Genomic DNA, 41,333 nt, shown 5'->3' with positions numbered 1-41,333 from the left:
CCGCCGTCGCCAACGAGCCCTCGGCAAGCTCACCCCAGTCGAGTTTGAGATGATCTACGCGACCGCAGCAGCGGCCTGACTACTACAAACCCCGAGTGTCAACCAGATCCGGGGCAGACCCAAGTTCCGGCGACCTTGGCTTCTAGTTCGTCGAAGGTGTGGGTTGCCAGACTCTCCGGCAAAACCAGGTCGCCGACACAGAGCTCCCACAATCCCAAGCCCACTTGGAGCAGCACAACACCGGCGAGGACCGTGTCGATGCTCTCGAAGAGGTAGACCAAGGGGTCCTCCCGTGGGCCAGTGCGAAGTTCACGGCTGCCATGAACTGGATGGCCTTCCGCCTGCTCAAGCGAAAATGGCCAGATACTGCGTCGATTCCAGGACGCGCCGCAGGGCTGGAGGTTGGTCATGCCTGGCGGCTGATCAGTGGGTGCGGATGTCTCGTGGGCCCTGGCGTTCCGTCTGCGGCGGGTGGGCTGTCCCCGGCGATCAGCAATGCGTGGGCCTTGCGTGAGCTTAACGCGTTCCGGGGGCGTGACGAACCTGCATGATCGCGCCCACGACGATGCCGGCGCCACCGCCCACCATGGTGACGGTGACGGAGGTGGGGTAGTCGCGAAGCGCGCCAAGGAGTAGCAGTGTTCCACCTGCTAGCGCCGTGACTGCTACTGCCGACGAGGCGTCGGTCGCGCGCAACCACATGGTGCCGATGATGGCGATGGTCGTTGCGGCGGAGACCCAATACCCAGCGGCGTTACCCACCGGATCGTTGGGGAACAGCCCCCACGAGGACCACAGCGCTCCCACTGCGCTCAGCAGGGTCAACAGCCATCCGATGTCTCGAGATGGTTCCAGTGGTGGGAAGTCCTCGCGTGCCGTGGACTGCCGTCGGGGGTCGGTGGGGTGACTGCCATCAGCTCCCGATCGGCTGACGCTCACGTGGCCTCCTGTTCGTGTGGCATGTCGGATGTAGGCGCACGTGTGTCGCACCTCGTGCGCTGCGTTCGTGACGGGCGAACACCGTTGCGGCCTCCATTCACCTGGACCTCAGGAGGGCGATTCCCCCGAACTCATGCAGCTGTGCGTCGTCGACGAAGGCGATGAGGTTGCCGGCTTGAATTGCGTGCTCGATGAGGTCGTCAATCAGGTCGTGGGACACAGGCCCCCCACCTTCTCCGGGCGGTCGAGGGTGGACGTAGCCCTGCTCGACGACAAGGGTGCCCGGGGTCCGGCTTGCCACGGCCGTCCAGCACTGGTCCAGCCCGGCCACTACCTGTTCGGGATCGTTGACGGCAGCCTCGCGCAGAGTCTCCAGAGTCTGCTGACCCCGTCGGTGCAGGTAGTCCTCCAGACACAATGCTGTCGCTGTGAACAGCTGGTCAGGTTTGTTGGCCGTGGGGCCGACGACGGCCCCCGCGAGCCGATGCAGCCACCGCGCACTGCTCCTCAGCTCGTTCACGAGCACCGCGTCGCCGGCCAGGACGAGCGGAGCCGGGCGCTCTGCTCGCAGGCCTGCCATCCAGGGGTCGATCCGGGCGAGCAGGTCGCTGCGGTCGTCGGCCTCGCGCTCCGCGCCGAGCCCGAGCCCCGACTCCGGGTAGGGCCTTTCGAGATTCGGCGAGGCCACCAGCCGCGCACTGCCTACGGGGAGACGCTCAATCGTGTCGAGCAGCGTGACGCGTGCGGCAACCCAGTACACGCGAGCTCCGAATTCGTCGACGCGTAGGACCAGGTGCGGTGGGGTCCGGTGCAGCGCCCGGAGCAGGTCACGGGTGGCGAAGGTGGACTCGACCACGACCTTCTGGTGGACCGCCACCGGAAGCGTCCAGGCTCGCGACACGCTGTGGCTGACGAAGAGCGCGAGAGCGTTCTGCGTGCTCGAGTCCTGGGCGATGCGGGCCTGTCGTCGCAGTTCGTACATCAACCGCTCGCGGTCGCCCAACGGTTGGTCGTCGAGGCGTCGCTCGGCGTCGAGGAGCAGGCCTTCGAGGCGTTCGCGGTCTGCGATCGCCATCCGTGCAGCCGGGGTCGTCGGCATCAGCACGGAGATGCAGGGGTAACCACCGGCCGCGGTCAAATGCGCGGCAGCCTCCGGTGTGAGGTCCCGGGGAATGGCTCGGCCGCCCCCGCCGACGTGGTCGGCATCCGTGGTGAGGGGCGAATCCTCCATATCGGGAGCGTGGACTGAGGCGCCGCGCCGGTCACTATGGATCATGATCCTTCTCCTTCCGGACCTTGCACTGCGGCGGTACGCCGCTCGCTGACCGTCATGGCGTCCGCCGGGCGAACCGGCGTGCCCTTCGAACGCGGCCCGCGGTGGGGTGGGTCCTGACGATGTCGATCCGCACGAGCGGGGTTCCCGGCCACAGCTGGGCAATCTCCCCTTCGCGGTCGGCGACGTCGAGTGTCATGCGTCGTTCCCACAGGAGGTGGAGGTCTGGGTCGCGCGAGACCGGGGAGTGGGGCACCGTCAGCACCAGGTGGGCTTCGTCGCCGACGGACACCCAGCGGTGGAGCTCATCGACGACGTCCCATGACAGTGGCATTCCTGCGTCGGCGCGCACGTGGGGCCTGCCCTCGCAGCGTCGATTCGCCCGATGGGCCGTCGTTTCAGCGGGGTGGGGCTCGGCCGGAGCCAGGAGTGTGTCGAGCGCACATTCGTTCGAGCGCGTGTGTCCAGGTCCTCCGATGCCGCGCCGCCATGCCCAAGCCCCCCAGGCCCCCCAGGCCCCCCTCAACGCGCTCGGCTCGTGTTCGAACCTCACCGTCACGCGACTCGCGTCGGGTCCCGCAACCCCCGCGAGGTCTTCGAGACGGTCGCGAAGGTTGCTGTCCGCCGTGGCAGTGCTGCGCCGTCGCACGAACGAGAGCAGTCTGCGGTGCGGGATCGTCAGGGTCACGTGCACGCAGCACCCTGCCTGGAGATGACGTACGACCTCGTCGAGATCCGTGCGCGACCAGGCACCCGAGACAGGGAGTCGCACGTGGGGGTGGAACGGGTCGCCGCTCTCGGGCATCGCAGCAACCGGCAGCCTGAGGAGCATCATGGACGCCTCCCCGCCGCGTCGACGTACGGGCCGTCGGAGCCACCCTCGGGCACGGACCCGTGGGACGAGTGTCGCCGGTTGCGACGTGCCGCTGCGCTCGCCTGCCCGCGCCTGACACCGCACCAGCCGAGCTCGCGCGCCGCCCAGAGGCCGAGCCAGAGAGCCAGTCCGAGGAGGATGAGTAGGTCGTCCATGCTGATCACCACCGTTGTCGTCGGTCCGGGCCTCGTTGCCCGGAATGGTGATCAGGAGTGGTCTCTCCCGTCCCGGTTATGGGACCCGGTCGCCGGGCCGATCAGTCGGGGTGACAGCCGTGGTGACGTGCGACCGGAGGTGGGGTACTCCCCAACCCTGATGTACGTAGATCGTATCACGAAGTTTTCTTCGCATGTCAAGGGGTGGCGGTGGTCTTGTTGACGAGGTCGACGAAGGCGCCGATGGTGACTCCGGACTCGAGGTCGTGGCGGAAGTGGGAGTCGCGGGTGACCCGGTACCGGTTGCGCCGACCCACCTTCTCCTTGTCCACGTAGCCGTGCTCGACCAGGTCCGCGACGATCTGCTGCACCGCCCTCTCGGTGATGCCGACGGCGTCGGCGATGTCGCGGGTCCGCGCGTCCGGGTCGCGCGCGAGGGCGACCAGGACGTGGCCGTGGTTGGAGAGGAAGGTCCAGTCGTCGCGGGTCATGACGAGCCATGGTACGCGATTCTGGTTTCGTATGTCCCGGGTCGTCCTCAGCCTTCTCGTCGACGCGTGCCCCAGCGGTGGCCGAGCTTGACGAGCTCCTCGACCAACAGCACGCACAGCGCCACTCCGATGCAGATTCCCCACTGCTCGGGTGTGAGGGCGACGGTGTCGAAGATCGCCTGGCCCCACGTCGTGTGCACGGCTGCGATGTGCAGCAGGGCCACCGTCGTCAGGGACACCCACAGCCACCGGTTGGTGAAGGTGTGCGGTGCGAACACGGTGACGTGCTCCGCGCGTGCGTTGAGCGCGTTGACGAGCTGGAAGAGCACGAAGGTGGTGAAGGCCATGGTCAGGCTGACGGCCTCGCCCCACTCCTCGCGGGCGAGGATGAGGACCGCGAGGGTGCCGATCGCCATCACCAGGCCCACGCGGGCCAGCCTGATCAGTCGCGCCGGGGAGAGGATCTGATCGCCGCTGCGTCGCGGGGGCTCGGACATGATCCCCGGCCGGGCCGGGTCCACGCCCAGCGCCATTGCGGGCGGGCCGTCCATGATGATGTTGACCCACAGGATCTGCACGGCCGTCAACGGGGCCGGCAGCCCCATCACCGAGGCGCCGAGGAAGGTCGAGATGGCGCCCATGTTGGTGGAGAGCTGGAAGCGCACGAACTTCACCACGTTGTCGTAGATCGAGCGACCCTCCTCGACGGCGCCGACGATGGTGGTGAAGTTGTCGTCGGTGAGGATGAGGTCGCCCGCCTCCTTGGTGACCTCGGTTCCCGTCAGACCCATGGCCACGCCGATGTGCGCCGAGCGCAGCGCCGCGGCGTCGTTGACGCCATCACCAGTCATGGCCACGACATGGCCCCGCGCGGTGAGCGCCTTCACGATGGCGACCTTGTGCTCGGGAGACACCCGGGCGAACACCGCCACCTCGTCGACGACGTCGGCCAGCTCCTCGGTCGACAGCTCGGAGAGCTCGGCGCCGGTCATCGCGCGGCCCTCGATGCCGAGCTCGCGGGCGATGGCGACGGCGGTCGCGACGTGGTCGCCGGTGATCATCTTCACCCCCACACCGGCCCGGTGGCACAGGGCCACCGCCGAGGTCGCCTCGGGCCGCGGTGGGTCGGCGATCCCGAGCAGGCCGAGCAGGGTCAGCGACGCAACGTCGGAGTGTGGCTCGGATGACGGTGACTCGACCAGGCGGGTGGCCACGGCCAGCACGCGCAGTCCGCGCTCGCCCATTGCCGCGATGGCGTCGTCGAGTCGCTCTCGGTCGGACGCGGTGAGCGCAACCTCCTCGCCGCCGAGCAGCCACGAGTCGCAACGCCGCAGCAGCACGTCGGCCGCGCCCTTGGCCAGCACGCGGGAAGCGGGACCCTCGTCGTGGTAGGTGACCATGTACTTGTAGTCGGCGTCGAAGGGGATCTCCGCCGATCGCGGCCACTCCTGACGGCGCGCCGTCACGTCGAGCCCCGCCTTGGCCGCCAGCACGACCAGCGCACCCTCGGTCGGGTCGCCGATGATGCCGGCGCTATCCCCATCCCCGTCGCCGTCCGCCTTGAGTTCGGCGTCGCTGCACAGGGCGAGTGCGTCGAGCAGCAGCGGCGGCAGGCTTGCTTGCGCGCCGTCGGAGTAGAGGATTTCGCCGTCGGTGTCGTATCCCTGGCCGTGGACCGTGAGCACGTTCTCGCCCACGCGTACCTCGCGGACCGTCATCTCGTTGAGGGTCAGGGTGCCGGTCTTGTCGCTGCAGATGACGGTGGCCGAGCCCAGTGTCTCGACCGAGGCCAGCCGCTTGACGATCGCGTTGCGGCCCGCCATCCGGTGCACGCCGAGCGCGAGCGTCAGCGCCAGTACGGCCGGCAGGCCCTCCGGGACGGTCGCCACCGCGAGCGCCACGGCTCGCAGGGCGATCTCGGAGGGGGCCTCGCCCCGCGCCAGGGCCAGCGCGACGTACACCGTCACGGCGACGAGCCCGATCACGGCCAGCCGCTTGCCCAGGGTGTCGAGCTGCCGCTGCAGGGGGGTCTGCGGCTCCTCGCCAGTGGCGAGCATCTCGGCGATGGCGCCGACGGAGGTCTCCATGCCGGTGGCGGTCACGACCGCTTCGGCCCGTCCGCGGGTGAGCGCGGTGTTCATGTGGACCATGCCGTCGCGATCTGCGAGGGGGGCGTCGTGTTCTACGGTCGAGTTGGCCCGTTTGGGGACGGGCTGGGACTCACCGGTCAGGGCCGATTCGTCGACCTCCACCGAGGAGGCGAGGATTAGGCGCGCGTCCGCGGGCACCCGGTCGCCCGCCTCGAGCAGGACGACGTCGCCGGGCACGAGGTCGCCGGCGTCGACGACGAGGGTTCGCCCGTCGCGCCGGATCCGCGCCGAGGGGCTCAGCATGTTGCGTAGCGCCTCGAGGCTCTTCTCGGCTCGCTGCTCTTGGAAGAACCCGATGCTGGCGTTGATGAGGAGCACCACGGCGATGACGATGGTGTCCTTGATCTCACCCACGAGGCCCGCGAGGACCGCGGCACCGATGAGCACCAGGATCAGGACGCTGCGGAACTGGTCGAGGAAGCGCAGCAGCACCGGTCGGCGTACGGGCTCGGCCAGCTGGTTGGGGCCGAACCGGTCGAGCCGTGTCCGGGCCTCCTCGCTGCTCAGGCCTTGGGCGGGGTCGACCTCCAGTGTCATGGCCACTTCCTCGGCGCTGGCGGCGTGCGGGTTGCTGAGTGGGGTGCTGTGCGGGGTGGTGCTGGGGACGGGTGCCGCGGTCATGGCTGGCTCCAGGTGGTGCTCTTGGCGGTGCTCTCGGTGCGCTCGGTGGTGGTGGTGGTGCGGTGGTGCTGGGCGACGTGGTCGGCCCCGACCCGGCCTAGCTCGTCGGGCTCGAAGTCGCCGAGCAGTTCCCAGCCCAGGTCCAGGGTCTGGGTGATGGTCCGCCGGGCCTCGCCCTGGCCGACGAACTCCTCCTCGAAGCGACGGGCGAACGCGAGGTAGCGGCGGTCCTCGGCCGTCAGGCCGCTCTCGCCGACGATCGAGACCAGGCGCCGTACCTCGACGCCGCGGGCGTAGCAGGCGTAGAGCTGGTCGGCCAGACCCCGGTGGTCGGCCCGCGTACGCCCCGCGCCGACGCCGGCGTTCATCAGCCGCGACAGCGACGGCAGGACGTCGAAGGGCGGGTCGACGCCGCGTCCGGCCATGTCGCGCGAGAGGACCACCTGTCCCTCGGTGATGTAGCCGGTGAGGTCCGGGATCGGGTGGGTGATGTCGCCGTCGGGCATGGTCAGCAGCGACAGCTGGGTCAAGGAGCCGGTCGAGCCGTGCACCCGTCCCGCCCGCTCGAAGAGGGAGGCCAGATCGGTGTACATGTAGCCGGGGTAGCCGCGCCGCCCCGGCATCTCCTCGCGGGCCGCGGCGATCTCGCGCAGCGCCTCGCAGTACGCGGTGATGTCGGTGAGGATCACCAGGACGTGCAGGTGCTTCTCGAAGGCGAGATACTCGGCCAGCGTCAGCGCCACCCGGGGGGTGAGCAACCGCTCGATGGTGGGGTCGTCGGCCAGGTTGAGCAACAGCACATTGCGGTGCCCTGATGCGCTGGTGGCGAACTGGTCCCGGAAGAAGTCGGCCTCGCGGCGCGTGACGCCCATCGCTGCGAAGACGACCACTACTCCCTCGGTCCCGTCGGCCTGGTTGTCGTGTCTGGCCTCGCCGGGCACCCGGGCCTGGATGGCGATCCGGGCGGCCACCTCAGCGGCGGGCAGCCCGGCCGCGGTGAAGACGGGCAGCTTCTGCCCACGGACCAGGGTGTTGAGGCCATCGATGGCCGAGAAGCCGGTCTCGATGAACTGGTCGGGGTGGATCCGCGCGACGGGGTTGAGCGGCAGCCCGTTCACCGGCCGGTACGCCTCGGCGGTGGGCTCCGGCCGGCCGTCCCGCGGACGCCCGGCACCGTCGAGGACGCGTCCCAGTACGTCGGTCCCGACGCCGGTGACCGCTGCGCGGAACCGCGCGCGCACGGCGACGTTGGCCCGGCCCATGCCCTCGGTGCCGCCGAGCACCTGAACCACCGCGCGGGAGCGGTCCACCTCGAGGACCTGGCCGTCGCGTTCCGTGCCGTCGTCGGTGACGACGGTGACGACGTCGCCGAACGCTACGGCCTCGGCGCCCTCGACCAGCAGCAGCGGCCCGGCCACCCGGCGTACGTCGCGCATCTCGATCGTGGGCAGGATGCCCACGGGTGCGACGGCGACGGCGTCCCGCGCGCGGGTGATCGTGTCCGCGGTGTCTTCCGGGCTGTCTTTGGAGCTGTCCAGCGTGGTCATCGCTGCTCCTCCTCGTCGGTGGTGAGTGCCGCGCGCTCCTCAGTAGCGCGCTCTTTGGTGGTGAGTGCGGCGTGCATGGTCGAGACGGCGTCGTCGAGGTGTCGCTCGAGCGTGTCGTCGACCGGCCAGCCACGTGCTGCGGCGACCGTGCGCAGGACGGGGTGGGCGACGACGTCGGCGACGGGTCGCCCGGCGGTGACCGCAGCGGTCATGGCCTCCTCGGCCGACTTGATCAGTCGCAGCATCGTGACCTGCTTGGCCGGCGGACAGCTGGCGTCGGCGGGGTCGAAGGAGTTCTGCTGCAGGTAGTCCTCGCGGAGCATGCGACCCACGCGCAGGGTGACTCGCTGGGGCGGCGCTACCGCCTCCACGCCCAGGAGGCTGACCACCTCCTGCAGGCTCCCTTCCTCCTGCAGCGTGCGGACGGCCCAGGCGCTGAGGCGCGACCAGTCCTCGGCGACGTGCTCGTCGAACCACTCGCCCAGCCGGTAGGTGGTGTAGCTGCGTGTCCAGTTGATCGACGGGAAGTGGCGGCTGCGGGCCAGGCTCGCATCGAGCGCCCAGAAGCATCCGGCCACGCGCAGGCTGTTCTGGGTGACCGGCTCGGAGAAGTCCCCGCCTGCGGGCGACACGGCGCCGACGACGGTGACCGACCCGCTACGCGGGGTGGAGCCGAGGCAGTCGACGAGCCCGGCGCGCTCATAGAAGGCCGCGAGGCGGGTGGCGAGGTAGGCGGGGTAGCCGTCCTCGGCCGGGATCTCGCCGAGACGACCCGACACCTCGCGCAGTGCCTCGCCCCAGCGGCTGGTGGAGTCGGCGAGCAGGACGGCGTGCAGGCCTTGGTCGCGGTAGTACTCGGCCATCGTGATGCCGAGGTAGACGCTGGCCTCCCGGGCCGCGACCGGCATGTTGGAGGTGTTGGCCACGAGCACGGTCCGCTCCATCAGGGGGCGACCGGTGCGCGGGTCAGAGAGCTGTGGGAACTCCTCGAGCACCTCGGTCAGCTCGTTGCCCCGCTCGCCGCAGCCGACGTAGACCACCACGTCGGCCTCGGCGTGCTTGGCGATCGCCTGCTCGAGCACCGTCTTGCCGGTGCCGAATCCGCCGGGGATGATGCCGGCACCGCCGAGGGCGATCGGGAAGAGGCTGTCGAGGACCCGCTGGCCGGTGAGCAGCGGGCGGTGCAGGGCCTGGTGTCCCCGCACGGGACGGGGCCTGCGGATCGGCCAGCGTTGCAGCATTTGCACGTCGTGGCCCTGGACGCGGGCGATGACCTCGTCGACGCGGTGCGACCCCTCCGCGACGTGCTCCACCACGCCGCGGACGCCCGGCGGCACCAGGACGCGGTGGCGCAGCGCTGTGGTCTCCTGCACGGTCCCGAGCTCGTCGCCCGCCTCCACGCGGTCGCCCGCCACCACGGACGGCACGAACTCCCAGGTCCGGGAGCGGTCGAGGCCGGGCAGGTCGGCGCCGCGCGGGATGTAGATGCCGTGTTCGGCGTTCAGGGCGGCGAGCGGGCGCTGGGTGCCGTCGAACACGGTGCCGAGCAGCCCGGGGCCGAGTTCGATGGTCAGCGGTCCCCCGGTGCCGGTCACGGGGTCGCCGACGCGCAGCCCCGAGGTGTCCTCGAAGACCTGTACCGTGGCCAGGGCGCCGTCGAGGCGGATCACCTCCCCGGGCAGGTCCTGCGGGCCGACCTTGACCACGTCGTAGAGCCGGCACGCGGGTAGGCCAGCGACCTCGAGGACTGGGCCCGAGACCCGCACCACCGTCCCGACCTGGTCGCCGGAACCGGCCGGCGCGCCGCCGTGTGTCGTGCTCGGCATCGTGGTGGGTGTCGTGCTCATGGGTGGTCTCCTTCGGGGACGAAGCTGATCTCGTAGCCGACCGCTCGTCCGAGCAGTCGCTGGAGCTGGTCGTGGGGCTCGGTGTCCACGGCCGGGGCGTCGGGCGGGAGGCCGACCACGAGGACGTCGGTGCGCTCGGCCCAGGCATCGCGGGCGGCGAGTGGCAGTCGAGTCCACGCGTCGTGGTGCACCAAGACCACCGCGCGGCCGTCGCCGGGCAGGCGCACAGCTGTCTCGACAGCTCTGTTGACGGCGTCGGCTCCGATCTCCCCGTCCGGGCCGGGCTCGGGCACCACCGTCGCGGCGCCCGCGAGGCGGAAGCCCGCGTCGACGTCTCGCGGAGCCACCACGACGACCTCCGAGTCCACTTCTGAGTCCATCCGTGGCGCTGAGGGGGTAAGCGCGTTCGTCACGGGGTCCTCCGGTCCGCTCCGCCGGTGACGAGGATCAGTCCGGCTCGGCGGTGTCGGCGCGCGCGCTCCTCGAGCAGCAGCACGTAGCCCACCAGCGGGTCGGCGCTCTCGGCGTCGCCGCGGCGCAGCCGCGCGGCGGCGCCGGCGGTGGCCTCGTCGTGCAGGTCCCGGTCGACATGGCCGAGATCCCCGTGCAACTCGTACGCCGCTGCGGCGGCCCGCCAGCGTGGGTAGACGCCGAGAACGGGAGCCCAGCGGCCAGTGATCGCGTGCTCCAGGTCGCGGACGCCGAGGCGCCCGAGCGGCATCAGCCGGCCGGGGTCGACGTCCGACCGGGCCAGCGCGATGAGCAGGTTGCGCTGGTCCCGCTCGCGGGCGAGGAGGTCCGCGACGGGACGCGAACGCGGGTGGGCCGCGCGTTCGCCCCACTCGGCGTGCGCCGTGGCCGTCACTGCGAGCTCGAGCTCCTCGACGTCGCGGTGCAGCTCGAAGCGTGACCACAGCCGAGGCAGGGCCGCCGCCGTGATCGGCGTCGGCAGCCGCAGCCGTTCGAGGAGGGCCACGACGCCCGCCTCGTCCCGCGTGTGGGCGAGCTCGGCGGCCCGCTCGGGGGTGATGGCACCGACCGCGCGCACCCCCCGGAGCCGGTCTTCAGGCGGGAGGCCCGAGGCCGCGCCGCGCAGCAGCGCGAGGGCGTCGCGCAGGTCGTGTCGTCCCGTCAGCACCTGTGCCACCGCGCGTGCCTCGCCCACGAACAGCTGCGGCAGCCGACGCATCTCCTCGCTCTCCTCGCGATCACCCTGGCCTGCTCCGTCCGGGGTCAGGCGCGACATCCGGGCCCGCAGGGCCGTCGAGCCGGCGACGTACAGCGGTGCCGTCATCGCGGGTCCACCTCCGGGACCACTTCCGCGTCAGCTTTCGCGTCCGCTTCGGGGTCCACTTCCGGGTGCGGTTCGCACACCGCGTCGCGCAGCACCGGGCGCAGCAGCGGCCACGCCGCGTCAAGGCGTCCTTCGGCGGTGTTGTGCACCGCTCGCCCCTGGGCGTCGCGCAGCACGACGCCGACCCCCACGGGTCCAGTCTCCACGACGAGGCAGGGCCGGTGGCGGCGTACGGCGTCCAGGTGGGCCGGATCGACCGTGCAGGAGGTGGCCGAGGGCAGGAGAGCCATCGCCTCGTCGAGGAGGTCGAGCGTGGCCGCAGTCCCGTGGCCTGTGCCGACCAGTTCCTGCAGCTCCTTTCCGGCAGCCGTGCGCACCCGTTCGAGCTCGGCGTCGACCACCTCGCGAACGTGGGCGCGGGACGCGGCTGCCCCGGTGGAGCGGACGCGGAGCGCCTGGTCGCGGGCGGTCGACTCGGCTCGGGTGAGGATGCCGAGGCGGTCGCGCTCGGCCGCCTGGTGGGCTTCCCGGAGGATCTCGCGGGCGCGATGTTCGTCCCGGGCGAGCACGTCGGCCAGGTCGCGACGACCGTCGTGCTCCATGGTCTCGAGCAGCGCCTGGAGGGTCATGTCAGCCGCCCAGCAGGAGCACGATCATGGCCGCGACCGCGAAGCCCAGGATGACGAGCGTCTCGGGGATGGCCACGAGCAGGATGGCCCGACCGGCGAGCTCGGGCTTCTCGGCGATGGCTCCCATGGCCGCCGCGCCGATCCGCGCCTGGGCGTAGCCGGTGGCGAGGGCGGCGAGGCCGACGGCGAGTCCTGCTCCGAGGGCGATGAGTCCGGTTTCCATGTGTGTCACCTTTCGTGGGTGGCGTCGGCGATGCGGACGCCGTTGGTGGTGCCGTGCGGCGGGACGCCGACCGGGTCGAAGGTTGGGGTGAGGAGTGGGCCGAGCGGTCGGTCGCGGGGTGGGGTCAGGAGTGCGCGGGGGTTGAGGGCCCCGTGGGCGCCGAGGGGTTGGAAGGCCTGGCCCTCGCCGTCGTGGAACTTGCTGAAGAACTCGACGTAGTGCAGTCGCAGGGCCTGGACCATCGGGCTGAACGCCGCCAGACCCAGGTTGAGCAGGTGCAGCAGGACGGCGACGAACAGTCCGATGAGGAGGGGCAGCTCGGTGGCGAGCTCGTTGGCGACGTTGGCGAGGTAGACCGAGGCGAGTCCCACCGCGGCGACCCGGAGGTAGGACAAGACGTTGCCGACCGTGCCGATGAGCTCGAGTGGGCCGAGGAGGGCGCCGATGGGGCCGTGCACGGAGCTGGTGGCCACGAGTCCCACGACGGCGGGGACCAGCGCGGCGAGGGTGACCCACGAGGGGGCGTTCAGGATGGTGGCCGCGATGGCCGCGGTCGCGCCGAGCAGGACGGCCAGGGTGCCGCCCACCTCGAGGGTGCGGTGCCGGTCGCCACGGCGCAGCGCGGTCACCAGGCCGAGGGTCAGGCCGAGCACGATGTGGGACCAGCCGAGGGCGACGGCGAAGAGCAGGAGGGGCTCGAGGGCCTCGGGTCCGCCGCGGTAGAACCACAGCGCCGGCATCCCCCACATGTTGCCGAGGCTGCCGAGCGCCTCGCCGAACATCACGCCCCACAGCACCGCCCACGCACCGCCGGCGATCAGGACGCGGCCGGCGTCGTCCATCACCCCGCCTTCCACACCGCCGCGGTCGTGCGTGCGTGCCCGGTGGCGCAGCCACCAGCCGATGCCGGCGAGCGCGGCGCCGTAGACGACGTCGCCGACCATGACACCGAAGAGGAACGGCAAGAAGATCGCCATCAGTCCGGTCGGGTCCAGCCCGTTCGGGGAGGGCCAGGAGAGGAACCCGACCAGGCGGCGGTAGGGGGACCATGCGGCGCGTCCGGTCAGCTCCACCGGGGAGGGGCCGGGGACCTCGCCCGCCGGGGCGTCGACGACGGCCACGTCGGCGAGGCCGTCGCGGTCGAGCTGCTCGCGCACCTCGCGGCGACGGTCTGCCCGCACCCAGCAGCGCAGGAGGAAGGTGCGCTCGGAGAGCGCGGCGGCCGCGACCGCGGCGTCGCGTTCGGTCAGCACGAGCAGCGCACGCGCGGCGGCGCGCAGCCCGGGGGCCTCGCGGAGCCAGAGCGCGTCGAGGTCGGCGCGGACGGCGTCGAGGTCGGCCTGGAGGTCGACGAGCCGGGCGCGCATCCGCACGAGCGTGGTGTGCAGGGACAGGTGGGCGTAGTCCTCGGGTACCTCGACCCGGCTGATCTCATCCGCGCCCATGAGACCGAGGACCTCGGGCAGCCGGTCGCGGGCCACCACCAGGAGGCAGCCGCGGGCGCGGCCGGCGTCCGTACTGCGGAGCATGAACCCGTTGCCGGCGAGCTGCCGCAGCTGGGTCTCGAGCAGTCCGACCACGGCCCCGGCCGGGTCGTCGAGCACCAGCGCGGTCATCGCCAGTCCCAGCAGCTCGAGCTCGGCATCGGAGAGCGAGGTCAGCTCCGGCACGAGGGTCTCGAGCTGGGCGAGGACGTCCACGTAGCGCGCCAGCGCGTCGCGCTCCTCCTCCAGCGAGGCCTGGGCCCCGCGCAGGGACTCGACCTCGAGCTCGAGCGTCGCGATGTTGACGTCGGCGTCGCGCGGGTCCACCGGTGCGGCGTCCGCGCTCCGGCGTGGCGACTCGCGTGCCAACGAGGCATCTGACGGCGCCCACTCCAGCAGGCGTTGCACCCGGGCCAGCAGGTCCCGCCTGGCCATACGGTCCTCACCCTTGTTCGCAGCCGGGTCTGCAACCGGGTCCGCAGCCTTGTCCGCACTGCCGGTCGGCGCCCCGGATGGCGTCACCTCGGCGACCCCGGCTCGCTGGAGCGACTCGACCGTCTCGAGCAGCTGCTCGCGTCGGCCCAGGAGCTGGACGTGGTGCAGTCGGCGGATCATCGGCTCGCCTTCGGGGTCCGGTCGGCCCGCTGGGCCACGGTCGGGGCCACGGTCGGGGCCACGGGCGGGGTCACGGTCGGGGCGACGGTCAGGACGGCGGCGACGGTGGCGGCGACGAGCTCCTCCCGCAGGCGCACGGCCCGCTGCGTCACCTCGACGCCGATCCGCTGCTGTTCGGCCTCGTCGGCCTGTACCCATTCGCGTGCCTCCTGCAAGATACGCGCGGACAGGCGGTCGGCTTCCGCGGCGGCTTCCGCGGCGAACTCCCCCACGAGGAGCTCCGCCTGCTCCCGGGCCGCGACAACGCGGGCGTTGCTCTGCCGCGCCTCCTCGAGACGGGCCTCGATAAGCCGCTCTAGCTCGCGCACCTGGCGCATCGCGGCCGGATCCTGCATCTGCGTCATCGCCGTTCCTCCTCGTCGGGTCGCGGCACGGGAGGATGGTCCGGTGCCGGTCGGTCCTGCGGGACGCGACGTCGCTCCCGCGCCCGCTTCAGGCGGGAGTGCTCCTCACGCTCGCGCTCCTCGAGGACCGCGGTGATGTGGGCGGCCTCCTCCTCGAGTCCGGGGATGACGAGGTTCTCGAGCGCGTTGACCTGGCGCGTGGTGCGGGCCACTTCCTCGGTGAGCCGGCGCACCGTGGCCTCGAGGGCCACGAAGCGCAGGACGTGCTCGAGGTACCGCTCGTAGGCCTCCGCCGCCGCCTCGATCGACGGGGCCACCAGCACCGGTGCCGCGCCGCGCTCCTCGGCCGTCCGTCGCAGGTCGTTGGCCTGCACCGTCACGACCCGCACGCCGACCACCATGCGGTCCTCGCGCTCGGCGACGACGCCGTTGGCCGCACCCGACGCGACCGCCGCGACGGCGGCCGGGCCCTCGTCGGCGGTGCTCTCGTCGAGCAGCGCGCGAGCCTCCCGGGCGAGGACGGCGGCGGCCTCACGCTGGGCGGACACGTCTGCGTCGAGACGGTGCAACTCGCGCACCAGGGCCATCCGCTTGTCGACCAGAAGGTCACGGCCCTGGGCCGCGAAGGCGATCGCCGAGCGACGCCGCAGCAGCTCGGTCCGGGTCGCGGTCAGGGCCGTCATCGCCGCCACCCCGCAGGGCCGACCCGCCCGGGCGGACGGCGCCGATCCTTCAGCCGGTCACGAAGTAGCTGAGTATTCACGGAGAATGCCTCCCGACAGTGGTCGGAAGGTCTTCCCCGCCACACCCCGGGAGGTGTGGTCGGCCACCGGGTCGCAGGACGACCGGAGTGACGATGGCCGGTTGGTGGGGTACTCCCCTTCAAGGGTTTCTTACGCATCAGATTACGTGAATCGTGCTGCGGTGTCAAGGTTGGCACTAGCGCCGCAGGACCAGCGCAATCCGGTCATGGTTCGCGAGGTCGCCGTCGGCCACCAGCGCCAGCTGGCCGCCCATCAAGATCACCTGCTCCATCAGGTCGTCCACCAAGTCATGCACGTCGCCGGCCCCGGAGGCATCCCCGGAGGCGTTCCCTGAGGAGTTCGCAGGAGCCCCGCGTCCGGGTGCCGTCGTGCCTGGACTGATGAAGTTCTCCTCGACCAGCAGCATCGCGGGCAGGCGTCGCCCGAGGGCCCGCCAGCACTGCTCGATGCCCGAGGCCACGTCCGTGGGTCGATCCGACTCTGCCTGGCGCAGCAGCGCGAGTGCGTCGTCGCGTCGTGTCCGCAGGTACGCCTCGACGGACGTGATGCCGGCCAGGGCCAGGTCGAGGGCCGTGGCGCAGTCGCGGTCATCAACCCGCCCGGCGAGCCGCTCCAGATTGGCACTGAGGGAGCAGAACTCCTCGAGCAACCGCGGCGGACCCACCAGCACGAGCGGGCTCGGGTGGTCGGCCCGGTAGTCGCCCAGCATCCGGTCGACCTTGCGCAGGAACCTGGCCATCAGCTCCGTTCGGGCCTCGGCGGCGCCCGGCTGTCCGGCACCCGGCACCCGGATCGGCCGCCCCGAGCCAAACGGCTCGGACCGTCCCACTGGGCGCAGGCCGCCGTCCTCGGAGGCGTACAGGTGGGCGCACGTGGGGTGTAGCAGCAGCACGGCGTGGGGTGGCATGCGGTGCAGGGCCGCGATGAGCGGCCGAGTGGCGAAGGTGCTCTCCACCACCGCCCGGGCGGTCACCGACTGTGGCAGCCGGAACGAGCGGGCGACGGCCCGGTTCACGTAGATGCACAGCCCCAGGTCGGTCGGCTGGTCTCCCGCGCGGTCGACCTGCTCGGCCAGCTTGTCCAGCAGCGCGGACCGGTTCATCACGCCACGCTCGGCGAGCGTGTGTTCCACGTCTCGGACCAGGTCGTCCAACCTCGACCGGTCCTCCCTGGTCATGCGCGGGGACGGCTTCGTCGGCAGGAGGACCGAGATGCACGGAAAGCCGGAGGTGATCGCCAGGTCGGCGATGTCCCTGGTCCTCAGCGCCACCGGCGAACCGCCCGCCTTGGGACGCGTGCGGGGGCTCATCGCAGCACCTCGTCCTCGTCGGACGCGTGGGCCGGCGTCGCGTGGGGGGCGACGGTGGCCTGGTCACGAGTCGCGCGGAGACTGGCGATGACCGCAACGGCGATGCAGCTGGCGATCACGCCGAGGGAGAGCCAGATCGGAACCTTGTAGACGTCGAGGAGCAGCATCTTGATGCCGACGAAGACCAAGATCGCGGCGAGGCCGGCCTTGAGGTAGATGAAGCGGTCGATGAGATCGGCGAGCAGGAAGTACATCGCTCGAAGGCCCAGGATGGCGAAGGCGTTGCTGGTGAAGACCAGGAACGGGTCCTGGGTGACGGCGAAGATCGCGGGGATGGAGTCGACGGCGAAGATGATGTCAGTGGTCTCGACCATGATGAGGACGAAGAACAGCGGCGTGGCCACCCACTTGCCCGCCTGCTTCACCCAGAACTTCTGCCCGTGGTACTCCTCCGTCGAGGGGATCTTCCTCTTGGCCAGTGCCAGCAGCTTGTTGCGCGAGAGGTCCATCTGGTCGTCGCGGTGGCGGAACATCTTCCAGCCCGTGTATACGAGGAAGGCGCCGAAGAGGTAGAGGATCCAGGCGAAGTTCTCGATCAGGACCGCGCCACCGGCGATGAAGATCGCCCGGAAGACCAGTGCCCCGAGGACGCCGTAGAACAGGACCCGGTGCTGGTACTCCCGCGGCACGGCGAAGTAGGTGAAGATCAGCGCGAAGACGAAGACGTTGTCGACCGCCAGCGACTTCTCGATCAGGTACCCGGCGTAGTACTCGCCGCCGGCCTGGGCGCCGTAGGCCCACCAGACGATGCCGCCGAACGTCAGGCCGAGGCTGACCCAGACCGCGGACCAGGCGGCAGCCTCCTTGACACCGACGACGTGAGCGGTGCGGTGGGCGAACAGGTCGATCGCCAGCATCACGACGATGACGCCCAGCACCGCCGCCCAGGCCCAGAAGGGAACATCCATGACAGCTATACCTCCAGCGTGACCACTCGACCAACAGCCGAGCGTGACGTTGGAGGTCTCCCCCGCCGCCCGGTCCGTGGACCTGGCGACCGCCGCACCGGACCGGGCAGGGCCGGTCGAACTGTCGATGTCAGCGAGGGTGGGGTACTCCCCTCATGCGCTACAGTATTCACGAAGCACACTTCGGAAGTCAAGTCCCGCACACGAGGAGCGACCATGTCCGGCCAGCACCGCGAAGCATCTCCCGATCCGCTTGCTCCCGAGGTGGAAGCCTTTGGCTCCGAAACTGCGACGCGACAACCTGGTAGCAGCCGTGCTCCACCTCGCCCAGGCCGTCGCGGTCCTCGCCCTGGCCACCAGCTTCGCACTCCCGGTCACCGGGACCTACCTCGCCGGCCCACCCGGAACGACGCCGGAGGAGCAGGTCGTTCTCTTCGACGTCCCAACCGGTGCCGCGGTGGCAGCGTTCCTCCTGTTGTCCGCGCTGGCCCACGTCGTCGTCACCACCACCTGGGGGGCCGGCTACCGGGCCGACCTCGCCCGACGCCGCAACCGGGCTCGCTGGATCGAGTACTCCGTGTCCTCGTCGCTGATGATCGTGCTGATCGCCCAGCTAGTCGGGATCTCCGACGTCGCGGCCCTGCTGGCGCTGTTCGGCGTCAACGCCTCGATGATCCTGTTCGGGTGGCTCCAAGAGCACTACGAGGACCCGGGCTCGCGCGGCTGGCTGCCGTTCATCTTCGGGTGTGCCGCCGGGATCGTGCCGTGGCTCGCGATCACGGTCTACCTGGTGTCACCGCAGTCCACCTCCGGGGCCGAGCCGCCCGCCTTCGTCTACGGCATCTTCGTGTCGCTCTTCGCCTTCTTCAACGTCTTCGCCCTCAACCAATGGCTGCAGTACCGCGGCCTCGGACGGTGGCGCGACTACCTGTTCGGCGAACGGGTCTACATCCTGCTCAGCCTCGTCGCGAAGTCAGCGCTGTCCTGGCAGGTGTTCGCCGGCACCCTTGCCAGCTGACCTCACCACTGGAGCTCACCACTGGCTGCTGCCGCAGTTCGGAGCGTCGGCGAGTCGCCGTTCGACGTCGGCGCGGACCAGGACGTTGTACCCGCAGATCGTGCCGGCCGGCTCGTAGTGCTCCTCGATCATGGAGCGGAGTCGGCCGTCGTCATCGATGTCCCACGAGTTCACCCCGTTCAACACGACGAACCAGGTCGGCCGCGAGGGTCCGTCGAGCAGGCGCTCGAGGCGCTGCTGGTCCGGGTCGAGGGTCCGCATCGGCAGGCTCCACAGGTAGGGGTAGGGAGTGGGCAGGTCGGCCGCCTCCACGACCTGCGAGTTCCCGTACGCGACCACCATCGTGTCGCCCTCCTCGGCGGAGTCGGCCACCCACCCGCCGATGAGCTGGGGGTACCACAGCCGCGGCGAGACCTGGTAGGCGAGCGTGGTGGTGGCCACTGCCCCCAGCGACGCGACCGCCGCCCACAGCGCCAAGCCGCGCATCAGCCGCCGCTCGGCGCCACGGCCGGCGCTCACCAGACCCGCCGCGAGGCCCGCAGCGGGAGCCAACGCCTGCAGGTAGTCCAGCCAGTAGCTCCCCCCGACCACGATGCCGATCGCGCTCCACCCGAGCAGGGCGAGCAATGCCCACTGCTCGGCCGCGAGAGGGCGAGGCCGACGCAGCAACCCAACCAGCCAGGTCATCACGACAGGCACAGCCGCACTGGCCACGGCGGCGAGCACGAGGAGCCGAGCGCGCTCCATCGGTGCCGAGTGGTGGGACGCGGCCAGCACCTGTCCCGCCTCGACACGGAAGGCGATCACGTCCTCCCACATCACGTCCATCGCGACCCCCTTGAGGTGGGCCCACGCCGCCAGCGCTGCGACGACGACGACGGTGCCCGCACCGAAGCCGGCGGCCAGCGTGCCGAGCCGCGTCCGAGACCCCGGATGCCGCAGCGCCGAGACCGCGATCAGCACCCCGGCGAAGGCGAACGCGTCGACGAAGTTCTGCTTCGCCAACGGCGCAGCGGCAGCGAGCACACCGGCGACCAGCCCCCAGCCGACGGTCGTGCGGAGGTCACCGGCTCGCCAACCGTGCAGAATCGCGGCGATGCTACCCGTGACGAAGAGGAGCGCGAACATCACGCCGTCGGCCTGATCGGCCGCCAGCGCCGGGGAGCACATCAGAGCCGCCGTCACCACCGCTGCCCACCTCGCCGCGACCGGGCCGGCCAGCAGGCCGGCGGCGCGAGCGGTCGCCAGCACGATCGCCACGACCACCGGGATCGTGATGACCCGGATCGCCGCGTCGGTGTCCCACAGGGCCGCCAGGCGGAAGAACGCCATCAGCAACGGCGGCCGGTCGACGTGGAAGTCGCCGTAGATGAACTCGCCCTCGCCCGGCGCCCAGTGGCGCGCAGCATGCAGGTACCCACCCTCATCGGAACGAATCGGCTGGGCCACGAAGACCGAGCGAACCGCCACTACAGCCGCACAGGTCAGCCACAGGACACGCGTGGTGACGCGCTCGTCGTACGAACGACCGGGCCGATTCGCGGGACCGGGCGCTGCCGGGCGGTCCGCCAGCGCGGTGTCCATCACCCGGGCTCGGCTCCTGGTGAGCTCGCGCTCGCCGTCGCGGCTCGTTCGCCGGCACCCTGCTCCGCACGCCGTCGGAGCCGCAACACCACGTAGGCGTACGTCGCGAGGATGACCACCAGGTGGGTCGCGTACACGAAGGTCTGGGTGCCGTCGGGGAGCAGGATCCCGAAGACGTAGTGGTCGAGGAAGGAACCGGAGTACGGCGTGCCACCGGCGCGTTCGACCAGGTCCTTCTCGAGCACCGTCAGGGGACAGCTGCCCTGAGTGATGACGATGCCGACCCCCCACGACACCACGGCGAGGTGCGGGACGAACCACACCTGCGACACGAGGGCAAGCAGGGCGCCGAGCATCTGGAAGACCAGGAACGCCAGGTGCAGGAGGACGACGGCCCACGCCATCAGGGTCCAGGCCATCGCAGTACCCCTCTCGGCCCTCGCCCGCCAGTGACGCCAAGGATGACGGAGCCGCTCGCCGGGGCGGTCACATCCACCGCTGGCGGGGCGTCCGCGGTTTGCTCGCTACGACCATGCGTCGGACCGCACTGACGAGACGACCATCTGGAGAGGCGAACCAGGTTGGCCACGCCCCTTGGGTCCGACCGGAGATCTGAATCTTGAACATCATGGACGCCACCCGAATCTCGGCGAGCCGTTCCTACGTCTCGCTGCGGATGGTCTCTCCCGTCCCTGGCGGGACCGGGCTCCGGGAGCCGTTGGCACCGTGTTGACGAAGCCCGCCACGGGGATACTCCCCATTGCACGAACCAGTATTCATGCTTTCGTCATCGTTTTCAAGGGTTCGGCACGGAAGGATTCGACCTGAGGACGACTCGAAACCAGGGGTTGAGGATGGTGCGGCGGAATACGGACTGCTGCAAAGGGGTGCGCCGTGGATCGGCTTGACGGTGCCGCCGTGCGACGACGCACTTGCCACCGCATCATCGGCGAAAGGCCTTCAATGACCACAGGGGCCGCGAGAGCACTGAGCGGCGCCAGAAGCCTGCCAGCGTATCGGGCGGCTTGTCGTGGGTCGGAGAAATCTCATCATGCCAGCGGGACGTCGCTGCACGGACAGATCAAGTCGAGAGACGCGCGCCGGCCTCGGGACGCAGCCCACGCGCCAATCCAGGGGGTCACCGGTCGCCCCCATCCCAAGCGGCCTACCCCAAGCGACCTCGACGAGCACCCCCCGGCCGCTGCCGTTGCCAGCGGGCGCGGCCTGCCTGTGAGCGAGACTCGACCACCAGGACCGGCAGACGGGAGTGGCGAACCAACCACGACGAGACGCTGCCGAGCAGGCGTGTGGACAGTCCACGACCCCGGCGTCCCACCACGATCAGATCCATGCCCCGGTCCTCGGCAAACCACAGCAGGGCTTCACCAGGCGGACCGGCCAACACCGCGAAACCTACCTGGCCACCGACGCCGCGGACCCGTGCGGCTGACGACCTCAACCGATGCGTTGCGGCATCGATGTCTGCGTAGCTGGCATCCTCGGTCGCGTCGTGGCACACCACCTCCGCCAGCACGAGCAGTCCGAGATGAGACCCGAGGAGATCGTTCGCCCGGTCGAGAGCCGCTTGCGCCTCCACCGAGCCATCCAGACCGATTAGCACCCGGGGCCCGTCCGCGGCCTCAGCCTCCTGTCCGGGTGACGCCGGGCCCGGCACGACCAGACGGGGACGCCGTTCGACCCGCTCGAACGCGATCGGGACGAAGATCGGACCGAACGCCACCGCGATGACCGCCCACCTGGGGTCGTGTCCGCGACGAGCCATCCACAGCCCGACGGCGAGCCCGAAGAGCACCCAGCCCACGGCGACCATCAGAACTTCGTCTGTGCTCATGTCAGGTCCATCCCCGCCCAACACCAAGGACACGAGCAGACCACCGACGAGACCGGATCGCTCGCCAGCCGAGGACACGAAGGTCAACCATGCAGATCACCACCGTCGCAGTAGGCGCGGGCGCCGGCCGGGAACCGGATCAACGGGTCGAGCCGCCACCGGAGTGAAGCCCGAGCCGGGCACGTTCAACGCATCAGGAGCGTCTCATCCAGCGATGGACCCCCCAAGCCCACATGCGACAACGTTATCACGAACTCTGGTTCGTTCAAAATCGTGCCCTCCGTCCTGGCCGCCGAAAGGACTCGGCTGTCGTTACCCAACCTGACCCAGGTCAGCGATTGACGGCCAAGTCATCACGGCACTCCGCGAGCGTGGCTACGTCAGTTCCCGCGCTGGCCCACTCGCTCGTCGACCACCAACTCGCCCCTCACGGGCTGCACGACCTTCAGGGTGGAGATTCGAGCTCGTCCTGGGTGCTTGGTGTCCGAGGGGCTCTCGAGAGCCAGGCCGCCTCGGCGATGGCGATGCCGGCAATAGGCACGGTGAGCAGCTGTAGCACGATCGCGAGGCTGAGAGTGATCACCGAGGCCGGACTCGGGTCGAGGATCAGGACACCGAGCAACACACTGACCACGCCAAGTCCGGCGGCCTTCGCGGCCGCGTTGATTCGGGCGTATACGTCGGGCAGCCACAGCAGTCCTACCGCGGCGCTCGCGAACAGCGCGACGCCCACGAGCACCAGCACTCCAGCGGCCAGCTCCTGGGCACTCACGGCGAACGCCGATCGACCAGCCGCGCAAGCGCGACGGTGGTGAGAAATCCGGCCAGGGTTGCCACCATGACGAGGCTGTAGAGGGTCGGCTCGTCGAGTCGCGCCGCCAGGAGCGCCACGGCGGCGATGAGAACCGCGAAGCCAACGTCGGCCGCCAGTGCCCGGTCGGCGTCGGTGGGGCCGCGCACCATCCGCACCATGGCCGTGACGAGCGTGCCTGCGAGCACCAACAGCGCAAGGTCCAGCACCGAGCCCAGAGACGGCTCCACGCCACTCACCCTTCTTCCATTCCGTTGGGGGCCGTGCCGCCCCGCTCCAGCCGGCGGACGGCGTCAAGCAGCTCCGCCTCGAGCCGCGCCAGGTCTGCGCGAAATGCCGTCGTGTCGGAGGCGTGCATGCCGTGCACGATCAGCCGCGTGCGGTCAGGACTGAGGGAGACGGCCATAGTGCCGGGAGTCAGGGTGATCAAGCCCATGTAGGCGGCCACCTCTGCGTCGGTCCGGCACCGCAGCCGCACCTCGACCAGGGCCGGCGCGAGCCGGGGCCGGCCCGTCAGGATGGTCGCTGCGACCTGCACGTTGGCCTTCAGGTAGCGCCACCCGTAGACCACCACGAACAGAGCCATGCGGACAGGACGAGGAGCACGGGCCCCGGTCATGGCGAGGTCACCGCCTCGACATACGTTCCGACGTCGACCAGACCATCGGCCGCCCGCTCGCAGACAACGAGCAGCGGCTCCGCAGCGAGGCCGAGCGACACCGCCACCCCGGCCAGGACGACCGCGGGGGCCAGCAGCAGCGGCCGCGACGCGATCGCACCGGCCGGGGGCAGGATCGGACCAGAGCGCGACGCGACCACCATGATCGTTGCTTCGGTCGACGGGCCAGCACCCGGTCTCGTCACGGGCTGGGACTCGGGCTGGGGCTCGGGCTGGGTGAAGATGGCGTTCCACAACTTCAGCATCGAGACCAAGGTGAGCAGGCTGACGACCGCCACCGCTGCCACTGCGGCGTACTGGTGCTCGGCGACGGCTGCCTGCACGAGTTTCAGCTTGGCGACGAAGCCGGAGAGCGGCGGGACACCGACCAGTGCCAGTGCGGAGATCCCGAATGCCCCCGCGAGCACGGGTTCCGTGCGGCCGATTCCGCCCAAGAGACGCAGCTCGTCGGTGCCGTGGCGGACCTCGATGGCGCCGGCGCACATCAGTAGCGCTGCCTTGACCAGGACGTACTGGACGAGGAAGAAGATGCCGGCCGCCAACCCGGCGGTGGTGAACAACCCCAGGCCGAGCAGCATGTAGCCGATCTGGCTGACCATGTGAAAGGTCAACACAGATCGAACGGAGCGCTCCCCCAGTGCAGCGAGGACGCCGACCACCATGGTGAGCAGCCCGAGGACGAGGAAGATCCACAACCAGCGTCGGTCGCCGTCGAACACGACGGCATAGATCCGGAACAGCGCATAGACACCAACCTTGGTGAGAAGACCGGAGAAGAGTACGACCACGGCGGGGCCGGCTACGGCGTAGCTGCTCGGGAGCCAGCTGTGCAGGGGCACGATCGCGGCCTTGATCCCCAGGGCCAACAGCACCACTGCGGTCGCGAGCGCAGCCGCCGGGTTGCGGGCAGCACCTGCCAGCTCGCCGAGGTCGACGGTGCCTGTGACGCCGTAGAGCAGGCCGACGCCAGCCAGGAACAGGGTGGAGGCGAGCAGGTTGACGCTGACGTAGCGTTGTCCGGCCGCCAGCCGACGCCGCCCTCCGGATCGGATCAGGAGCACGTAGCTCGGAACCAGCATCACCTCGACGAACACGAACAACGAGAACAGGTCGCCGGTGAGCATCGCGCCGTACACACCGGTGGAGAGCACCAGGGCCAACGCGACGAAGTGGCCGTCGTCCTCGCCTGTCGCAGCCGCGAAAACGAGGCTCAGCAGCACCAGCAGCGACGTGACCGCCATCATGAGGGCGCCGAGGACATCGGCGACGAGCACGATCGCGATGCCGGACGGCCAGCCCCCGAGCCGCAGGGTCGCTATGTCCCCGTCGAGGGCGGAGGTCAGCAACACCATGGACGCCACCAGCACAACGACCGTGACGCCCCACCCGACCGCTCGAGCGATCCTTGGCGGGGCACCCGCCGAGCCCGCGCCGCGTCGGGACAGGAGCAGGACCATTCCGACGCCTGCCAAGGGAGCGAAGACCGGCAGCGCCAGCAGCATCGGGCTCATCGACCCGCGCTCGGTTCGTCCGTCTCGTCCATGTCATCTGCTGCGCTCACGTCCGGGTCTTCGACGGACTCCGCGCGCAGGATCGCCAGCAGATAGACGCTGACCCCGAACGTGATCACCACGGCGGTCAGGACGAAGGCCTGGGGCAGCGGGTCCGCCAAGGCGGCGGGGTCCCCGGCACCATCGCCGACGAAGGGCGCCCGGCGGCGATCGAGACCACCCGACGCCAGCAACAGCACGTTGACGCCATGGCCCAGGAGCACGAATCCGAGGATCACGCGCAGGAGCCCGGGCTGTGCGAGGAACCACACCCCGCCGGCCACCAGCAGGCCGACGATGATCGCCGCGGTCACGGGTGCACCCTTGACGACTCGGGCCGGTGGGTGCGCGCCGCGAAGCGGTCGAGGGCGGCCGTCAGCATACCGAGGACCATGAGCATGACACCGATGTCGAACAGCAGTGCCGAGCCGACACCGACCGCGTCCAGTCCGGGCAGCTTGAACGGCGCCAGCACAGCCTCGCCCTTGGCGCTCGCCAGCAGTCCGGTGCCGAGGGAGACCAAGATCCCACTCCCGACTAGCAGCTCAGGTCGCGACCACCTCGGTAGCCGTCCGTGTGCGATCTGGTGGGTCGCGGCCGCGGCGCCTGCGACGAGGGCGGCGATGAATCCTCCGCCGGGGGCGTCGTGGCCGACGTAGAGCAGGTAGGCAGCCACCAGCGCCGCGCCCGGCACGACCAGCCGTGCGCTCACTTGGAGGAACACCGATGCGGCGGCGCTGAGATGGTCGGCGTCGGCGGGTGGCTCCGGGGTGTGATCATCTGCGGCGGTGGAGCCGAGCAGAGCGAGCAGCCCGAGCGCGACCGCGCCGAGAACGACTGCCTCGCCAAGGGTGTCCATCGCCCGGAAGTCCACCAGGATGGTGTTGACCACGTTGGTGCCTCCGGTCGCCGCCTCGGCGTTGTCGAGAAAGAACGACGAGGCGGTTGACGGACCTCGCCGCCCGGTCAGGGCGTACGTCGCCGATGCGGCGGCGAGCCCGCAGGCGAGCGCGAGCAGCACCGACCACGGCACTCGCGGCCCGTCCCCGGTGGGCAACCGCGCCGGCAGCCGACGCAGCACCCAGACCACGACGACGGCGGTCAACACCTCGACCAGCACGAGAGTCAGCGCGACGTCCGGCGCGCCAGCGGTCACGAACAGGGCCGCCATCAGCAAGCCGACGAACCCGAGCGCAGCAACGGCCGCGAGGGTGTCACGGGCGACCACGGCGGCCGCGACGCCGAGAGCGAACAGGCCGACCACCACCCAGTCACCCACCGTGTCGGCGGGTCGCACCGGCGGGAGGTTGCGCAGCGTCACGAATCCGACTGCCGCGAGAAAAACGACGCCACCAAGGGGCCGGACAAGGTGGCTCATCGTCCCGCCCGCGCGGTCCGGCTGCCCGACCCGGTATCCGAACGCAATCAGTCCGGCGTGGGCCCGGTCGAACGCTGCCCCGGCGTCGGGAACCACGACCCGGTCGAGCAGTCGGTCCACCTGGTGTCGACGCAGGAAGAGCATCAGCCCAGAGCTGAATGCGATGACGGACATGACGATCTCAGGACTGAGTCCGTGCCAGAACTGGAACGCCCCCAATGGCTCGCCAGGCACGACATCGGCGCCGGCTCGTGCCACGAGCGGGTTCAGCAAGTCGATGCCGGCGCCCAGGACCAACCCGGCCAACGCCGCGATCGCCGCAGGGGCCAGGAACGCCGGCGACGGCTCGTAGAGGCCGGGTTGGTGAGTGCTGCCGCCGAAAGCGCCGTAGACGATGCGCAGCCCGTAGGCCGTGGTCAGCGCCGATGCGGCGACTGCGATCGAGCCGGCGACCAGCCCCGCCGCTGGGGCGAAGTCGGCCTGGAAGATTCCTTGGAAGAGGTATTCCTTGCTCACGAAGCCGAGCATCGGCACGATGCCGGCCATCGAGAGTCCGGCCAGCGCTGTCATCGTCGCGGTCACCGGCATCACCCGCCACAGCCCGGACAGCTCCCGGATGTCGCGACTACCTGCCTCCTTGTCGATGATTCCGACGAGCATGAACAACGTCGCCTTGAACAGCGCGTGGGCGATGGTGTGGAGCATAGCGGCGGCAAGAGCGATCGGGGTGCCGACGCCGATGGCGGCAACCAGCAGCCCGAGCTGGCTGACGGTCGAGTGGGCGAGGATGGCCTTCAGATCGTGCTGGCGCAGGGCCATGAAGGCGCCCCACAACGCCGAGGTCAATCCGATCGAGACCAGGAGCGCCGACCATGCGGGCACGCCCGAGAAGATGGGCGAGACCAGCATCAGCAGGTACACACCGGCCTTGACCATCGTCGCCGCATGCAGGAAGGCGCTGACCGGGGTCATCGCCACCATCGCACCGGGTAGCCAGAAATGCAGCGGCACCTGGGCCGACTTGGTAAACGCGGCGAACGCGATCAGGGCGCCGATCGGCAATGCCAGCGGTGACGCGAGGATCACCTCGCGGTCGGCCAGGATGTCGCTGATTGCCGTGCTCCCGGTGACCACGGTGAGGAGCACCACGGCTACCAGCAGGGCCAGACCGCCGGCTGCGGTGATCAGCAGAGCCCGCCGGGCCGGCCGGGTGGCCCGGCCCCCGGCCAGCCCGAGCAGCAGGAAGGAACAGTAGGTGGTGGCCTCCCAGAACACGAAGAGGAGCACAACATCGGCGGCAAGCACCAGCCCCAGCATGGCGGCCGCGAACAGCGTGAGCAGTCCGTAGATGGCCCCATGGGGATCGTGCGAGCTCAAGTAGCGAGGGCAGTAGGCCATGATCAAGGCGCCTACGCCGAGCACCATCAACGCGAACAGCGACGAGAGTCCGTTGAGCCGCAGGGCGAACGAGACCCCCAACGACGGCAACCAGTCCATGGAGGTCTCGACCGTGCCCCCGTCAAGGATCTGCGGCACGTGGAACGCGATCAGGATCGCGACCCCCGCGAAACCAGCGGCGAACACGTAGCCGAGCTCCCGGCCCAAGCCCAAGCGGGCAAGGAGCGGAGCCAGGACGGCCAAGACCGTCAAGGCGCTCAGGGCGAGCAGCACGTCGGCCTCCTCGGGTCGTGACGCTCGTCGGACATCCGGAGCCTCAGGACGGCGCCAGCGGCTCGCGAGCCGCGCGACGCCGACCAATCTCGTAGGCCCCGAGGACGACCAAGGTGATCGCGACCAACGGCAAGGTGAACCAGATCATCACGGCCGTGAAGCCCCCGAGCGCGTCGTGCTCGGTGGCTGCCAGCACCACGTAAGCGGTGAACGCGGCGTACAACCCGACGAACAGCGCGCCCTCCCAACGGGCGATGGCCATCCCGGTGAAAGCCACGGGCAGCAGCGCGACCGCTGCGGCGATCATGAGCGGGATGTCGAGGGCCACGGCCGCGTCTGCGACCGGTACCCCGTCATCGGCCACCAAGGCGGCGACGCCCAGCACAGCAGCGATGTTGAAGATGTTGCTGCCGACGATGTTGCCGACCGCCAGGTCGCGCTCACCGCGTCGAACAGCAATGAGGGACGTCGCCAGCTCAGGGAGCGAGGTACCTACCGCAACCACCGTGAGCCCGACCACCAGGCCACTCACCCCAAACCCCTCAGCGATGCCGACCGCACCCTCGACCAGCAGCTGCGCTCCGACGACCAACAGCGCCACCCCGCCGAGCACCGCCAGGAGGAGCAGCCACACCGGTCGTTCCTTCTCGCCCACTGTTGACTCGCGGACATACGGCGCACTGCGTCGCCCCACAACGACCGACACCGCGGTGTAGACGACTATCACCGTGACCAGAAAGAACCCGTCAGCAAGGCTCAGGCGGCCGTCCAGCGACAGCAGCAACAAGCACATTGACACCCCGACCATCACCGGCACGTCCAGACGAATCAACTGTGCGCGCACCGTCAACGGTAGGAGCAGCGCGGAGGCACCCAGGATCAGTAGGACGTTCACGATGTTGCTGCCCACAACGTTGCCGACCGCCAGGTCGGGTTGCCCTTCCAAGACCGCGCCGACAGTGACGGCCATCTCTGGCGACGACGTGGAGAAGGCCACCACCGTCAACCCGATGACCAGCGAGGAGAGGCCGACACGAGCCGCGAGATCCGATGCCCCCCTCACCAGAAGCTCACCGCCACCGACCAAGATGACCAGCCCGATCGCCACAAGAGCGACGTCGACTGCGCTCACAGGCTGAGAGCAAGACTCTGAGCGCGCCCGGCCGCTGATAGGCAATGGCGGTCCGCGATCAGCGGCGCGGCAAGCTCTGTCCGGGTGCCGATGAGTACTGCCATCCTCGCAGGCAACTGGCGCTGCCTGACTGGCCGGATCGAAAAGGACATCGACACTGCTCCTGACGGTCTCGTAAGGTCCTCCCGACGTCGATCGGTCGAGGCGGAACACTGGGGCGGAGATGCAGGCCGGAATGATGATGGCACAGTGTTGAACTCACTTCCAATGCGTAGCAAATCACGCGAATCCTACCGCGCATGTCAAATGGACGTGAGCCAAGTTGCAATCCACGCCACCGCGTCGCCCGGGTCAATCGACCACTCGTAGCCCAGCCATCCTCGCCTCGAGGTACGTCGACCAACGCGGCGCTGCCGGCGTCGCATACCCACGCATGGAATGACCGCAGCGGGAACCGCTTACGGAAGTGGCGGGATGCGTGAGCGGCTGCGCTGAGTTCGGCTCGTCGGCGTCCCGCGAGGTATTCGGTTGTGGGACGCCGACGAGGTGGCGGTCAGCGTCGTGAGGAGGCGTCAGCGAGTTCTGCCTTCGCAGCGGTGCGTTGGCGCTCAATGGCGCGGTAGACGGTGGAGCGTCCGACGCCGAACAGCTCGGCTACCTCCAAGGTGCTGTACTCGCCGCTGTGCACCAGCGACACAAGGTGCGCCTCCTGCTTGCGGCTCAGCTTGGGCTGCTTGCCCTTGAGTCGACCCTTGGCCTTCGCGACCTTCATGCCCTCGACCGTGCGTAAGCGGATCAGGTCGGACTCGAACTCGGCGACCATGGCCAGGACGTTGAACAGCAGCCGTCCGACGGCGTCGGTCGGGTCGTAGACCGACCCGCCGAGCGAGAGGCTGATCTGCCGGGTGGTGAGCTCGTCGGCGATCGCGCGAGCGTCGGGCAGGGATCGGGCGAGACGGTCGAGCTTGGTGACAACCAAGGTGTCTCCCGCGCGGCAGGCGGCGAGCGCCTCGCGGAGTCCGGGGCGTTCGCGGTTGGTGCCGGTCAGGCCATGGTCGACATAGATCCGCTCGGCCTCGACACCCAGGCCTATTAGGCCGTCACGTTGTGCGGTGAGGTCTTGTTGATCGGTGGAGCATCGGGCGTACCCGACAAGTAGGGCGCTCATGGCGCACCTCCCAAAGGGGGTTGGCCCGGCCACGCCACGGGATGTGGTGGGCTCGGGCGTCGGGCCGAACCCGACCCCACCAGCGACTGCCCTTCGTGCCCGGTCCGCAAGTCCCGTGGCTTGCCCTGTTTCCGCCGATCCGCTTTTCGTAATACGATTATGGCTATGGTGAGCGAAGAGCAGATCCAGCAATGGGCGGACGAGGCCGAAGTTGGCTACGACGTCGAGGAGATGAAGCGCCGCGGACGCGGTCGGCCCGGACGTGGCGCCGAGCCGATGCAGGTCGTTGCAGTACGCCTCACAGCGGAGGAACTCGCTGCGGTCGACGCGATCGCCGAGCGCGAACACATCTCGAGATCCGAAGCAATTCGCAGGGCGCTCGCCGGCTCTGCGGCGTGAAGGTCCACGACAGCGCACTCAAACACGGAGTGCTTCCAGAGGACGCAGTTCAAGCAGCCGACTGGCCGCTCTGGGTCGAACCGATTGACGACGAGGACTGGCCGCACCGCGAACTACGGCTCGGCTTCGACACCCAGGCCCGCCTACTCGAGACCGTCGTCCTGATCTTTGAGAGCAGCGACGAGACGGTCATCCACGCCATGCCGGCCCGTAAGCAGTACTGGGATCTCCTTCCCTGACCTGGGCGTCTCACGTACCCACAAGCGGATCGCTATCCGGGACGGTGTAGCAGCCGACGGTGGCGGTCGGCCGCGAGGCCACGACGGCGTCGGGCAGCTGGTTCACGGCACGAGCATCGCCGACGCCGCCATACGAATCTGCCCGACCGGGCAGGGGGCAGCGGCTCAGGAGATCCGTCGACGGCCCCGGTGCTGGGTCGTCCCCGACGCACAAAGCGCGTCCGCGCCCGAAGACGACCCACGCACAGTGCGCAACCGCACTGCGGCTCCGTGGTGGTTCAGCGCTCGCCTGGCTCTGCGACTAGAGCTACGGCTCGCGTCCACGCTCCGCTGCCGCACTCAACCTTGATCGGGAACGCGAGGATGGTGGCCCCGATCGCAGGCACCGCCGTGAGGTTGGCCAGCTTCTCGATCTGCAGATAAGGCTGCTCGATGCCAGCGAAGTGCGCGGGCCACAGCGCCGCCGGATCGCGCCGCTGCTGCCACTCCGCGCCGATCAGCGGATATGGCCGGTCCAAGCTCCAGGCGTCGGTACCGATGGTCCGCACGCCACGCTCGAGCAGCGCCAGCACCGCTTCACGTCCCAGACCACACCCGGTCTCCCAGAACTTCTCATCACCCCAGAGCCGCTCCGCGCCCGTGTAGAACGCCACCACAGCGCCCGCCTGCAGATCGGGTGCGATGCCCGCAAGGCGCTCGACCACTTCGTCTCGGCCGATCAGGTGCCCGGTGGGCAGGTCCGACACGTCCACCACCACCAGGTCACCGACGCACCACGAGAGCGGCACACGGTCGATGGTGGCGGCAGGTGCACCGCCTGCTGTCGGCGCGTAGTGCCACGGCGCGTCCACATGGGTACCCGCGTGCGTGGACAGCCGGTGCAGCATCTCACCGGCGAAACCCCGTCCGCCTGGCAGAGCCCCACGTGGGATGCCGAACATGCCCTCCCACACCTCGGCGCCTTCCTCATGCGTCTGTGCCTCCAGCCACGGGGGTACCGGCTCGCTCGGCGACGGTCCGAGACGGTGTGTCAGGTCGACGAGGCGAACACGGTGGCCCAACAGAGAAATCAGCTCTTCCACCGGATCATCGTCCCAGCCCTACGCTCGCCTCGGGCTGCGCACCTGCTCGAGATCCTGGTTGCGCCACCTGCCCCGGCCGAGTCGCGTCACCAAGCGTTCGCGAAGAAGCACACTCACATGGCCGCGATCCGTGCATCTGGCGACGTGCGTCTTTATAGCCGCCATCGACGCGGTTGCCCGCCCTGTCAAAGTGGCCGCCATGGACGACGACCTCGATGAGCGACAAACCGTCGACGGCGTGGCTGTCCTCCCCACCACTGCCGATGCGGTGTCGGCATCCGTCGCCTGTGCTCGGGCATTGGGGCTGCCAGCCGACGATCCCAAGGTCATCGCCGAGGGCTACAGCGTTCGCGTACGACTCAGGCCCGCACCAGTAGTCACCCGCGTCGTGACCGTCGGGCGCGCACTGCGCCCACACCCCCTGCCCTGGCTCGAACGTGAAGTGCTCGTCGCCCAGTTCCTCGCCGCCTCGGGCGTACCTATCGTCGCCCCGTGGGAGGACCCGGGGCCCCACATCGCAGAGGGACTGGAAGTGTGCCTGTGGCACTGGACCGAACACGACTCCCGCGAAGTATCAGCCGCCGGCTTCGGCGCGATGCTGGGACCGTTGCACGACGCACTGGCCCGCTACCCCGGTGACCTGCCCACCCTGATCGGCCCTCTCACCGACATCTCCCCGGCGCTGGCGATCTCATCAGATCCGACCCTCCATCGCGCTGCCGCCGAGTTGGTCCCCTTGACCCGGTCCTGGCCGGCCCGTCCCCTGCATGGAGACGCCCACACAGGAAACGTGCTCATGACGCCGGACGGACCACTCTGGACCGACTTCGAGGACGTGTGTGTCGGGCCCGTGGAGTGGGACATGGCCTCGATGACGATCACAGACGACGCATTGGCCGCCTACCCCGGCCCATCGACCGGACCCGACTCTCCGACTGCCGTGACCTGCGCCGTCTGCAGGTCCTCGCCGGCCTCCTGGTCGGGAACCACGACGACCCTTCGCTCTACGAGACGCTGGTCGCGCACCTCGACCGACGCCTCCACGACTGATCCGGCCTGCGAGGGAGGGCCGACTGGTCGAAGCCTTCGCGGTACGACGGCCAGGCCGGGCTGCCGCTGCCGCGTGCCGAAGCGGCCGAGCCCTGCGACGACCGCAGGTACGAAGACGCGGGAGGCCGCCGCGCCCAGCTCATGTCAGCCGGGTGACGACCGGTTGCCGGTGAGGGATGGGCTCGCGGAGCGACCCGGTGCGGGATCGTCATGGGGCGCTCCGTTTCGGAGCATCGCAGACCGTTCGTGTTGTGCACCCCGCGCTCGCGCCACCAATGGTGCGGCGTCGGTGCGCAAGGTCGGCCTCGTGGGATGTCGTTTCCCGTCGGGTGGTAGGTCGTGACCAGAATCTGACCGTCGAGGACCTTGTGGTCGATGAGGTCGAGGTCGGTGGAGGCGATGTCGGTGAAGGCCCAACTCCCGACCCGCAGGTCCCGGGAACAAGGGGAAGGTGACCAGCAGCAGGTTGTCGACGAGGGATGCGTCGATCAGTTGGCGCACAAGCGTCGGACTGCCCACGGTGCGCAGTGGAGCCGACGACGTCTCCTTGAGTCGTTGGATTTCGCCTCTGAGGTCGTCGGCGACTCGTGCGGTGGGCCAATCGAGGTTGGTCAAACGTTCGGGAGAACACCACGGTCTCTCGGTTGACCATCTTTTCGTACTCATCGTCCTTGGCCTCGTCAGGACGCTCGTTCAACGTCTCGTAGGTCGTTCGTCCGGGGCAAGTCGCGGCTAGGACGCGGCGAGTTTCGCTGCTGCGATCACGCCAGTGAGCTGGGCATGCATGGCGTGGAGGTCATCGAGGCTCATGCCGAGACGTTGGACGACCTCGATGGGCACCTTGAGCGCTTGTTGCCGCAGCGACGTCCCCTTCGAGGTCAGCGTGACGGCCAGCGACCGCTCGTCTGCGGGGTCGCGCCGGCGGACGATGAGGTCTGCTGCCTCGAGGCGCTTGAGGAGACGAGACAGGGTGCCGGCATCGACATCGAGCAGGCGGCTCAAGTCGGTCACCGACAGCGGTTGCTCACCCCACAGCGCCAGCATCACCAGGTACTGCGGGTGGGTGAGCCCCAATGGTTCAAGGACCGGTCGGTACACCGAGATGACGGTTCGAGAGGCGACTGCCAGCGCGAAGCAGACCTGACGTTCCAGCGCCAGGGGGTCGAGGTCCTCAATGCGAGATGGATTGCATGCAGCTTCGGGCATACCCGTAGCCTACCAACCGTTGTTCTAACAAGGGATGTCCTACCAAGCATTGGAGAAGCATGAGCCGCGCTACCGCCCTGGTCACCCCCGACTGGCTCGAGCCGCGCCTCGGCGACGACGGCATCGTCGTCATCGAGGTCGACGAGGAGACCAACGCCTACGACGTCGACCACATCGCCGGCGCCATCGCGTTGAACTGGCGCACCGAACTGCAGCACCCGCACAGCCGCGACGTTATCGACCGGGTAGGCTTCGAGAAGCTCCTGAGCGACAAGGGTGTCGCCACCGACGACACCGTGGTCCTGTACGGCGGCAACAACAACTGGTTCGCCGCCTACGCGTACTGGTACTTCAAGCTCTACGGCCATTCCGACGTCAAGCTGCTCGACGGCGGCCGCAAGACCTGGGAGCTGCAGGGCCGACCCCTGGTCGCCGACGAGGTGACCCGACCGGCCACCCACTACGTCGCCCGCGACGCCGACCAGAGCCTGCGGGCCTACCGCGACGACGTGGTGGCGGCTCTCGGCACGGGTACCACCATCGTCGACGTGCGGTCCCCGCAGGAGTTCTCCGGTGAGATCCTCGCGCCGGCGCACATGCCCCAAGAGCAGCCACAGCGCCGAGGACGCGTCCCCGGCGCACTCAATGTCCCGTGGTCGCAGGCAGCCAACGACGACGGCACGTTCAAGTCCGACGACGAACTGCGGACCCTCTACGGCTCCGCCGGCGCCCCGCTGGACGGCACCGAGACGATCGTCTACTGCCGCATCGGCGAACGCAGCGCTCACACCTGGTTCGTCCTTCACGAGCTGCTCGAGCAGCCTGCGGTGCGCAACTACGACGGTTCCTGGGTCGAGTACGGCTCCCTCATCGGCGTACCGATCGAGATCTGATCGCCACCACCGACTACCCACTGGGAAGAAACCCCGCCATGAGCAGCTCCACCCCGCAAGAGTCGCGGCCCGCCAAGCGCCGCAGCCACCTCCTGGACCCCAATGCACCCCGTCCCGTCTACGACCCCGACGCCGAACGCAAGCTGATCCACGTACAGCAGTGGGTCATGTCTACGCTGGCCGTTATCACGTTCCTGCACCTGGCGGCCGGCTTCATCCTCGGCGCCTGGGCACTCGACGACCCGGGGCCGGGCGCCGTCATCGGCCTCAACGTCCTCGCCGGGATCGTCGGAGTCATCTCGATCGCAGCCGCGCGGGCGATCCACCACCGCCGCATCCTGTCGTGGTGGCTCCTCCTCGGTGCGCTCATCACGCCCCTAGGTGTACCCGGCCATGACGTTGGTTCCAGTTCCAACCCGTTGACGTGAAGAGAACCCCCGAGTGGGGTGTGGCTTGTCGAAGGTCACAACCACCCGGAGGTTCTCGTGTCCCACGCTAACGCCCGGCTGACCGTTCATGGTCGGCTGCTGATCGTCCAACGTCGCCAAGCCGGAATGCCCAAGGCCCACATCGCTGCCTCGATGGGCGTCTCACGCGGGTGCGTGAAGAAGTGGATCGACCGGTTCGACCAAGAAGGCCTGGTCGGACTGCACGACCGGTCCTCGCGCCCCCACCGGACACCTTCGAAGACCCCTGATGAGGTCGAGGACCAGATCCTCGAACTGCGCCGGGTCGAACGCCGCGGCCCGGACTGGATCGGTGCCGAGCTCGGCGTCCCAGCCCGCACGGTGTCGAGGATCCTCGCCCGCCATGACGTGCCCCGACTCGCAAGCCTGGACCCGATCACCGGCGAGGTGATCCGAGCCAGCAAGGTCACCGCGGTCCGCTACGAACGCGAGCGACCGGGCGAACTGGTGCACATGGACGTCAAGAAGCTCGGCCGGATCCCCGACGGCGGGGGCTGGAAGGCCCATGGCCGCGAGATGGGTCGCTCCCGCGAACGACGCGACACCCCGATCGGATTCGACTACGTCCACTCACTGGTCGACGACCACTCACGCCTCGCCTACTCCGAGGTCCTGCCCGACGAGAAAGGAACGACCTGCGCCGCGTTCCTCGACCGGGCGATCGACTACTTCGCAGGCCACGGCATCACTCACATCGAACAGCTGATGACCGACAACGCCTGGGCCTACCGCTACTCACTACGCGAGCTGTGTGCTGCCCGCGGCATCGACCAGATCTTCATCCGACCGCACTGCCCGTGGCAGAACGGGAAAGTCGAACGTCTCAACCGCACCCTGCTCACCGAGTGGGCCTACCGCCAGGTGTTCCTCACCAACGACGACCGAACCGCCGCCCTTGCACCCTGGCTCGAGCACTACAACACTCAACGACGCCACAGCGCACTCGCAGGACTCCCGCCCGTCAGCCGACTGCTACCAACCTGATGGCCGGGTACACCTAGGGCTGTGGCTGACCGGGTCCTGAACTCACGAGCCGTTGCTAGGGCGCGGCCCGCCGCGCCATGGACCCTTGATGAATCCCGCCGCCTCGGGCGGTCATAGAAAGTGAACCCCATCTTGGGAGGGTGGCGTGAGCATGGACTGGGTACCTCTTCACAGCGCTGGCGAGCCCCAGCTGGCGACTCAACCAAAGGCTTCTCGTCCTCTTGGCGCTTCGGGTGCGGAGGTCAACACATGCAGACGGTGAGCGGGGTACAGCACGCCGGCGAGGTGCTTGCCCTCTTCACCAGTGACGCCCCGAATGGGGTGCCGCCGGTGTCGGGCGAGCGCTCGGAATGTCGAAGTCTCATGCCCATCGGCTCCTCGCGACGCTGGCTGGGATCGGGCTCCTCGACAGGGTGAACTCGAGTGGCCGCTTCCGGTTGAGTTGGGTATGGCTCTCCTACGCATCTGCGGTGCTCGCCTCGGACCGGCTCGTGACCGCGGGGATGCCCGTCCTGCGCAGGCTGGACCAAAGCTTTGGGGCCGAGTCGATGATGGCCGTGTGGCGCGATGGTGCGGTCTTCGGCCTGCGGTCACGAGGCATGCGAATGGTGACCAGGATCGAGCTCAAGGACTGCCCGTTGGTGGGGTTGGTGCTGATGGCAGGCTTGACCGACGACGAGGTAGACGCAGTTGTGGCCTCAGAGCACGTCCGCAACGGATTGTTCGGCCGCGCAGATGTGCACTCCTGGGTGCGTCATGTCCGCTCCGGAGGGGTACTTACCAGGACCGCCGTGCAGGATGGCGGCGACTGGGTCTGCGCCGCCCCCGTCCTGGACGGCGGGCAGGTGGTCGCCGTCGTCGCTGCGTCATGGCCTGCAACATCCCTTGCATCGGACCACCTGGCCGCGCTGGCAGTGAAGAAGGCGGCGCTCAGCGTCACGTCGTCTCTCGGACGCGGCGCGAGCCGACCCAGAGTCGACCTCACGCCCCCGGGTCGGAACGGGAGATCGCCGTGCCATCAACTCGGGCCTCCCGACGCCCGGTAGACACGAACATGGTCGATGGTGAACGAGACCGGGAACACCACGTCGGCCGCGAGGGCGCCTCCGAAGTTGCCGCCGACGGCGAGGTTCGCCAGCAAGAAGAACGGGTGGTCGAAAACCCACTCATGGGGCGCGACATCGGTCGGGCGCGGACTCAATCGGCTGTTGCAACTCGATCGTGAGTGAGAGGTTGCGGCGCATGCCGGGAGTGAGGTTGACCGCGGATCAGCGGTTGGTGATTGAACGGGCGTACATGGCGGGGTTGCCGCAGGCCACGATCGCGGCGTTGGTGGACAAGCATCGGTCGACGATCTCAAGAGAGTTGCGTCGGGCTGGGTCGTTCGGCACTCGGTCGCCTCGTGGTCACACGGCCCGCGGTCGCGGTCGGGGGTATCGCGTGAAGTACAGCGCGAAGTGGTCCCAGGGCGAGGCCGCACGCAAGGCCCGCCGGCCCAAGCCTCGGCGCCTGGACCATGCGCCGCTGCGGGCGAAGGTTTGGGAGTTGCTGCGGGCGGACTGGTCGCCGGAGCAGATCGCAGCGATGCTGCCGGTGTTGTTCCCACGCGATCTGAGGATGCGGGTGTCGCACGAGACGATCTACCAGTCGTTGTTCGTCCAGACCAAGGGCGAGCTCAAACGCGAGCTGACCGCGCACCTTCGCACCCAGCGGCAGCGCCGCAAGGCCCAGACCGGTGGCGCGAAGCGGATCACGCTCGGGATCACTGATGACATCCGGATCTCGGCACGCCCGGCTGAGGTCGAGGACCGGGCGGTGCCTGGTCACTGGGAGGGTGACCTGCTTCTCGGCGGCACCGGCAAGGGCGCGGTCCTCACGCTGGTCGAACGCTCATCCAGGTTCGTGCTCCTCGCACCGCTGCCCGGCCAACACCGTGCGGATCAGGCTCGGTGGACGTTGAACGAGATGATCGCGACCCTGCCGCTGGAGCTGCGCAAGTCGATCACCTGGGACCGCGGCAGCGAGATGGCCCAACACGCGCGTTTCACCATCGAGTCCGGCGTCCCGATCTACTTCTGCGACCCGCAGTCACCATGGCAGCGCGGCACCAACGAGAACACCTATTGGTACAAGATGGCGGGGCCGGAGGTGCCTTCGACGGGAGTCGCTCTGGTGCGGGCCGTCGGGTGACTCGGAGAACGCGTGCCGACAGGCTTTCCGTTGATATGTCCACGGCGGCCCGGTGGGCGAGAGCCCTCACCGGGAGTGACTTGATAGAAGCTTGCTGAGCCGTCAACTCGCAATAGGTGTGTCCCTCGGTCAGGGCCCTCGCTCGCTGTCCCGTCGTCCGCACAGTACGAGTGAAGGGACATCTCGATGGTGACAGTGGGTATCGACCCGCACAAGCATGTGCATGTGGCGGTGGCGGTGGATGCCGCCGGCAGACAGGTCGGCAAGCCGCTGACCTTGAAGAATGGCCCGCACATCGTCGCTGGGCTGCTGACCTGGGTCCGCTCGATCAGCGACGACCCGTCGGTGACCTGGGCGATCGAAGATGGCCATGGATTTGCCCGTCGGCTGGCTGACGGACTGCTCCTGGCGGGGCAGGAGGTCGTCTGGGTCCCAACTCGCCTCATGCTGGCTCACCGCAAGTTGCACGCCGCCACCGGCGCGAAGTCTGACCCCGTTGATGCCGCGGCGGCGGCGTATGCGGCGATCGCGACTCCGGAGCTGGATCGACACCGCATCGATGAGCGCGTCCGCGAGTTGCGGGTGCTCGTGGACCATCGTGCCGATCTGGTGAAGCGACGCACCATGGTGATCAACCAGCTCAAGGCTCAATTGCACCTGTGGCTAGATCACACCCCACACGACCTCACCAGGGCCAAGACGGTGGCGGCGGTGACGGCATTGATCACCGACGCGTCGCTTCGCTCGCACGTCCTTCAGACGTTGCACGACATGCTCGCCGAGGTTGCAGCCCTCAACCATCGGGTCCGCGACCTGGACTTCACGATCAAGGAATTGGTGAGTCCGCTGGCTCCCAACTTGTTGGAGATCACCGGGATCAGCCACACTTCCGCCGCCGTGCTGATCGCCGAGATCGGCGACATCACTCGCTTCGCCAGCTCCGCCAAACTTGCCCGCTACACCGGCTGCGCCCCGATCCCCGTCTACTCCTCAGACATGGAACGCCACCGCCTGCATCGAGGAGGTAATCGCCGGCTCAACAGCGTCCTCTACACCGCCGCCATCGTGCAGAAACGATGGGACCCGGGCCGCACAGCAACTGCTGGCCCGTCACGAGTCGGCCAAGGGCAGCCGCGGTGCTCGTCGCATCCTTCAACGACACCTGGTTGACGTCGTCCATCGGGCGATGCTCGCCGACCGGGAGAGATGGACACACCAAGTCGCTAGGTACCAACAGGCGGCTTGACATAGAAGCATCAACGGCCTGCTGCGTCAGTACTGGCCCAAGGGCTCGGACCTGCGTCGCCTCACGATGGCCGAGTGCGACCAGGTCGCCCTTCAGCTCAACACCAGACCCCGGAAGACCCTCGAATGGCAGACTCCCGGACAGGCGCTCAACCAGAGGCTCGTTGCAACAGCCGGTTGAACTCGCGGGTGAAGCTTGATGAAATACTGCGCCGTCGACCGCCCAGACGATCTTCTGCGGTGACCACTCCACCGTGAACTCGTGTCAGTCCTCGGCCACGGGGCGGCCGATGTCGAGGAAGCCGTTGAACGACTCCCCACCTGCGTAGCCGGGGCCGTGAATCGTCCCGAAAACTTGGTCCGGCTCCCGACCGACGAACTCCATGATGTCGATTTCGCCAGTCTGGGGCCACCCGACCTCACCGAAGTCGGCGCCGAGCATCCACAGTGCCGGCCACGAGCCGGACCCAGCGGGCACTTTGACTCGGGACTCGATACGCCCGTAGGTGAACTCCTGCTTGCCCGCTGTGATCAGCCGCGCCGAGGTGACGGTGCACGGGCCGTACCAGCATTTCAGGTCGGTCGTGGCCGGGTCGACCTCTCGCGCCGTGATGACCAGGTGGCCCTCCCCGTCGAGGGCGGCGTTGTCTGCGCTGTCGGTGTAGTACTGCAACTCCTCATTGCCCCACCCGCTACCGCCGATCTCGTGGCTCCAATACTCACCATTGGGCGGCGTGCCAGCGTCCCCCTCGAAGTCGTCACTCCACAACAGGGTCCACGGGTCCTGGGCCGAGCCGGAAGTTGAGGCCGAGCCGGAAGTTGGGTCGGGCTCGTCTTCAGTCGTGGCGTGCACAACAAGTGAGCTCACCAGAGCCACCAGCACCGCCAGGAACTGCCACAGTCGGCGCGCACGGGTGCCACGACCTAGAGCAGGTCGTGGCACCCGTGAGCCGAGTGTGTCTAACCGGCACTCGGGCCAACGCCGCCACCGGGCGACGACGCGCTCATGGCAAGTTCGCTGCCCTCACTGCACGAACCACCCGGAAGTCGCACCCTGCCCTCGAGGCGGATGTCTGCCGAGGACGCCCCGACCGACAGGTTCACCGGTCCGGCAGGCATAATCCAGCGGCCGTCGTCGGTATCCCAAT

40 protein-coding genes and 4 pseudogenes (1 of these 44 running past the window's edge) are annotated in these 41,333 nt (G+C 69.1%); 12 read left to right on the top strand and 32 right to left on the bottom strand.

All coding sequences use genetic code 11. The annotated features are described in order from the left end of the window. Nucleotides 1-98: 98 nt before the first annotated feature. The 16 genes from AC57BS_RS01790 to AC57BS_RS01715 form a co-directional block, all read right to left on the bottom strand. A complete protein-coding gene (locus tag AC57BS_RS01790) occupies nucleotides 99-410 on the bottom strand; it encodes a YqhA family protein (protein WP_496409790.1) in 312 nt (103 codons plus the stop codon). Nucleotides 411-516: 106 nt separating this feature from the next. Beyond that, nucleotides 517-825, bottom strand: a complete 309-nt coding sequence (locus AC57BS_RS01785; RefSeq protein WP_191279119.1) for a hypothetical protein — start codon at nucleotides 823-825, stop codon at nucleotides 517-519. A gap of 211 nt (nucleotides 826-1,036) precedes the next feature. Beyond that, nucleotides 1,037-2,215 (bottom strand): hypothetical protein, encoded by a 1,179-nt coding sequence (locus AC57BS_RS01780; RefSeq protein ID WP_191279120.1) that lies wholly within the window; start codon nucleotides 2,213-2,215, stop codon nucleotides 1,037-1,039. A 1,223-nt stretch (nucleotides 2,216-3,438) separates the two neighbouring features. Next, nucleotides 3,439-3,732 (bottom strand): helix-turn-helix transcriptional regulator, encoded by a 294-nt coding sequence (locus tag AC57BS_RS01775; protein ID WP_191279122.1) that lies wholly within the window; start codon nucleotides 3,730-3,732, stop codon nucleotides 3,439-3,441. A 47-nt stretch (nucleotides 3,733-3,779) separates the two neighbouring features. Beyond that, nucleotides 3,780-6,503 carry a cation-translocating P-type ATPase gene (locus tag AC57BS_RS01770; RefSeq protein WP_191279123.1) on the bottom strand — a complete coding sequence of 908 codons (2,724 nt, stop codon included), beginning with the start codon at nucleotides 6,501-6,503 and terminating at the stop codon, nucleotides 3,780-3,782. After that, nucleotides 6,500-8,050: a V-type ATP synthase subunit B gene (locus tag AC57BS_RS01765; protein ID WP_207081787.1), complete on the bottom strand. Its 1,551-nt coding sequence runs from the start codon at nucleotides 8,048-8,050 to the stop codon at nucleotides 6,500-6,502. Before AC57BS_RS01765 ends, AC57BS_RS01770 begins: the two co-directional genes overlap by 4 nt. Further along, the gene (locus AC57BS_RS01760; RefSeq protein WP_169701885.1) at nucleotides 8,047-9,897 is read right to left on the bottom strand and encodes a V-type ATP synthase subunit A; all 1,851 of its coding nucleotides are present in this window, start codon (nucleotides 9,895-9,897) and stop codon (nucleotides 8,047-8,049) included. The genes AC57BS_RS01765 and AC57BS_RS01760 overlap by 4 nt, the downstream gene beginning before the upstream one ends. Then, nucleotides 9,894-10,277 (bottom strand): hypothetical protein, encoded by a 384-nt coding sequence (locus AC57BS_RS01755; RefSeq protein ID WP_191279124.1) that lies wholly within the window; start codon nucleotides 10,275-10,277, stop codon nucleotides 9,894-9,896. Before AC57BS_RS01755 ends, AC57BS_RS01760 begins: the two co-directional genes overlap by 4 nt. A gap of 29 nt (nucleotides 10,278-10,306) precedes the next feature. Beyond that, complete coding sequence (locus tag AC57BS_RS01750; RefSeq protein WP_068324847.1) at nucleotides 10,307-11,191, bottom strand: V-type ATPase subunit; 885 nt, start codon at nucleotides 11,189-11,191, stop codon at nucleotides 10,307-10,309. Then, nucleotides 11,188-11,820 (bottom strand): V-type ATP synthase subunit E family protein, encoded by a 633-nt coding sequence (locus tag AC57BS_RS01745; RefSeq protein WP_056886718.1) that lies wholly within the window; start codon nucleotides 11,818-11,820, stop codon nucleotides 11,188-11,190. Before AC57BS_RS01745 ends, AC57BS_RS01750 begins: the two co-directional genes overlap by 4 nt. A 1-nt stretch (nucleotide 11,821) precedes the next feature. Next, nucleotides 11,822-12,043 (bottom strand): ATP synthase subunit C-like protein, encoded by a 222-nt coding sequence (locus AC57BS_RS01740; RefSeq protein ID WP_053208071.1) that lies wholly within the window; start codon nucleotides 12,041-12,043, stop codon nucleotides 11,822-11,824. Between the two features lie 5 nt (nucleotides 12,044-12,048). Then, nucleotides 12,049-14,142: a V-type ATP synthase subunit I gene (locus AC57BS_RS01735; protein ID WP_068324848.1), complete on the bottom strand. Its 2,094-nt coding sequence runs from the start codon at nucleotides 14,140-14,142 to the stop codon at nucleotides 12,049-12,051. Next, nucleotides 14,139-14,546, bottom strand: coding sequence for a hypothetical protein (locus tag AC57BS_RS01730; RefSeq protein ID WP_068324849.1), 408 nt, complete (start codon nucleotides 14,544-14,546; stop codon nucleotides 14,139-14,141). Before AC57BS_RS01730 ends, AC57BS_RS01735 begins: the two co-directional genes overlap by 4 nt. Continuing rightward, nucleotides 14,543-15,229, bottom strand: coding sequence for a V-type ATP synthase subunit D (locus tag AC57BS_RS01725; protein WP_496409789.1), 687 nt, complete (start codon nucleotides 15,227-15,229; stop codon nucleotides 14,543-14,545). The genes AC57BS_RS01730 and AC57BS_RS01725 overlap by 4 nt, the downstream gene beginning before the upstream one ends. A gap of 256 nt (nucleotides 15,230-15,485) precedes the next feature. After that, on the bottom strand, nucleotides 15,486-16,619 hold the full coding sequence (locus AC57BS_RS01720) for a baeRF3 domain-containing protein (RefSeq protein WP_169701887.1): 1,134 nt from the start codon (nucleotides 16,617-16,619) through the stop codon (nucleotides 15,486-15,488). Further along, nucleotides 16,616-17,587, bottom strand: a complete 972-nt coding sequence (locus tag AC57BS_RS01715) for a TerC family protein (protein ID WP_068324852.1) — start codon at nucleotides 17,585-17,587, stop codon at nucleotides 16,616-16,618. The genes AC57BS_RS01720 and AC57BS_RS01715 overlap by 4 nt, the downstream gene beginning before the upstream one ends. A 274-nt stretch (nucleotides 17,588-17,861) precedes the next feature. Here AC57BS_RS01715 and heR point away from each other — a divergent pair, with 274 nt between their 5' ends. Continuing rightward, nucleotides 17,862-18,605, top strand: coding sequence for a heliorhodopsin HeR (gene heR / locus AC57BS_RS01710; RefSeq protein WP_229856319.1), 744 nt, complete (start codon nucleotides 17,862-17,864; stop codon nucleotides 18,603-18,605). A 15-nt stretch (nucleotides 18,606-18,620) separates the two neighbouring features. Here heR and AC57BS_RS01705 read toward each other — a convergent pair whose 3' ends face one another. The 11 genes from AC57BS_RS01705 to AC57BS_RS01655 all read right to left on the bottom strand — a co-directional run bounded on the left by AC57BS_RS01705 (nucleotide 18,621) and on the right by AC57BS_RS01655 (nucleotide 30,430). Continuing rightward, entirely contained in the window at nucleotides 18,621-20,054 is a 1,434-nt protein-coding gene (locus tag AC57BS_RS01705) for a glycosyltransferase family protein (protein WP_496409788.1), read from the bottom strand. Nucleotides 20,055-20,188: 134 nt separating this feature from the next. Beyond that, nucleotides 20,189-20,608 carry a DUF2784 domain-containing protein gene (locus AC57BS_RS01700; RefSeq protein ID WP_496409787.1) on the bottom strand — a complete coding sequence of 140 codons (420 nt, stop codon included), beginning with the start codon at nucleotides 20,606-20,608 and terminating at the stop codon, nucleotides 20,189-20,191. A gap of 746 nt (nucleotides 20,609-21,354) precedes the next feature. Further along, nucleotides 21,355-22,041, bottom strand: coding sequence for a universal stress protein (locus AC57BS_RS01695; RefSeq protein ID WP_068324856.1), 687 nt, complete (start codon nucleotides 22,039-22,041; stop codon nucleotides 21,355-21,357). 445 nt (nucleotides 22,042-22,486) lie between these two features. Continuing rightward, on the bottom strand, nucleotides 22,487-22,813 hold the full coding sequence (mnhG, locus tag AC57BS_RS01690) for a monovalent cation/H(+) antiporter subunit G (RefSeq protein ID WP_068324857.1): 327 nt from the start codon (nucleotides 22,811-22,813) through the stop codon (nucleotides 22,487-22,489). Then, nucleotides 22,810-23,082: an MrpF/PhaF family protein gene (locus tag AC57BS_RS01685; RefSeq protein WP_496409786.1), complete on the bottom strand. Its 273-nt coding sequence runs from the start codon at nucleotides 23,080-23,082 to the stop codon at nucleotides 22,810-22,812. The genes mnhG and AC57BS_RS01685 overlap by 4 nt, the downstream gene beginning before the upstream one ends. Nucleotides 23,083-23,087: 5 nt before the next feature. Further along, the gene (locus AC57BS_RS01680) at nucleotides 23,088-23,471 is read right to left on the bottom strand and encodes a Na+/H+ antiporter subunit E (RefSeq protein WP_496409785.1); all 384 of its coding nucleotides are present in this window, start codon (nucleotides 23,469-23,471) and stop codon (nucleotides 23,088-23,090) included. Beyond that, nucleotides 23,468-25,042 (bottom strand): monovalent cation/H+ antiporter subunit D family protein, encoded by a 1,575-nt coding sequence (locus tag AC57BS_RS01675; protein ID WP_496409784.1) that lies wholly within the window; start codon nucleotides 25,040-25,042, stop codon nucleotides 23,468-23,470. Before AC57BS_RS01675 ends, AC57BS_RS01680 begins: the two co-directional genes overlap by 4 nt. Continuing rightward, a complete protein-coding gene (locus AC57BS_RS01670; RefSeq protein WP_068324860.1) occupies nucleotides 25,039-25,395 on the bottom strand; it encodes a sodium:proton antiporter in 357 nt (118 codons plus the stop codon). The genes AC57BS_RS01675 and AC57BS_RS01670 overlap by 4 nt, the downstream gene beginning before the upstream one ends. Then, nucleotides 25,392-28,130, bottom strand: a complete 2,739-nt coding sequence (gene mbhE, locus AC57BS_RS01665) for a hydrogen gas-evolving membrane-bound hydrogenase subunit E (RefSeq protein WP_496409783.1) — start codon at nucleotides 28,128-28,130, stop codon at nucleotides 25,392-25,394. Before mbhE ends, AC57BS_RS01670 begins: the two co-directional genes overlap by 4 nt. 43 nt (nucleotides 28,131-28,173) lie before the next feature. Further along, nucleotides 28,174-29,262: a calcium/sodium antiporter gene (locus AC57BS_RS01660; protein WP_068324862.1), complete on the bottom strand. Its 1,089-nt coding sequence runs from the start codon at nucleotides 29,260-29,262 to the stop codon at nucleotides 28,174-28,176. A 553-nt stretch (nucleotides 29,263-29,815) separates the two neighbouring features. Further along, nucleotides 29,816-30,430: a recombinase family protein gene (locus AC57BS_RS01655; RefSeq protein WP_496409782.1), complete on the bottom strand. Its 615-nt coding sequence runs from the start codon at nucleotides 30,428-30,430 to the stop codon at nucleotides 29,816-29,818. A gap of 165 nt (nucleotides 30,431-30,595) precedes the next feature. Here AC57BS_RS01655 and AC57BS_RS01650 point away from each other — a divergent pair, with 165 nt between their 5' ends. After that, complete coding sequence (locus AC57BS_RS01650) at nucleotides 30,596-30,829, top strand: ribbon-helix-helix protein, CopG family (RefSeq protein ID WP_493825627.1); 234 nt, start codon at nucleotides 30,596-30,598, stop codon at nucleotides 30,827-30,829. Then, the gene (locus AC57BS_RS01645) at nucleotides 30,826-31,068 is read left to right on the top strand and encodes a hypothetical protein (RefSeq protein WP_493825626.1); all 243 of its coding nucleotides are present in this window, start codon (nucleotides 30,826-30,828) and stop codon (nucleotides 31,066-31,068) included. The genes AC57BS_RS01650 and AC57BS_RS01645 overlap by 4 nt, the downstream gene beginning before the upstream one ends. Nucleotides 31,069-31,346: 278 nt before the next feature. On the opposite strand, the gene AC57BS_RS01640 is transcribed toward AC57BS_RS01645, so the two are convergent. Beyond that, entirely contained in the window at nucleotides 31,347-32,150 is an 804-nt protein-coding gene (locus AC57BS_RS01640) for a cyclase family protein (RefSeq protein ID WP_084622976.1), read from the bottom strand. Between the two features lie 199 nt (nucleotides 32,151-32,349). On the opposite strand from AC57BS_RS01640, the pseudogene AC57BS_RS01635 reads away from it, so the two are divergent. Next, nucleotides 32,350-33,015: pseudogene (locus tag AC57BS_RS01635) on the top strand (phosphotransferase enzyme family protein); the annotation flags it as partial. 329 nt (nucleotides 33,016-33,344) lie between these two features. Here AC57BS_RS01635 and AC57BS_RS01630 read toward each other — a convergent pair. Together AC57BS_RS01630 and AC57BS_RS01625 are read right to left on the bottom strand one after the other, a co-directional pair. Beyond that, nucleotides 33,345-33,866, bottom strand: coding sequence for a dihydrofolate reductase family protein (locus AC57BS_RS01630; protein WP_496409781.1), 522 nt, complete (start codon nucleotides 33,864-33,866; stop codon nucleotides 33,345-33,347). 66 nt (nucleotides 33,867-33,932) lie between these two features. Next, nucleotides 33,933-34,406: a MarR family winged helix-turn-helix transcriptional regulator gene (locus AC57BS_RS01625; RefSeq protein WP_207083448.1), complete on the bottom strand. Its 474-nt coding sequence runs from the start codon at nucleotides 34,404-34,406 to the stop codon at nucleotides 33,933-33,935. A gap of 59 nt (nucleotides 34,407-34,465) precedes the next feature. Between AC57BS_RS01625 and AC57BS_RS01620 the strand changes: the two genes are divergently transcribed. The 8 genes and pseudogenes from AC57BS_RS01620 to AC57BS_RS01585 all read left to right on the top strand — a co-directional run. Beyond that, nucleotides 34,466-35,299 (top strand): sulfurtransferase, encoded by an 834-nt coding sequence (locus AC57BS_RS01620; protein WP_129475681.1) that lies wholly within the window; start codon nucleotides 34,466-34,468, stop codon nucleotides 35,297-35,299. A 38-nt stretch (nucleotides 35,300-35,337) separates the two neighbouring features. Further along, nucleotides 35,338-35,727: a hypothetical protein gene (locus tag AC57BS_RS01615; protein ID WP_496409780.1), complete on the top strand. Its 390-nt coding sequence runs from the start codon at nucleotides 35,338-35,340 to the stop codon at nucleotides 35,725-35,727. A gap of 57 nt (nucleotides 35,728-35,784) precedes the next feature. Continuing rightward, on the top strand, nucleotides 35,785-36,750 hold the full coding sequence (locus tag AC57BS_RS01610) for an IS481 family transposase (RefSeq protein WP_496409779.1): 966 nt from the start codon (nucleotides 35,785-35,787) through the stop codon (nucleotides 36,748-36,750). Between the two features lie 323 nt (nucleotides 36,751-37,073). Next, nucleotides 37,074-37,151 (top strand): annotated as a pseudogene (locus AC57BS_RS01605) (helix-turn-helix domain-containing protein); the annotation flags it as partial. Nucleotides 37,152-37,220: 69 nt separating this feature from the next. Next, on the top strand, nucleotides 37,221-37,796 hold the full coding sequence (locus AC57BS_RS01600; protein ID WP_493825622.1) for an IclR family transcriptional regulator: 576 nt from the start codon (nucleotides 37,221-37,223) through the stop codon (nucleotides 37,794-37,796). Between the two features lie 196 nt (nucleotides 37,797-37,992). Next, nucleotides 37,993-38,883: pseudogene (locus AC57BS_RS01595) on the top strand (IS30 family transposase); the annotation flags it as partial. A gap of 243 nt (nucleotides 38,884-39,126) precedes the next feature. Beyond that, nucleotides 39,127-40,110 (top strand): IS110 family RNA-guided transposase, encoded by a 984-nt coding sequence (locus tag AC57BS_RS01590; RefSeq protein ID WP_496409778.1) that lies wholly within the window; start codon nucleotides 39,127-39,129, stop codon nucleotides 40,108-40,110. A gap of 76 nt (nucleotides 40,111-40,186) precedes the next feature. Beyond that, nucleotides 40,187-40,366 (top strand): annotated as a pseudogene (locus tag AC57BS_RS01585) (IS30 family transposase); the annotation flags it as partial. Nucleotides 40,367-40,450: 84 nt separating this feature from the next. Here AC57BS_RS01585 and AC57BS_RS01580 read toward each other — a convergent pair. Together AC57BS_RS01580 and AC57BS_RS01575 are read right to left on the bottom strand one after the other, a co-directional pair. Then, complete coding sequence (locus AC57BS_RS01580; protein ID WP_496409777.1) at nucleotides 40,451-41,062, bottom strand: glycoside hydrolase family 16 protein; 612 nt, start codon at nucleotides 41,060-41,062, stop codon at nucleotides 40,451-40,453. An 83-nt stretch (nucleotides 41,063-41,145) separates the two neighbouring features. Then, on the bottom strand, nucleotides 41,146-41,333 hold the 3' portion of the coding sequence (locus tag AC57BS_RS01575) for a fibronectin type III-like domain-contianing protein (protein ID WP_496409776.1). It continues 439 nt past the right edge of the window; 188 of the gene's 627 nt are visible here — the last part of the coding sequence; its start codon lies off the right edge, out of view — the gene reads right to left on this strand; the stop codon is at nucleotides 41,146-41,148.

The sequence above is a fragment of the Nocardioides sp. BGA-UO-ETr-FS32 genome, from assembly GCF_059567905.1.
The sequence above is the reverse complement of the archived record's forward strand: the minus strand, read 5'-3'. Positions and strand labels throughout refer to the sequence as shown.

Coding starts and splice junctions, on each gene's coding strand:
- AC57BS_RS01790 (WP_496409790.1), bottom strand. CDS start 410: ATGACCAACCTCCAGCCCTGCGGCGCGTCCTGGAATCGACGCAGTATC.
- AC57BS_RS01780 (WP_191279120.1), bottom strand. CDS start 2,215: ATGATCCATAGTGACCGGCGCGGCGCCTCAGTCCACGCTCCCGATATG.
- AC57BS_RS01775 (WP_191279122.1), bottom strand. CDS start 3,732: ATGACCCGCGACGACTGGACCTTCCTCTCCAACCACGGCCACGTCCTG.
- AC57BS_RS01770 (WP_191279123.1), bottom strand. CDS start 6,503: ATGACCGCGGCACCCGTCCCCAGCACCACCCCGCACAGCACCCCACTC.
- AC57BS_RS01765 (WP_207081787.1), bottom strand. CDS start 8,050: ATGACCACGCTGGACAGCTCCAAAGACAGCCCGGAAGACACCGCGGAC.
- AC57BS_RS01760 (WP_169701885.1), bottom strand. CDS start 9,897: ATGAGCACGACACCCACCACGATGCCGAGCACGACACACGGCGGCGCG.
- AC57BS_RS01755 (WP_191279124.1), bottom strand. CDS start 10,277: ATGGACTCAGAAGTGGACTCGGAGGTCGTCGTGGTGGCTCCGCGAGAC.
- AC57BS_RS01750 (WP_068324847.1), bottom strand. CDS start 11,191: ATGACGGCACCGCTGTACGTCGCCGGCTCGACGGCCCTGCGGGCCCGG.
- AC57BS_RS01745 (WP_056886718.1), bottom strand. CDS start 11,820: ATGACCCTCCAGGCGCTGCTCGAGACCATGGAGCACGACGGTCGTCGC.
- AC57BS_RS01740 (WP_053208071.1), bottom strand. CDS start 12,043: ATGGAAACCGGACTCATCGCCCTCGGAGCAGGACTCGCCGTCGGCCTC.
- AC57BS_RS01735 (WP_068324848.1), bottom strand. CDS start 14,142: ATGATCCGCCGACTGCACCACGTCCAGCTCCTGGGCCGACGCGAGCAG.
- AC57BS_RS01730 (WP_068324849.1), bottom strand. CDS start 14,546: ATGACGCAGATGCAGGATCCGGCCGCGATGCGCCAGGTGCGCGAGCTA.
- AC57BS_RS01725 (WP_496409789.1), bottom strand. CDS start 15,229: ATGACGGCCCTGACCGCGACCCGGACCGAGCTGCTGCGGCGTCGCTCG.
- AC57BS_RS01720 (WP_169701887.1), bottom strand. CDS start 16,619: ATGAGCCCCCGCACGCGTCCCAAGGCGGGCGGTTCGCCGGTGGCGCTG.
- AC57BS_RS01715 (WP_068324852.1), bottom strand. CDS start 17,587: ATGGATGTTCCCTTCTGGGCCTGGGCGGCGGTGCTGGGCGTCATCGTC.
- AC57BS_RS01700 (WP_496409787.1), bottom strand. CDS start 20,608: ATGGCCTGGACCCTGATGGCGTGGGCCGTCGTCCTCCTGCACCTGGCG.
- AC57BS_RS01695 (WP_068324856.1), bottom strand. CDS start 22,041: ATGAGCACAGACGAAGTTCTGATGGTCGCCGTGGGCTGGGTGCTCTTC.
- AC57BS_RS01680 (WP_496409785.1), bottom strand. CDS start 23,471: ATGACCGGGGCCCGTGCTCCTCGTCCTGTCCGCATGGCTCTGTTCGTG.
- AC57BS_RS01675 (WP_496409784.1), bottom strand. CDS start 25,042: ATGAGCCCGATGCTGCTGGCGCTGCCGGTCTTCGCTCCCTTGGCAGGC.
- AC57BS_RS01655 (WP_496409782.1), bottom strand. CDS start 30,430: ATGAGCGCCCTACTTGTCGGGTACGCCCGATGCTCCACCGATCAACAA.
- AC57BS_RS01650 (WP_493825627.1), top strand. CDS start 30,596: ATGGTGAGCGAAGAGCAGATCCAGCAATGGGCGGACGAGGCCGAAGTT.
- AC57BS_RS01630 (WP_496409781.1), bottom strand. CDS start 33,866: ATGAGTACGAAAAGATGGTCAACCGAGAGACCGTGGTGTTCTCCCGAA.
- AC57BS_RS01625 (WP_207083448.1), bottom strand. CDS start 34,406: ATGCCCGAAGCTGCATGCAATCCATCTCGCATTGAGGACCTCGACCCC.
- AC57BS_RS01620 (WP_129475681.1), top strand. CDS start 34,466: ATGAGCCGCGCTACCGCCCTGGTCACCCCCGACTGGCTCGAGCCGCGC.
- AC57BS_RS01615 (WP_496409780.1), top strand. CDS start 35,338: ATGAGCAGCTCCACCCCGCAAGAGTCGCGGCCCGCCAAGCGCCGCAGC.
- AC57BS_RS01590 (WP_496409778.1), top strand. CDS start 39,127: ATGGTGACAGTGGGTATCGACCCGCACAAGCATGTGCATGTGGCGGTG.